This window comes from Fluviicola taffensis DSM 16823, from assembly GCF_943372375.1.
GTDB lineage: Bacteria > Bacteroidota > Bacteroidia > Flavobacteriales_D > Crocinitomicaceae > Fluviicola > Fluviicola taffensis_A.
The window spans coordinates 460,556-518,226 of record NZ_CALRYJ010000001.1 but is presented as its reverse complement, the minus strand read 5'-3'; the positions used below and the strand labels follow the sequence as shown (position 1 = coordinate 518,226).

Genomic DNA, 57,671 nt, shown 5'->3' with positions numbered 1-57,671 from the left:
TCTACAAAAACTACATTGGATTGACGACTGGTTTGGGATTGAACTGGACTCAGATCGGGTTGAAAAACAACCTGTTATTTGCGAATTCCGATTCACTCTGGACAATCCAGGATACCGTGAACGATTACAAAAAGAATAAATTAAGAGCGGTTTATCTGACAGTTCCATTGATGCTTGAATTCTGCACCAACGGAGAATCTGATAAGGGATTTTACCTTGCAGCCGGTGTGATCGGAGGGGTGAGATTGGGTTCAAGCACCAAACAAGTGGTGGAAGATGATAAAACAACAAACCGTTCAAAAACAAAAGGAGTTTACGGTTTGAACGCTTTCCGCCTGGATGCGGCAGTCAAACTAGGATATAAAGACATTGGGGTTTTTGCAAATTACAATTTACTACCCCTTTTCGATACCGATAAAACGGTTGGAGTTTACCCACTAACATTTGGTTTAACAGTCAATTTTTAGTGATTTCACATCATAAGTAACAAAGCAGGAATAAGGAGTCAGCCGTGGTTGACTCCTTTTCTTTTTGGTCTAAAATCAGGTTAAGTCGTTTTTTGCTAACTTTGAGCAAGAACTTTATGATGCGTTTAATTATCTGTCTGGTCTTTATTGGTTTTGCTGAATTCATTCTGGCACAATCCAACTGTTCATGCGAGTCTATGCAAGATTATATTGCACAGCGTGATTTTGACAGCACCGTAAAACATAAACCGATCAATCTGTGGAAGTTCGCAAAAGCATTGGAGGAGGATAAGAACCCAAGATGTTTGGCTTTTTCCTTTCAGTTGAAAGCACAGGTGCAGATTAAAAACGGTCAGTTCGATGATGCTAAAAAGAGTTTGGATCGCGAAAAATTCATTTTGGATAGTATCCGTTGCAAATCAGCAAGCTACATTGAGAATAATCTGACACTTGGGGAACTCTTAATGCTTCAGGGGGATTATGAAGGTTCCATCGCGGTCTATTCAAAAACAGTACGAATTCTTCAAAAAACCGGAAACAATCCGATGCTTTCAAGGGTTTATTTGGGATTGTCAGGCAGCTACGGAAGAATGAAGGATAAAGACAAGGCGAAGTACTATGCAAACCTGGCTTATCCGATCGTGAGCACCTTATCTGATAACGAATCGAAGATTGATCTGCTTGCTCAACTATCTGCCAGATATTATAAGATCTATCAGCTGGAGAAGGATAAGAACTACCTGGATTCAGCGTTGCATACGGTTTCGTTTTCTTACGTTCTGGCAAAGAAAATCCAATATACGGAGAGCTATCTTCAGATCTACAATTTGTTTGAGGATCACGCTTATTACAATCGAAATTTCCGTTTGGCATTGAATTATCTGGATAGTGCCCTGATGCAAACGAAGCCAAACTATCATTGGAAGGAGCGCGGTGCAATTTTCGGCGATATATCTGATATCTATTTGGAATTGAAACGATACGATAAGGCCTATCAGTTTGCAGATTCCAATTTGGTTTACGCCCAAAAGGTCGGTGATCCGTATGATGTGACAAATGCATTGGAATTGCTTTACAATTGTGCCAAACTGAGTGGAGAATATGAACGTGCTTTGCTGGTCTATGAGGATCTGTCTAAAATGAAAGACAGTGTCTTAAATATTCAGAATGCCCGTGCTTATAGTCAGTTGTCTGAAAAATACCACCGTGTAAGGAAAGAAAAGTCTGAAGCGGAATACGAGCAGGATAAACGGTTGTTGCAGCAGCAGCGACAGATTGGGAACCTGAAATGGCGATTGATCTTAGTTGGTAGTATCATTTTTGCCTTGCTTGCGGCCTACGTTTTAATGGTTTTCAGACAAAAATCAATCAAACAGAAGCAAAAGCGGTTGGAAATTCAGCAACGTTTGAACCGGGCCAGAATTAATCCTGATTTCATTTACAATGCATTGAACCAATTGCAAAATGCAGGACTAACGCAGGGAACGGATTACAAGAGACAAATCCAATCGTTTTCAAAATTGCTGAAACAGGTTTTGGATAGTACGCACGATGATTTCATGACCCTGGATCGGGAAATTGAGTTCCTGACATTCTATTTGACTCTGCAAAGAGACCGTTCCAAGAATGCATTTGACTTTTCATTTGAAGTGGATGAACAATTGGATCCTTCCAACGTATGTTTGCCAACCATGATTTTGCAGCCTTTTGTCGAAAGCACCGTTTTGGAAGGTTTTTCGAATCTGAAACGTCATGGAGAATTGAAAATCAGATTCAACTTAAAGGGTTTAAATGAGTTGGAAATCATCATTGAAGACAATGGTAAAGGCCTCAAGGCCATTGATTCCTCAAGAGCTTCGGAAATCATCAATGACCGCTTGTATCTATTGAACAAGCTTAATAAAACAAGTTCCTCTTATCTGATTCGCGAGAAAACGGGCGGAGGTGTTTCGGTGGAAATATTCATTCCGTTAATTACCAAAGCCTACGCCGAAGAACTCAAGAAAGAGGGATTCTAATAAAGTGAAAAGGCATTTCGCCTACACTCAATGACCTTATTTAAGCTGACTGAGCGTAGTCGAAGCTTAGTATCCCAAATTCTCCACCAACTGTCGGTAATAGTTCTGGAGTTCTACTTGTGAACGGATAATTGCTTCAGTACCGGTTGCTTCCTTGTATGCGTTCTTCTGATATTTATCAATGATCCTCGCTTTTTCGCGGTCACCCCATTGCATGGAAAATACCAGGTTGATCTGATCTTTTAATGCTTTGTCAAAAATTGGAGTTCCTACTTCAATGCGTTTATCCAAATTCCGCTCCATCCAATCTGCCGAAGTGATGAAGTAAAGGGGTTTGTTATTGTTCCCAAAAATCAGGAAGCGCGTATGCTCCAGGAAGCGGTCAACAACGCTGTGAATTTCAATGTTCTCACTTAAACCCTTTATTCCGGGAACCAAACAACAGATTCCACGAATCATCAATTTGATTTTCACGCCATTTTGGGAAGCCTCATATAACTTATCGATCATTTCCGAATCCACCAGGTTATTGATTTTCATGTGGATGAATGCGGGAAGTCCTTTTTTGGCGTTCTTGGTTTCATTGGTAATCAACTGTGCGTATTTCTTGCGCGAATTGACCGGGGAAACGATCAATGTTTTGAAATGATGGTTATGCAGGTTATGTTCCATCATTTGAAAAACCTGATGCACTTCTTCAGCAATCTTAGGGTTGACGGTAATTAACCCCATATCCGTATATACTTGTGCCGTTCGTTCATTAAAGTTTCCGGTTCCGACGTAAGTAATCAGTTGCTCTTTTTTGTCGGAAATGCGTTTGATCTGAATGAGTTTGGAATGAATTTTCAAATCTTCCGGTCCATAGAGCACTTTGGCTCCTTCCTCTTTCATCCGTTCAGACCAAAAGAGATTGTTTTCCTCATCAAAACGTGCTTGTAATTCCAATACAACAGTTACGTCCTTTCCATTTCTAACCGCATTCACCAATGCATTCATGACTTGCGAATTCTGAGCGACACGGTAAATATTGATCTTGATGGAAGACACCTTGGGATCGATAGCAGCTTCTCGCAATAAATCCACGACGTGATCAAAACGGTGATAAGGATAATGCATGAGCACGTCTTTTTCAAGAATGACCTTGATGAGACTTTGCTGCTTGTGGAATAATGGATGATCTACTGCTTTATAAGGTGAATAGACGAATTCAGTATTCCCGAAATCCGGAAATTTCATGAAATCCTTGAAATTGTGGTATTTCCCGCCAGCTATTGTATTTATTCCCGAGGTCAGATTCAGACTCTTGATAAGCATTTCCAATAAATCCTGAGGCATGCGGTGATCATAAACCATCCGGACAGGCTCTCCTTTTTTCCTTTGCTTGATACTCTTTTCCATTTTTTCAATGAAAGACATGGATACATCGTCATCCAGGTTCAATTCGGCATCGCGTGTAAATTTGAAGGTGAATGCTTCTATGGTATCAAAAGAGAAGATGGGGAAAATGTCTGCTAAATGAAGGCGGATAATATCGTCAATCAGGATAACTCCCTTTCCTGTTTCGGAATTCAGAATATAGAATCTGGAAACCAAATTGGGAACTTCGATAAGCGCAAAACGAGCTTTCCGTTTATAATCCCATTCCATGCGTACAGCCAGATAAATCGCTTTATCACGCAGTCTTGGAAAGGGTATTTTTTTATCAATCAGTATTGGAACAATATCGTGAATTACCGAAGAGAAAAAATAGTTTTTCAATTCGATTTTTTGTTTTTCGTTTACCGTAGTTTCATCGAAATGTTTAACTCCTTTCCGTTTCAGTTTATGAAGGATGGAGGCATAGGCATGTTCAAACTTCCGTTGTTGTTTGATGACGACATTGCGGATTTCTTCATATAACTCTTCTGCAGTTCCTTTATATCCATCCACTTTTTGATCATTCACCTGAATCATCCGCTTGATATTGGCAACACGGACGCGGTAAAACTCATCCAGGTTGTTGGAATAAATCCCTAAAAAACGCATGCGTTCCACCAATGGAACCTGATCATCCAATGCTTCCTGTAAGACACGGTCATTAAACGATAGCCAACTCAATTCACGGTTGAAATATTTTGCGGGGTGTGCTTTGCTTTTGGAAGGGCTTGCTTCTTGCGGTTTTACCATGGTTTATTTATAAAGCGACAAACTTACTGAGGAGTGTTTGATTCTAAGTTAAGAAAATTTTGAGTTTGTGTTAAGCCAATAAAAACAAAAAAGGCAATCCGCCTTGGACTGCCTTTACTTTTTTGCAAGCTGAGAGTTAGTAAAAAATTATTCCGAACCCTTTTTTGGTTCTTTTATAAATATATTGGAAAAATCTAAATTCTCCAATGAATTTGTCTTAAAATTTCGAATACGTGAATTAATCATGGTGATGAAATCATCATTAGTCAATGGAATCACGACTGCATCATCTACAATTTTCTGATCGCATTCGACCATGATGTCCGTGCGTTTTTCCGGATTTTGCTCTTTGTTCAATCGCACATACAAGTCGTCAAATTTGGCGTTCTTATACTTGAATGGGTTCATGAATTCGGAATCGAGGTTGGCGTATTTTCCATAGAAAATGCTCAGGAAGCTTTCTCCATCCGGGTAATCGGCAATCCATCCGGAAACCCATAGGTTTGCTTTCCCGGATTTTACATAGTCATTGCGTTTCTCAAAATTGATCAATTCAACTGTAGCAACGATTCCTAAGTTTTCTTTCAACTGTTTTGCTATTCCCTTTGCAAGTAAGTGATTGGCAGCATCCTTGTTTCCACTGACATAGATTACCATCACTGGAAAACCTTGTCCATTGGGAAAACCGGCCTGGGCAAGAAGTGCATTCGCCTTTGCCACATTGTAATCCGGACCTTTTACACGATTGGCTGGAAAAAACTCGGTATTCGGAATGAAACCATTCAATACAGGATAACCTTCTCCCTGCAAGGTGTGATTGACCAAACTTCTGCGATCTATGGCGTGATTTAAGGCTTGTCTTACACGAACATCCTTGAAGATGGGGTTGCGTTGTGACATGCCCAGAAAAGTGACCGAGAACGATTGTTTGGAGTCTACCTTGTGTTTGACTGTTTTTCCTTCTTGTGCTTCTTGCAACGAACCTAGAATATTGTCAACCTCGTCGGTAGGGATTTCCAGTACCAGGTCAATTTGACGCTCCCTGAACGCAATGAGTTCGCTGCGTTTGTTTTTGGTATAGCTCAAGTCAATTCCGGCAAGGAATGGAAGTTGATTCCCGAATTGGTCTTTTGCCCAGTAATTCGGATTCCGTTTCAATTTGATCCCCTTGTCTGAAAATTCTTCCAGCATGAAAGGACCGGTTCCTACAGGATGTTTCTTGACTTCATCCTTATAAAAATCATACGCCTCCTTTGGGAAAATTCCAAAACCGGTGTAAGTCAGTAATTTATCAAAACCTGCAAAAGCCTCATTCAAATCAATTTGAACCTTGTATCTGCCGAGAACCTTTATCCCCGAAACACCACCTGCTTTGAATTGCTTTTTTGTAGCCTTGTTGAATGCAGATGCGCCAACTACACGGTCGTTCAACATGAAACTAACCTCATTTATTTTCAATCCGCTACAAGACATGTCCAGAGTGAATTTCACATCATCCGCTGTCAGTTCGCGTCCTTCTCCGTCGAGACATTCGTCCGGATGAAAGTAAACGCCTTTTCGGATATTGAGTGTATAGGATTTTCCATCCGATGAAACCGAGAAACTTTCCGCAATGGAAGGAATCACATTCGATCCCGAAGCATCCAATCGCAATATGGGGTCAAATATCTGGGATGTGATTCGCTGAGTGTAAAGGGTTGTGGCTTGAAGTGGAATGAGTGTTTCAATTTTTTCCGAAGACATGAATCGGAACGTTCCTCCATATTTGGCGCCACCAATTGCTTTCAGGTCTTCAACATTAACAGAATCATCCGAGCACCCGACGAAGCCGACAGCTAGTATGGAAATAAGAATGAACTGTTTAAACATAGTAAGCGTGTTGCAGTGTTGTACAAAAATAACATTTAAAACAAACCTTGGTAGTTTAGGAGAAATATAGTGATATACTTATCTTTTAATACCCTACCTCTTAAAAAGGCAAAAGCCCCATAAGTGGAGCTTCAGCATGTTGGTTTAATAAGAGTAGTTTATGTTGGTGTAACATAAGTTGATTCAAATATAGTATTTTTTGATTAAACGGTATAGTCTGATAGAAAAATTTTTAGTATCCAACTTTAGTGCGAACGCGTTTTAATGTTTCATGAGCAATGATTCTTGCTTTGGAAGCCCCAATTTCTAAGGCTTTATCAATCTGCGACTTATCTTCCATGAGCTCATTATATTTTTGTCTTTCTGTTGAAAATTTATTCAAAATAAGTTCTAAAAGTGAATTTTTTGCATGTCCGTACCCATAACCACCTGCTAAATAGTTTGTTCGCATGGTTTCAATCTCGGAAGGGGAAGCCAATAATTCATACAACCTGAAAATGTGACAAGTGTTCGGATCCTTTGGTTCTTCCAAACCTTTACTATCTGTAACGATGGACATTACCTGTTTCTTCAATTGTTTCTCCGGGAGAAAGATATTGAGGAAATTGTTTCTGGACTTACTCATTTTTTCTCCGTCGGTTCCGGGAACAATTTTTGTCACTTCATCTATACGGGCATCTGGTAAAACGAATGTTTCACCCATTTTCAGATTGAATTTCACAGCAACGTCACGTGCAATTTCCAAATGTTGCAACTGATCTTTTCCAACAGGAACGATATCTGCATCATACAATAGGATGTCTGCGGCCATTAAAATAGGGTAAGTGAACAATCCAGCATTTACGTCACTCAAATAGTCCGATTTATCTTTAAAACTGGTAGCCAGAGTCAATCTTTGGTAAGGATAAAAACATAATAGACACCACATCAATTCTGTCACTTCAGAAACATCACTTTGTCTGTAAAAAGTTGTTTTTTCGGGATCCAATCCACAAGCCAACCAAACTGCAGCCGTGGAATAGGTGTTTTCACGCATTGTTTCTGAATCTTTGACCTGATTCAGCGTATGCAGATTTGCGATGAATAGAAAGGAATCGTTTTTTGGATCCTTTGCTAATTCGATTGCAGGTAGAATCGCTCCGAGTAAATTCCCCAAATGAGGAGTCCCTGTGCTTTGTATACCTGTAAGAATTCGTGCCATTGGAATTTGTTTTTTGCGAATTTACTGGTTTCTTTCAGCTAAATAGAATGAAAAGGTTAGAAATTCAATGAAAGGATTGTTTTTTGTATTTGAATATTGATGGGAAGCGTTATTTTTGAGAGGTGAAGCAGTTCTTGGGAGTACTCAGTTTATTATATAAATTTTACGTTGGGCTGATTTTCGTTGCGACCTTGCTATTCTTTTATCCTTTCCTTTGTATCACACTTTCCCGCGGTTGTTGGAAGAAGTGGAGTTTTCCAATCAATGTGGTTTGGAGTTCTACCGTTCGCATATTCTGTGGCATTTGGATTCACCGATTGAACAGGGTTAAGTTGCCAAAAGGACCATACCTGATTGTTTCGAACCATACTTCTTACTTTGACATTTTCGTGATGTATTCCATTTTACCGACCCATCGGTTTCTGTTTATGGGAAAGAGTGAGATTCTCAGTTATCCCTTGATGAAGACCTTTTTCAAACGATTGAATATTCCCGTTTATCGCAATGATCGGATGAAAGCCGCGAAATCCTTTATCCAGGCAAAGGCTGCTATCAAGGAAGGTTGGTCGATCGTGATTTTTCCGGAAGGAGGCATTCCGGATGACAATCTGCCTGAAATGGTTCCGTTCAAGGATGGTGCATTCAAGCTTTCAAAACACGTCGGTATTCCAATTATCCCCATTACGTTCATCGACCATTACCACATGTTTTCAGATCCGGATCAAGTATTGGGATATGCACATCCGGGAGTTTCACGGATTTACATGCACGATGCGATTTCCGTGGAGCAGCAAAAAGAGATGACTGAGACTGAACTTTCCGATTATGTATTCAACATCTTAGCCGAGCCATTAAGAGAAAGAGGCCTGATGAAGAAATGATTGAATCAAATTTTGTAATTTTGCACCATGGAAAAGATTTCAGAAGAAACAATTGATCATATTGCACACCTGTCACGTCTTCGTTTTGAAGGAGATGATAAAGTGGCTATCCGCCAGGATTTGGACAAAATCATTGGTTTTATGGGTAAATTGTCTGAGATTCCAACTGATGATGTGGAACCTCTGATCTTCATGAGTGACGAAGTGAATGTCTTGCGTGATGATGTACCGGAAGTAACCGTTACACAAGCCGAAGCATTGAAAAATGCACCGAAAAAGGATTCCGATTATTTCCGTATTCCAAAAGTTTTAGATAAATAACCCAATCTACTTATTTCCCTTTATTTGCTTGTGGCATTTCATGCATACATTCGCTGAGGGGATTCCTTCATTTTGTCCATCATTTGCTGAATTGTGGCAATACTTGCAATCAATTCCTTTACTGACGTGAATATCATGCGGGAATTCAATCGGATGATCCGGTTTGTAGGCTTCGTCTACGCCTGTTTCGTTGGTGCAGCTATTCGTTGACAATCCTATGATTGCCAAAGAGAATAGATATAGAAAACCGGATCGGTGCCTCATTGAATTTAAAGGAATTTAAAACGCCCAACCAACAGTAATCCCTGAATATAGTTGAAATCCGAACTCAGATTCACCTTCCCTGAACAAAAACAGATCGTCATTAGGTCGATATTCCACGTAAGGCATTTTGGAAAAGAAATAAAGAATAGTTGTCTTAGGTGGAAGAAAATTAATATCCATTGTTTTTAGATGAGGATTTTAGTTCGCCGGATGAATAACAAAATTAAAAAATCCCCAACCTGCAGAACATATTGGGGATTTTCAATGTTTCTATTTTCCATTAGGATCGAATCGCCTTGATTCCCGGCAATTCAATTCCTTCTAAATATTCTAACATGGCTCCACCACCGGTAGAAACGTAACTTACTTTATCAGCTAATCCGAATTGATTGATTGCAGCAACCGAGTCACCACCGCCAATTAATGAAAAAGCTCCTTTTTCCGTAGCACGAACGATTGCTTTCGCCACTTCAGCAGTTCCCTTTTGGAAATTGCTCATTTCAAAAACACCCATCGGACCGTTCCACAAAATCAATTTGGAATTCTCAATGATCTCAGCACATGCCTTAATGGAATCCGGACCAACGTCCAATCCCATCCATCCAGCCGGAATTTCACCGATTGGAACCAACTGCGTACTTGCATTATTGTCAAATTTATCAGCAATGATCGTATCGGTGGGAATGTAAAGATTGACACCTTTCGCTTTCGCTTTTGCAATGATTTCGTTGGCAACTGTCAGGAAATCATCTTCAACCAACGAACTTCCTACAGATCCACCTTGTGCTTTCACGAAGGTATATGCCATTCCTCCACCTACAATCAGGTTGTCCACTTTTTCAAGCAAACGCTCAATGATGGTGATTTTCGAAGAAACTTTTGCGCCGCCTACAATTGCAGTCAATGGTTTTTCATGACTGTTTAAAACGCGGTCAACACTTTTGATTTCAGCCTCCAATAAGAAACCGAACATTTTATCATTTGGAAAGTAATTCGCAACAACGGTCGTGGAAGCATGTGCCCGGTGAGCTGTTCCGAAAGCATCATTCACATAGCAATCTCCATGCTTTGCCAAATCTGCCGCAAAAGCTTCAGTTCCGGAAGTTTCCTGTTTGTAAAAACGCACGTTTTCCAATAACAAGACTTCTCCGGGTTTCAAGGCTTTACTCATTTCAAAAGCGCTTGATCCGATACAATCGGAAGAGAACTTGATGGTTTTCCCCAATAATTCCTCAATTCGGTTTTTGATATGGCGCAAGGAGAATTTGTCTTCCGGACCTTCCTTCGGTCTTCCCAGATGCGACATCAAAACAACACTTCCGCCATGCTCCAAAATATGTTTGATCGTTGGCAAAGCTGCGCGGATTCGCGTATCATCTGTTACTTCTAAGGTTTCCTTGTTCAAAGGAACATTGAAATCCACACGTACCAACGCGCGCTTGTTTTGAAAATCGTAAGTTGCTATTGTTGCCATTAACGGTATCTTAATTTTGAGACAAAGTTAGGTTAAAGATTGAAAAGAGCAAATCCAAAAATCGAGGATTAAAATAGAAATGGCGACAGAGATCTGCCGCCATTTATTGGTAAATTCTTTAAATGCCCAATTCTTATTCAGACCAAAGAACAAGGTCTACAATGATTACACCATCTTCATTAACCAGCGCATTGGAAAGTGTCACGGTATTTGAACCTGTTCCGCTCCAATATCCGTTAAATGAATCGAATGTATAGGTTCCAGCCGGCAGGAAAAAGAATTCTGTACTGTAACCACGCTCATCTTCAGGGTAAATGTATTCGCTTGTTGCCTCGTTGTATGCGTAATATCCCTGTAAGTCATTGGTAGAAGTTGGGTTTCCCTGTGCATCTACAAGACGGATTTCTACGGTATAAACGGTTGTCGCTAGTTTAATCGCCTCAATTTCGGAAATAATATCGGTAGCCACATCAGCTTGAGCAGCAATAGCATTGCGTAATCCCGGGATTAGGGAATTCGCATCACTGTAACGGTTTTCAACTACTGCATCTTTGATTTGATTGGTAAGTGTGATTACATCGTCATTTAACACAACCAATTGTGCTGTAAGTCCATTTACTGATGCAGTTGAAAAAGGCACCGTGCTTTCATCGTGCGCAAGACTCATGAAGTAATCAATGTCATCCGCATTATTCTGAATCTGATTGACCAGTACAAACAAATCGTTGTAAAAAGCATCTGCATCTGGGGTACTGCTTATATTCAATTCATAAACAAGCCTGTCGATTGCATTTGAGGCATTTTGTACATCCTGAGGGATGTTTTCAGCGGTTTGGATCGCGTTGTCAAGATCCTGTTGGGTGTTGTTCTGAGCGAAAGAAGTGCTCATAGTTGTCAGCAGAAGAGCTGCTGCATAAGTAACCAATTTTTTCATAGTGGAATTATTTTTTGTACACTTCGAAGGTAATTCAAGTGTGTTTCCACTTGCAGAAGAAGCGATTAAATAATGGTTAAAAAATAGAGTGATTGAACCGAAAATAGAAATTCATTTCAGTAAGAACCAAAGCCCCATCAATCCCAGCGGCAAATCCCATATAAATTCCAAACGCAATTGATAACCGACCTTGAAAGAGATGAGATGACCGATAGCTCCGCAAAATAAAGTGAACGGAAGAAGCCAATGAAAACCTAATAAACTCATTTGGAGAACAAGTGCAATTACCAGAAGAAAGAACCCGACATATTTTGCGTTTTGGGTTCCAATTAGCTGAGGAATGGTAAATAACGATTTGCGATCATGTGGAATATCACGGCTATCGAATGGGATGATCTGAGCAAAGGCAGCGATGAAAAGAAGCGTTGGAATTTCCCAAGGAATCAAATCCAGCCGTTTAGCCGAAGCGAATGGAACAAAAACGATCAATACCCAACTGATTGAAATCAGAATGTTTTTAGCAAAAGGTATGTTTCGAAGTCCATTTCCAATAAGTGGAACTGGAAGTGCATAAAGTGAAACAATCAATGTATTCAATCCGATTAAGACAATGACTTCTTTCGTCATAGGAATATAAAGGGTACAGACTAAACAAGAAAGGAAGTTCAATAGGAACCAGGTAATTTGAAAAGTGTAGGTGTTTTGCATCCAAAGCAGGCGACGATTGGAACGAACACTGTGTTTCAGTTGACGTAAACGAAATAACCGATGAAGTTGATAAGCACTTATGGTTCCTGTGAAACTCCAGATTGCAAACAATTCCAGATGTCGGAGATGGAAATATGTTCCGATTCCGTATACCAAACTCGTGACACACAAAGCAACCCAGCTATTTGTATAAATCAATATGCTGAGAGCCGGCCTCATTTAGTTTAGAATTTCCTTAACGACTTTTTCAACTGAAATATCGGAAATGCAATTGCACTCTTTTTTGGCTTTGCATTTAGGACAATCTTCATCGAAAACAAGTGCCACAGATTGCTTTCCAAGTGGTCTCCATCTTCCCGGATGGATCGGAATTCTGGGAGAAAACAATCCAATCGCTTTGGTGTTCAGGAATCCGGCAATGTGTAAAGGTCCTGTGCTACAAGCTACCAAACCGGAAGCATTTTTAATTAACCAGATCAATTGGTCTATGCTCAACTTTCCGGTGGAATCGTGACACATCACATCTTTTGGAATTTCCTTTCGAAATAACTTTCCTTCCCCTTCCGTTCCTGTAAAAACAACATCGTATCCTTTTACGATTAACTCTTTGGCTAATTTGGTGTATTTTTCCATCGGCCATTCCCTGGCGCTTCCCTGAGATTTCGGGTGAAGAATAATGTATTTCTTTTCCAAAAGTCCTTGAAAGTCTTCTGGTAGTTCCTGTTTTTCACTTACAAATTGAGAAGTGTATGCATTGACCTGTTCGAAGGTTGGTATTTCACTAAGTCCGAAAGGTCGTAGCAACTCAAAGTTCAATTGCGACTCATGCAAGGGAGAATTTTTCCGGGTAAAATTGGGTCTGACATTGCAGGTATTCAAATGGAAAATACGGTGTGATGTTCCGATTCGCATGGGTACCTTTGCCTTCTTGAAAACCTTCGCCAATTCCTTTTTGGGAAATACGTGCACTACTGCATCGATGTTCAAGCTTTCAATCGCATCTGCCTGTTCGCTTTTCGGCAAGGTGAACAGATCATCAACCTTCACGATGTCATCAATCGCAGTGTAGTATTTTACAATCGGCGCTGTATAGTTTTTGCAGAAAAAGGTAATGCGGCAAGTTGGAAATTGCTCTTTCAGCCATGCAGTGACAGGAAGTGTCAAAAGCACGTCACCAATACTGTCCACGCGACTAATTGCAATGTGTTTTCCGTTCCAATTTTTACTTTCCTTCACGATTCAGTCTTCTTAGTTCTTTGTATTTCAAAATGTTGGATTGGGCGCTTATCTGTGCGATCTTGAATCCTTTCCAACCGTCCAGAAACCCTAATTTAATAAAATACATGGCAACAAAACGACCCAAAGCACTAATTGCGGGTTTCAATGGTCCGACCTTTTTTCCTTTTGCATGAAATTTCTTCGCTGTAAGAAGCGAGTATTTATCAGCTCTGGCCCGGTGATCTTCGTAGGAGTAATAGGAATAATGTTCCAGAACACCTTTGAATACCTGGAGATTGGAAGGTGGGTGGACCAATTCTTCATGAACGTATTCACCCGACCAATAAGATCCTTCCTTTGGGAACAAACGAGGTTTGATGTCCGGATACCAGCCACTGTGACGGATCCATTTCCCCATGTAGTTCGTCAGACGATTTACGCAATAAGTTCCGGAAAAACCGGTTATTTTCTCTGATTTGATTTCGTCATACAATTCTTCGCTCAAGGCTTCGTCTGCGTCAAGAGAAAGAATGTAATCCGAAGAAACGAGGCTGTTCAAATAGTTTTTGCTTGCCGAATAACCTTCCCAGGCTCTTTGCTCGAAACGGACACCGTACTTTGCACAAATTTCTGCTGTTTTATCAGAAGAAAATGCATCGAGAACAATGATCTCATCTGCCAGATCACGAATGGATTTTAAGCAACGCTCAATGTTTCGCTCTTCGTTTAAAGTGATGATGACAACAGCAAGCGAATTCATAAGTGGTTTATTTTACACGTAAACGTTGACCTACGCGAATGCGGCTTGGTGATATTCCCGGATTTAAACGAGACAATTGATTCATCGTCAAACCGTGTTTTGAAGCAATTCTGGAAAACGTGTCTCCGCTTCGAATGGAGTAGTATTTTTTTGCAACAACAGGAGTTTGAACCGGAGGAACAACTTTAACGGGATTTGAATTTTGAATACTGTCTTCAACTGCTTCCAAATAAGCCTCGTTTTCAACCGTTGTACTCACCTTGGTTTGGATTTTCAGCAATTGGTTTACCGTAATCCTGGCTGTCGTCAAATCATTCCAATCCATTAACTCCTGAATGGAAACATTGTACTGTGCAGCGATACTTCCTAAACTTTCACCGGTCTTTACCTTGTGGTAGGTATAATTGATCGTTGTGATGACTTTCGTCTTTGGAACGTCTATTTTACTGTTTATCGGATTTGAAACAACCAGCTGGTCGTTTTGAGGGTCAATTGCCACATCCGTTGGAAGTGGAGTATAACCACCGGAACCGTAAATGCGCTGCTCCAAAACGTAGAGCGAATCTTCCAGGCTGACCAATAGGCCAATTTTTTGAAGCGGACCCGTTACACATTGCTTTGGAAATGTGGGAGGAATATAAGAAGTCTTATAAACAGGATTTAAACTCTGGATATCCTCAACCGACCAGGAAACTAATTTTTCAATGGTTTGCATGTGAATCCCCCTGTTCAGGCAAAGGGTATCCAATTGATAGAAATGGATTTTCGGTTCCGCCGGAAGCAGGTTGTGTTCCGCATGATAAGTAAGCAGATAAGTAGCCGCAATGAAATTCGGAACATATCCTTGTGTTTCACGCGGTAAATAAGGTCTTACTTCCCAATAGGTTCTTTTTCCTCCGGAACGACGAATCGCTTTGTTGACATTTCCCGGTCCTGCATTGTAAGCAGCTAAAGCCAAATTCCAGTCTCCGTAGATATTGTATAGTTTTTTAAGGTAGCGACAAGCAGCATCCGTTGATTTCACTGGATCCATGCGTTCGTCCATGTATGAATTCTCTTTCAAGCCATATTGCTTTCCGGTTGCATACATGAATTGCCATAAGCCAAGTGCTCCTGCACGGGATTTGACCTGTGGTCTCAAACCGCTTTCGATCACTGAAAGGTATTTCAACTCCAATGGAAGTCCATATTCTGCCAGTTTTTCTTCGTATAGGTCAAAATACAAACGACCACGACCCAAAACGACCCGGGCAAAATTTCTTCTGTTTTGGGCGAAAAACTTGATGGTGGAAAGCGAAACGTTGTTGCAATCAAAGCCAAAGGTTGATACTTCGTTCAGTTTAGCGAGTCTTTTGCAATAATCTTCATCAGTAAACGATGGAATTGTCCCTGCTTCATAGTCCAATGCATCTACGATTGAGTCGTAGTTCATACCCTTTGCAAAATCATCGTAGTAAAGACTCAGACTTTGATCTACTATTCGGATAAATACTTCTCCAGTAACGGTGTCCTTAACTGGTGGTTTGGTTCTGCGTTGTGCGAATGAATTCTGGGTATTCAACAACGTGATAAAAAGCAAAAGAAGTACTGTTCCGAATCGTTTCATAGGCAAATGGGATTTAATTTTTTATGATTTGATCAGCCAATGAGAAGATTGCTTCTTCATTGAAATCATCAGCCATAATTTGTAAACTCATGGGTAATCCATTGCTGTGTGTTCCATTAGGAATTGCAATCGCCGGATTTCCAGTCAAGTTTGCGTGTACGGTAAAAATATCTTGTAAATACATCTGGATCGGGTCGTTGATGGATCCGAATTCAAATGCAGTAGATGGCGTTGTCGGTAAGATCATCAGGTCAAATTGATTAAAAATCTCTTTGGTCTTGTTTTTCAAAACTCTTCGGACCTTCATTCCTTTTGTGTAATAGGCATCGTAATATCCGTGAGACAATACGAATGTACCAGCCATGATGCGTCTTTTCACTTCCGCTCCGAATCCTTCCGAACGGGAAAGGGAATACGTTTGCTCAACTCCTTTTGCTTTCGGAGATTGGTAACCGTAATGAACTCCATCGAATCGGGAAAGATTGGAAGAAGCTTCGGCAGTTGTTAATACGTAATAGGTCGGAACCAAATATTCTAAATAGGGGAAGCTGACTCCTTCAACCGTATGACCAAGTGCACGCAAATCCGAGATGGTTTTTTCCATCATTTCACGTACCTCGGGATCCATACTTTCGTTTTCGAGCGCTTCTTTCAAATAAGCAATTTTCTTTTTTCCGATAGCCGGAATTTCCGTAGAAAAACCAAGCGGTTTGGAAGAGCTTGTTGCATCCATCGGGTCTTTTCCGGCCATGATTTCCATCACCAGAACCAGGTCTTCCAAACTGTTTGCGAATGGACCGATCTGATCGAATGAAGAAGCATAGGCAATAAGACCGTACCGACTTACTCTTCCGTAAGTTGGTTTGAAACCTAGCGTTCCGGTAAACGAAGCAGGTTGTCTGATTGAACCTCCTGTATCAGATCCCAAGGCCACGGTGCACATTCCTGCAGAAACAGAAACAGCTGAACCTCCGGATGAACCTCCCGGAACATGGGTAGGTCTCAAATTGTTTTTCACCGGACCGAAAGCGGAATTTTCATTCGAACTTCCCATCGCGAATTCATCGCAATTCAAACGACCGATAATAATGGCATCTTCTGCCAGGAGTCTTTCAACAACGGTTGCGGAGTAAAGTGATTCAAATCCTGCCAGGATTTTAGAACTCGCACTTACTGCATGACCTTCGTAACAAATGTTATCCTTTAATCCGATAACCATTCCGGCCAATCTACCTGCCTTTCCGGAAGTCAATTTCTGATCCACCAAACGAGCCTGATCCAAAGCACTTTCTGTAAATACTTCCAGAAATGCATTCAGATCTTTATTCTTTTCAATTTGCTCTAAGTAAGAAAGCACGATACTCTCCACAGATTTCCCTGCGGAGAGTGCAACTTTAACTTCCGAAAATGTTTTATACATGTAGAATGGATTGGCTTAATCTATTTTTTCTCTTCTGTAGTTGTTGGAGCGGAAGAACCCTCTTCGCCTTTACTAGCGTCTTTGAATTCTTTGATCCCTTTTCCTAGACCTTTCATTAGTTCTGGAATTTTTTTCCCTCCGAATAATAAAAGAACCACAGCAAGGATTAAAATAATTTCTGTTGCACCTAATTTCATAACATACTAATTTGTTGCAAAATTAAGGAAATATCAGATATGTTGGGTGTTAATTTTTCTAGAAACCTAATTCTATTGACTTCAACTTGTTTCCGTTTTTTGAGGATTCCCGTTTTTTGAAAAAGTTGAATACAAATCATCTGTCGATCCTATCGCCATAGAATCAATGGGATCTTTGAGGGTTAATTCTTTAGTGAAAGAAGCACTATTATAGGAGTTGAATTCAAAAATATGAATGCTTCATTGAGTAAACTTTTCGCGAAAATAAAGGAACAGAACAGGTTTTTCCAACGGGAAATTTGCACTTTATCTGGAATAACCGGTCATTTACTAAGTATAACTGGTCAATAACACATAATAACTTTACTGTATAGATAAAAAGTTACAAATTTTCACTAATAAACTTGAATTGTTCATTTGTTGAGTTAATTTTGTTTAACTTGTAACTAAGAAAACCATTATTCTGATGAGAAGATTGATTATGTGCGTGGGCCCAATTAGAATGGGAAGTTTAATTTGCGCGTTTGTCTTTGCCAAAACGATAGTTTTGTATTCACAAACCGCAATAGTTGAAAAGAAACCTATTTACAATAGGTGGTCGTTGGAACTCTTAGGAGGGTTTAGCAACGCTGTCGGACCTTATAGCCCCGGATACTCTACCAATTTGCTTGATCTTTCAAATGTACAGTTGGGTGGTCGCTTTATGGCAAATAGGCATATTGGGGTAAAGTTGGATGCGGAATACGATCTTTTTAAGAATAGTTCTTCCTGGAAAGGAAACAACAGTTTACCATTCAGAACGAATTATTTTAGATTTTCTCTCCAAGGAGTTGCAAATCTGCATCATATATTGGAATTTCATGAGTGGACCAAACACATTGGTCTTCAGGTTCATGCCGGTGCGGGTTATTCTACCATGGGTAATGATAATCTTTCTCCATTTGAGAAAGGAAGAAATATGGTTAATTTAATGATTGGGGTATCTCCGATTTTTAAAATCAATAATCGTTTTACGATTAAATTAGATGCTACCGGTATTAAACACATGCATCGAAAGTATACGATTGATATGAATGAGTCCATGAACATCCGTGGGATGGATGCCTTTATCGGAACCTTAACATTAGGGCTACAGGTCAATTTAGGAAAAGCAAAGGAACATGCAGACTGGTATTTTGATAAATCGACCCCGGCTGAAAATGCAGAAATTAGAGACCTGAAAAAACGATTGGAAAAATTGGAGGAGATGCATGGTGATGGTGATTTGGACGGTATTCCGAATTATTTGGATAAAGAATTGGCAACTCCTGCAGGTAGCAAAGTAGATGCTTTTGGCGTAGCTATCCCGGAAAGAGGGGATACAGATAACTTGGATAAAGCACCAACGGAAAGTGTTAGTAGCCCTAAAATGGAGAACAAAGAGCGGGATATTATCACCACGGCATTCAATAGTTTAGAGTTTGCATATAATGAGTCAACTATTTTATTAACTTCCAATGAATCCCTGGATGCACTTGCTTCTTTATTGAAGCAAAAACAGGATTGGAAGCTACAGATTTCCGGACATACTGATAATATTGGAAATCAGGAAGAAAACTTGGTTTTATCACAAGAACGAGCTGAGGCAGTAAAGGACTATTTAGTGAAAAGAGGAATTGCTTCAGAAAGAATTGAAACACAGTTTTTCGGAAGTTTAAAACCAATTGCAAATAATGAAACAGAAGAAGGGCGACAAAAGAATCGCCGGGTAGAAATGAAAATTACATTTTGAATGACAAAAAAATAAATTGCGTACTACAACATTTAGCTAATTAAAGATTGCTTAGAGTAAATCACTACAACTTAGTGAAGAGGAAATAATTGACATTAATTAACAGCGTAAGGGTTAAGTTAATTGTTTAATTTCTAAAGCAGTAAAGATGTTTTTTTACTATTGTTTAGCGTTGTTTACCGGATGTCTTTTGTCCACATTTTATTTGATCCCTAAAATCATTTCCGTAGTGCAGGTTAAGCACTTAATGGATAAACCAAACAAAAGAAGTTCGCATTTTGTTGCAACACCAAGTCTTGGTGGAATTGCATTTTTTATTGTCTTTGTCATATCGTTGTCTTTCAACAATTATTATGATCATTTTCATGTTTCAATGTCTATTCTTCCCGGGTTGACCGTTCTTTTTTTTATGGGTTTAAAAGATGATTTAATGGTTTTGTCACCCAAAGCAAAATTGTTGGGCCAGGTTCTGGCTTGTTCATTTGTTTTGCTTAATTCTCAGTTCGTCATTCATAACTTTCATGGTTTTTTGGGAATTTATGAACTCCCATTTTGGCTGGGGATTTTGATTAGCTTAATCGTGATGTTGGGGATTATTAATTCATTTAATTTGATCGATGGAATTGATGGGTTGGCAGGATCTATTGCCATTATCATTTTTATCTTTTTTGCTGTTGTTTTTAAAACCATAGATCTTAAATTTATGTTTCTTTCTGCCATTTCAATGATTGGAATTTTAATCGGTTTCTTATGGTTCAATTTATCCAAATACAAAAAGATCTTCATGGGAGACACAGGCTCTTTGCAAGTAGGATTTATTATTGCTTTTATGACTATGCGTTTAATGGCTGCGGATGAAAGTGCATTGAATCAATTGCCTTTTGATTCATCCTGTAAACCGTTGGTTTTGTTAGGACTTCTGATTGTACCTATTTACGATGCTGCAAGAGTGTTTATAATGCGCATACTAAAGGGTAAAAGTCCTTTTTCTGCAAATCGGGATCATTTCCATCACTTGTTAATTGATGCATTCAAATTATCCCATCGGAGAGCAAGTTTTTTAATTGCGGGTTTTAATGTCTTTTTTTTGGGAATTATTCTTTTTATTCTTCAGGAGTTTTCAATATACGCAGTGATTTTTCTTATATTGTGTTTGTTAATCCTCATGACATTTTATTGTTTAAAGCTGGAGAAACAAATCAATCGTAAACAGGAAGGATCAAATCTACCCAGATCGAAAAAAGAGAGAATTAATCCTTCAGTTTTTAATTTAACAAGTGAAAATGGAGTGTAACATGGGGATCAAACTCCTGATTTTAAAGAGTGCATAAATAATCTATTTAATGAAAAACTACTGCAATAGATCCTGTAAGAGGAGTTTAATTTTATTGGTGTGCGGATTACCGTTTGTTTTTTTAAGTTCATGCGGAACCAGGAAGAAGATGGTCTATTTCCAGGAAGGGTCATCCGCAGATTCTGTCGCTTATCATTTTACTCCGGTATTTGAAACAGATGATTTCCTTTCAATAATAATAACCGCCGAAGATCCGGAATCAGCAATGGCCTTTAATCTGCCTCAACAAACTTCAACCACAAATAACGGATATACCACGGGAAATTCGGTTCCATACGGTTACCTGGTAGATTCAAGGGGAGAGATTAATCTGCCTATACTTGGAAAAATGAAAGTGGCTGGTAAATCCAGAACGGAGTTGGTAGACACCATTCATACCCTTTTAAATGGATATTTGAAAAACCCGACTGTCCAGATTCAAATTCAAAATTTTAAAATCACAGTGCTTGGTGATGTGAAGAATCCCGGAACCTTTAAGATTCCAAATGAGCGAATTACGTTGATTGAAGCAATCGGATTATCGGGGGATATGAAAATGTCAGGGGTTCGAAAGAATGTGTTGGTTATAAGGGATTCTTGCGGAATTAAGCGAGAATATCGTGTTGATATGACAAAAAAAGAGCTCTTTTCATCTCCAGCATACTATCTGAAACAAAATGACGTGGTATATGTTGAACCGAATGTAGCTGCCAGATCTGAAGGAACTCTATGGAAAACAACAGGTGCTATTTTTATTTCACTGACCTCTTTAGTCATTACTACGATTATACTTATTACCCGCTAAATGGAAAAAAGAAATCAAGAAACCGGTTCCATGAAAGAGATGGAACATAAGTTGGATATTCGTGAATTGGTTGATAAGTATTTGAGGCATTTCTGGTGGTTCATAGTATCCGTTATTCTTTCGTTATTCTTTGCCTATTTATACATTCACTACAAGTTTCCCGTTTATGAAAGTACGGCAACGGTGTTAATTGAACGGAATGATTTATCATCTGGTTCAGCTGAACTGAGCATGTTGAAAGATGTCGGTCTAACAAATGAGGGCAGTGTATTGGAAGATGAAATAGAATTGTTTAAGTCGCGCACCTTAATGGAAAAGGTGGTTTCTGATTTAAGATTGAACTGGCGCTATGAAAATTTAGGCACCAAGACCGGATTCGTTAGATCTGAATTATTTGATGATAATCCGATAGATGTAGCTCCGGTTCATTCTGATAGTGCTTTTTTGGAGGGTAACTTGATTTTTGAAGTAGAAATTAGTTCCAAATCAACCTTTCAAATTAAAGATGCTTTGGGGGTGAAAAATGGGATTCACTGGTTTGGAGGAGTTTTATCAACCAAATTTGGTGAAATCAGTATAAAGAAGACGGATCGTTTTGATAAATTATGGATTGGAAAAACAATTCGGGTTACATTGACTCCTTTTAATAGAGCTGTTAGCCGGGTTCAACAATCGTTCTCTGTCAGTTTGGCGAGTAAAGAGGCGAATCTCATAGTGCTTCGAATTCGTGGAAATGAAAGATATAAAAACAACGTCATTCTAAATAGGTTGATTGCTGAACATGAGGAAAATACCATTTTGAAAAAAAATGAAATAGTTCGGAATACAACGGATTTTATCAATGACAGAATGAAGTATATTGCTTCCGAACTTACTGATGTTGAAATGGAAGGGGAAAAGTATAAATCACAGTATCATCTGATTGATGTTACTTCTGATGCTGCCTCTTACCTGGAAAAGGAAAGCGATATTGAAAAACAGGTGATTGATAAAACCATCGAAAAGAATATTGTCGATTTCATGATTGATTTTTTAGATAAGGAAGATGGTTTTGACCACTTGCTGCCTACAAATCTCGGTCTGGAGGATGTTTCAATCATAGAAATGACCAATCAGTATAATAAATTGGTTTTGGAACGCAATCAATTGGCATCTGTTTCCGGTGCAAAAAATCCTGGAATTGCACGTTTGGAATCGCAATTGTCGAATATGCGATCTTCTCTGGAACTTAGTTTAAGAAATCTGAATAGATCTCTCGATTTCAAGTTGAATAAACTGAAGAGTGAAGAAGGTCTTTATCAGTCGAAAATACAAGACATTCCTAAGTATGAAAGAGAATACCGGGATATTCTAAGACAACAGCAGATCAAGGAGACTTTGTATTTGTTTTTACTTCAAAAACGAGAGGAAAATGAAATTTCTTTAGCAGCAACGGTAGACAATATGCAAGTGGTTGATAAGGCATTCAGTTCAGAAGAGCCAATTTCTCCCAAACCGAAAGTTATTTTCTTAGCTTCTTTCTTCATCGGATTGCTGTTCCCAATCCTGATCATTTATTTGATTGATTTGCTGAACCGCAAAGTGAAAAACAGATTGGATATCGAAAAATTCGGATTGAATGTGCTTGCTGAGCTTCCTGAGTTTAAAGACAAGGAAGAAGCCATTGTGTTGAACAAACCGCATTCCGCCATTGCCGAATCTTTCCGGGCTTTGCGCGCAGGATTGTCTTTTATTCTACCATTGGAGAAAGCTTCGGGAGGTAAAGTTATTTCCATCACTTCAACTTTGGGTTCGGAGGGGAAAACGTTTACGTCTATTAATCTGGCATACATTTATGCAGCGATTGGTAAAAAAGTCTTGCTCTTAGGAATGGATTTGAGAAAGCCACGGTTAGGGGATTATCTGAATCTGGAAAGCAAGGTTGGATTATCTAATTATTTATCGAACTCTGAAATAGATTGGAAAAGTATGATTTCGGTAGTTGAACGGAATGGACATGAGGTTTCTGTCATTAATTCCGGAAGCATTCCTCCGAATCCAAGTGAATTATTGATGTCAGGAAGACTAAAAGAATTACTTGAAATGTTGCGTTTGGAATACGATGTAATTATTTTGGATAATGCACCTATAGGATTGGTTGCAGATGCTATGATCACCAATGATTTATGTGATGTGACACTCTTTTTGGTTCGTGTAAATTTATTGGATAGACGTATGTTGAATCTGGTTACGCAACTAAATAAGGACGGAAAACTAAAGCGATTGTATATCGTTTTGAATTCGGCAAAGCAAATTAAGGGAGGGTATTATTACACTTATTATGAAGAAGAAACTAGTAAGAAATCATTTTTTCAACGCTTAAGAAGAAAGTAGTAAGGTTACTTATTCCTTTGTGTAGATCAATTTTTTCCCTGTAAACAATGTTGCTTCCAATCGTTCCCATTGTTCAAAAGTAGGAGCAAGGATGGCTACTTCAGAACCATATCGCGTAATAGTACTCACTTGTAAAATGGACTGAAATAAAGGTTGGTAATCCAATTCACTGTGAATAATGGTCATTTTTCCACCCGCGAATGTGACAATACTAGGTTCAAAATAAGTTCCTTCATGAAAATTGATGATGTATTTATTGGTGTTTATTTTTGTAAACGTATTCAGGGAACCTTCGCCTGCAATCATGAGTTTTGACTCGATTCCGTAATAATAATTCTCTCCCTCCAATACGCAAGGAAGGGAATCATTGGCTTTTATTCCGAAGATATAGTTCCCTCTGACTTGTAATTTGGACGATTCACGAACTTGTTCCCTGGTGATGCTCGCAATTGCAACGGTCACAATTGAAATGCCTTTTTCATCAATTACATAAGTCACCTGTGAATCGCTACTTTTGTATTTTCCAAAGTGAATTTTATCCGTAGTTGGTTGGGAACTGCTTCCAAAAGGAAGCGGATCTGAAAACTGAACTGTTTTTTGGGAAAAACTCAAAAAATGTAGCAACAGACTAAAAACAAGAAGAACTTTTTTCATAACTTATATTAGAAAACGGAAATTTATGCAAAAACACTGGTTTATCAAACAAATGCCATCTTCTGAAAAAATTCAAGCCATGATTAACGACTTAAAAGTGAGTCCGATTATGGCATCCTTATTGACTCAAAGAAATCTTACAACTCTGCCGCAAATTCGTTCATTTTTTACCCCGGAAATAACCGATCTGCACGATCCATTGCTGATGTTGAACATGAGTAGGGCGGTTGAACGATTGGATAAAGCGATTGAAACAAAAGAGCGGATCCTGATTTTCGGAGATTACGATGTGGATGGAACGACTTCAGTGGCTTTGGTTTACAGTGTTTTGAAAGAATTCGCTTCCGTTGATTTTTACATACCGGATCGCTACGAAGAAGGATATGGATTGTCTTACAAAGGAATCGATACTGCTTTGGAGAAAGGATGTAAGCTTCTGATTGCTTTGGATTGTGGAATCAAGGAAGTGGAGAAAGTAAAATACGCCAATGAAAAAGGATTGGACATCATCATTTGCGACCACCATAATCCCGGATCCGAGATCCCGGATTGCATCGTTCTGGACCCGAAGCAAACCGGTTGTGAATATCCGTTCAAGGAATTATGTGGCTGTGGAGTAGGGTTTAAACTGCTTCAGGCTTGGTTTTCGAAGACAGGGAAAGATATAGAAAAGCTGTATAACTACCTGGATCTGGTAGCGATTGCTATCGGGGCGGATATTGTTCCGGTTACGGGTGAGAATCGGATTTTGTGTAAACACGGGATTCAGCGCATGAATGAAAACCCCCGTGCCGGAATTTTGGCTTTGGTTGAACAGGCACAACGTTCGTTTCCCCTCGATTTGTCGAATGTGGTTTTTACGATTGCTCCCAGGATCAATGCGGCAGGTCGGTTGAAAAGTGGTTCAAGAGCAGTTGAGTTATTGTTGGCTGAATCGAAAGAAGAAGCGAAGAAAATAGCTTTGGAAATAGATGAATACAATTCGGAAAGACGTATTCTGGATGCGCAAACCACCCAGGAAGCCCTCGAGATCATCGCACAGGACGAACTTTTCAGCAATCGGAAATCAACCGTTGTCTTTCAATCGGATTGGCATAAAGGAGTTGTTGGAATTGTTGCTTCGAGATTGATAGAACATCATTACCGTCCAACCATTGTCTTGACTGAGAGCAAGGGAGAAGCAACCGGTTCCGCACGTTCGGTTTCCGGCTTCAATGTATACGAAGCAATTACTTCCTGCGAACATCTGTTGACACAGTATGGCGGACATCAGCACGCTGCCGGTCTGACTTTGCCTTTGGAGAACATTACTTTGTTCCGGGAGCATTTTGATGCATATGTTCAGGAGAATATTCAACCCTTGGATGAGGTGGAGGACTTGGTGATTGATTTGGAAATTGCTGCTTCGAATTTATTCCTTTCCGGTGAATCGGCACATCAGGTTCCGCGGATTTATCGAATGTTGGAGCAGATGGAACCTTTTGGTCCGGGAAATGATAAGCCGGTTTTTTGTATCCGAAATGCCTATGCAAGCAAACAGCGGATCTTAAAGGAAGCGCATTTGAAGTTTGATTTGGTGGATCCTCTTTCCGGAATCGAACTTTCTGCGATCGGATTCAATATGGCTGATAAAGCCGATTTGATTGCTTCAGGATGTGCCTTCGATTGCGCATTCACCCTGGAATCAAATATCTGGCAAAACCGAACGACTTTGCAGATTCAGGTGAGGGATCTAAGAGAAACTCTTTAAAAACGAGTAAGGGTGGAAAATTTTCCACCCTTACTCGTTTTTTTATAATGGAATATTCCCGTGTTTTTTCTTTGGCAATGTTTCGGATTTTTTCTCCAAGGATTTGAAAGCGGCAATTAAGATGCTTCTCGTTTCCTCCGGTAAGATAACCGCATCAACGATACCTCTTTCAGCTGCGCGATAAGGATTGGCGAAGAGTTCAGCGTATTCCGCTTCTTTCTCTTTCCATTTTGCTTCCTTGTCTTCTGCAGCAGCGATTTCTGATTTGAAGATGATTTCCGCAGCACCTTTTGCTCCCATTACCGCAATTTCACCGGTTGGCCAGGCGTAGTTCAAATCTGCGCCGATATTTTTTGAGTTCATTACGTCGAATGCACCACCGTATGCCTTGCGTGTAATTACAGTAATTCTTGGAACGGTAGCTTCTGAGAATGCATACAAGAGTTTCGCACCATGTGTGATGATTCCACGCCATTCCTGATCAGTTCCCGGAAGGAAACCCGGAACGTCTTCCAATACCAATAATGGGATATTGAATGAATCGCAAAAACGAACGAAACGCGCTCCTTTTCTGGAAGAGTCAATATCCAGAACTCCAGCCATTGAAGCCGGTTGGTTCGCAACGATTCCAATAGATCTTCCGTCCAAACGGGCAAATCCAACTACGATGTTAGGTGCAAAATCAGCCTGTACTTCACGGAATGTATCGTCGTCAATCAAGCAATCAACGATTTCACGGATATCGTATGGAAGGTTTGAATTCTCAGGTACAATGTGTTGGATGCGATTCAATTTTTCTTTGGCAAACAAAGCAGTTTCAAATTGAGGAGCCAATTCCATTGCATTTTGCGGAATATAAGTCATCAACTCACGTACTTTTCTCAAACATTCGACATCATTTGCCGCAGTGAAATGAGTCACTCCCGATTTTTCAGCATGTGCTTTCGCTCCACCCAGATCTTCCGAGCTTACTTCTTCGTGCGTTACTGTTTTTACAACACTTGGTCCGGTAACGAACATATACGAAGTATCTTCCACCATGAAAACGAAGTCTGTCAGGGCAGGTGAATAAACAGCACCACCGGCACAAGGTCCCATGATCACTGAAATCTGAGGAATTGCTCCTGAAGCGCGTGTATTGCGATAGAAAATATCCGCATAACCTGCTAATGAAACGACCCCTTCCTGGATTCTGGCACCACCCGAATCATTCAATCCGATAACCGGTGTACCATTTTTCATGGCTAAGTCCAATACCTTGCAGATTTTTTGAGCGTGAGTTTCAGAAAGAGAACCTCCGAGAACGGTGAAATCCTGTGAAAAAGCATACACCACTCTTCCATGAATGGTCCCAAATCCCGTAATGACTCCGTCACCGGGGCTTTTTGTCTTATCCAATCCAAATGAAGTAGCACGATGCTCCACAAACATTCCAATTTCCTGGAATGAGCCTTCATCCATCAGTAAAGTGATTCGTTCTCTTGCGCTTAGTTTTCCTTGAGCATGTTGTTTATCAATTCTTGCTTGTCCGCCACCCAATTGGGCAGCTTCGCGTTTCTGAATTAGTTCAGCATTCTTTTCTTTCATGAAAAAAGGTTTGTGGGTATCAAAGATACACTTTCATGTTAAAACTTGGTTTTCTATCTGTAAAACGCTTGGCTCCGGAATTGATCCGGTTGAATTCAGGAAGAAAAAACGAACCCTGTTTCATTTTGTAAATCAATTGGTTAAGCTCTTTTTTCTGTGAAGATAAGGGTGTGCTCTTACTTGTTTGATTGGTATAAATAAAAATGGTATCTTAGTTAAAACGACTTGGTATGAACCGATTGATTTCTTTTTTCTTTTTGATTTTCATCTTAGCGGTATCGTTTGGCTGCAAGAAGGACAGTAAACGACGCATTGAAAAGTTTCATCGACAGGATGTCGGATATTCCGCTTTCGGGATCCTTTCGGATAAGGATTATAAATCCCTGACGGTCGAAATAATCTTCATGACGGGATTTAAACCGACTGATTTGGCGATCGACAATTTAAAACAGCTTATTTCTGCTCAATGCAATAAACCGGATGGAGTTCGGTTTATTTTCCGTGAGATTTCTCCTCAGGTGAAAAGCAGTTATTCCATTGATGATGTGGTGTCAATTGAAAATGAATACCGGGAGGAATTTACGTATAGGAAAGATCTGGCGATCTGTTTCCTGTTTTTGGATGGCCCGTCAAGTGAGAATCAAGGTTCATCCATGGTTTTAGGACAGGCATATTACAATACTTCCATGGTGATTTATGAAAAATCCCTAAAGGATAACTCGGGTGGATTCGGAGAACCGGAATTGTATAAATTGGAAACAACAGTCATCAATCATGAATTTGGACACATACTTGGCTTGGTAAATAATGGAACGGAAATGTATCATCCTCACCAGGACGCCGCAAATGGATCCCACTGCATTAATTCTGATTGTCTGATGTATTGGGAAGCTGAGACTGGAAGCTTGTTTTCAAACCTGATTGGCAATTCACCAATTCCAACGTTTGATTCGAATTGTTTGAAGGATCTGAAAGAGAAAGGAGGAAGATAATTTAACCAATTTTACCTGTTTGTCGGGTTCTGTTCTCTTTCAATTGTTGTACTTTTTCTTTCAATCCTTTTTGATGCGATATGAGAAGAATAAACAAAATCCTGGCAATTGCTTTAATTCCATCACTCTTTATTCAATCCTGTATTGTATCCGCACCCAAATACACACATGTGGAACAGGTCATGCAGCTGAAAACCGGAATGAGTATGGATTCTGTGAACAGTAAATTGGGAATAGAACCTTATGATATTGACATTTACGATTCTACGGGATACCGGTCATATATTTATAAATACCGGACTACCGATCGTAAAACAATCCCTTTTTTCCTCAAGGAAACAAACGGGAAGAAGAAAATCGGAAAGTATATGGATTTGGTTGCTTACTATGATTCAACCAACATCGCCTACAAGTTTGAATCAAGATCAACAGATTCCAAGGTGGACCAAAAGAAATTTAACATAAACGTTTTGGTAACCATTGTTACAGTGGTTGTGCCCAGTTTGCTGGTTTATCTGGGGATACAGAAAACAAACTAGTTTTAAAGGTTCATTTTTGTGTCATTTTTTGGCTGAATGGTTTGTTTCGGGTTGATTTTGGTTTGTTTTTCCTGTTTTAAGGTGCTCAAAAACATGACTTTCGTCATATAAATGGAAGGTGATTTTCCGTTTCCCCTTTATCCTTCTGCCTTTCAGACTGTTTATATCCATTCTAAATTAATCAACCTGACAGTTTTCTGACAATTCAAAGCATCTTGTTTGCCAATTTTGCAGCATATAAGCTAGAAAGTTACCACAGTGATTAAGCAACTGCATACAATCGCATTTACGCATCGAAATTTGGAAGTCTCCAAAATTGGAGTTTTGCACATAGAACAGGATTCTGTTCAATCGCGTTTTCAATCCGTTAAGGAACGTTTGCACATTGATGAGATCATGTTCTTATCGACTTGTAACCGGGTAGAATACTTTTTAGTGACCAATGAAATTGTTTCTCCTGAGTTTTTATTCGACTTCTTTTCTGCGCTTTATCCGGATTTTGAAGAGGAAAAAGTAAACTTTTTTGCTTCGAAAGCTTTGGTCTATGGAAAAATGGAATCGGTAAATCACGCTTTAAGAGTGGCATCTTCTATTGATTCATTGGTTATTGGAGAACGTGAGATCATTACACAGGTTCGTCAGGCGTATGAGCAATCACGTGATTTGGGACTTTCCGGAGATACGCTACGCATTTTGTTCAGACATACCATTGAAACCGCAAAACGTGTTTATACCGAGACAAAAATATCTCAAAAACCGGTTTCAGTAGTTTCCATTGCCTATCAGCGATTGGTTGGTATGGATGCTCCGAGAGATGCACGTGTACTGGCAATTGGCGCAGGTGTTACGAATACTGCAATGCTTCGTTTTTTGAAGAAACACGGAATGAACAATTTTGTGATTTTTAATAGAACCGTTGAAAAAGCAGCTATTTTGGCTGAAGAATTGGGTGGCTTAGCTCTTCCTTTAAGCGAATTGGCAAATTATACGGAGGGTTTTGACATCCTGGTTTCTTGTACTGGTTCTGAAGAGGTGATCGTAGATGAAAAGTTGTACGCAAACCTGCTGAATGGTGAATCAAGTCCGAAGATTACAGTTGATTTGGCATTGCCAAGTGATATTTCTGCTGAAGTTCACGCCACTAATCCTACAAGGAATATTTCAATCGAAGTTCTTCAACGAATTTCGGATAGCCATTTGGAAGAGCGCTCACAAGAAGTCATTCATGTAGAGCAAATTTTGGAAGAGGCAAATAATGAATTCCGGAATATCGCTAAAATGCGTGCAATAGAAGTTGCCATGAGACCTGTTCCACAAATGGTCAAAGATATTCGTGCAACTGCGTTCAATGAGATTTTCAAGAATGAATTGGATCAGCTGGATCCTTCTTCGATGGAGATCTTGGAAAAAGTGGTTGGTTACATGGAGAAAAAATACATGAGCATGCCAATGATTATGGCAAAGGAAATCATGTTTAAATCTTAATTTTACTTCATGAGAAAGATTCGTATCGGTTCGCGCGGAAGTGATTTGGCGCTTTGGCAAGCCAATCATGTAAAAAACCAACTGGAAGCGCTTGGAGCGGAAGTCACCATTACCATTATCAAAACACAAGGAGATGAAATCCAGCATCTGAGTTTTGATAAATTGGAAGGCAAGGGCTTTTTCACGAAGGAAATCGAACAAGCCTTACTTGAAGATACTATTGATCTAGCCGTACATTCCCATAAAGATCTGGAAACAAATCCTCCTCAGGGATTAATCATAGCAGCAGTTTCCGAAAGGGAAAATCCTGCAGACGTATTGTTGATCCATCCGGGAGCATTCGATCCCGAAGGATTTTGGAGCTTGAAGAAGGATGCTGTCGTAGGTACTTCTTCCGCACGAAGAAAGTCGCAAGTGGTAGCATACCGACCGGATGTTCAGATCAAGGACTTACGTGGAAATGTCCCAACACGACTTCAAAAGTTAGTGGATGGAGGATATGATGCAATTCTGCTGGCAAAAGCCGGCTTGGACCGTTTGAAACTTGATCTGCAAGGAATGCATGAAGTCGTTCTGGATCCGGAACAATTCATTCCGGCTCCGGCTCAAGGTGTTTTGGCATTGCAAATAAGGGAAAATGATAAGGAGTTGTATGATTTTATGCAAGCCATGAATCATGAGGACATCCAATCCCAAATTGCTTTGGAAAGAACGGTTTTGAATCGTCTGCAAGGCGGCTGTCAACTTCCATTAGGAGCCTATTGTCCGGAAGAAGGACGATTATTGGTTTCATTTGCTCACGATTGGGAGCAAGGCGCTCAATGGTTCGAATTTGAAGGACCGCATGATTTGGATATGGTTGATGTAGTACTGGAAGCTTTATTGGCTGAAGAGGATGAAGATCAAGAGTATATTTCTTAGTTCAGATACTGATTCATCTCTTCCAATTCTGGATTTTTGTAATGAAAATCAGATTCGATTAGTTCGAAAATCGTTTATTTCCTTTCAACAGATTCCTTTTAAAGTCCCGAACAAGTGGGATGTCGTTTTCTTTTCATCCCCACGATCCTTTGATTTCTTTGTCTCCGAAAGTTTTACCTTGGGGTCACATCAGCAAATAGCCTGTATTGGAATTGAAACTAAAAATCACATCGAATTGAACGGCTATCCCGTCTCCTTTTTTGGGGAAAACGCGGGTAAGCCTGCTGAAATCGCATCGCACTTTAAGACTTGGCTCGGAAATCGCATCGCACTTTTTCCACAGTCATCCAAATCCAATAAATCCATCGAATCAGCCATCCCGGAATCACAAAGGATTTCATTGTTGGTTTATAAAACAATCGACCATCCGATTGTACTTGGAGAGGTATTCTCTGTCTTGGTGTTTACAAGCCCCTCCAATTATAAAAGCTTCGTTTCGTTGAACGCAATTTCAAAGGAATCAATTGTTGTGGCTTGGGGCGCTACAACTGCTCAATCTATCAAAAATGACGGGATTGAGGTTGACCTTGTTCTACAGACTTCCACCTATTCTGAGCTCCTGCAAATCCTCCAAAAAGTAAACAAGTAAAAATTAGATTTTTTTAACTAAAAGATTTAAATTTAGTTATGTTTTAGAACTATTTGCTTGCAAAGTTGTTTAACTTTGTCTCAAGTTGTTAATTGAGTGCCAAAATTGACATTACGCCCCGATAACGATCGGGATCAAAAAGTAATACTCACTAATTTCTTTTCTATGGAATCAACATCTAGTAATGAAAACTATGAATTCCGTGTTTATCCAGATGCAAAATCGCCTAAACTATTCAAATCACCTCTTCTGGAGGTTCTAACCAAAACAAAACTTTGGATCATAGCTGCACTATATAGTGCTTTATCGGCTTTCTTACTCTGGGTTTATGTGTATCATTTTCAAGGAACTACAATCAAACTAATTTCGTTGTTCTTTCTTGGGTTTTTTACGTGGACTTTTGGTGAATACATCCTACATCGTTTTGTTTATCACAAGTTGAAGGATGCTTCTTACGATACCGGAATGCAGTATTTGTTCCACGGAATCCATCATCAGTATCCCAGTGATGATGATCGGATTATTCTTCCTCCGGTTCCCGGATTGGCGATTGCAAGCATTCTTTTAGGTGTTTTTTACCTTCTCATGGGAGCGGAAGCATTTACTTTCGGTCCTGGGTTCTTAATGGGTTACCTGGTGTACATCAGCATCCATTGGATGGTTCACAGTAAACCGGCTCCAGCGCGTTTCAATTTTTGGTGGAGACATCACAATATCCATCATTACCAGCAACACGATAAGGCATTTGGAGTATCTACACCGATTTGGGATATTGTGTTCCGCACGATGCCTATAAAAGGAAGAAAAACGATTACAATCCTTAAAAAGTAGCACTTTATTTTTTCATCGTAAAGGATGCTGAGAACGCGAAGGTTTTGGATAGTCTTTGCGCTCTTCTACTCCCTGTCGGCAGACAGGCAGGTTATAATAGGTGAAGGACTATTTCCGGATAAGAATCAAACTGTGACGGATGGCGTCAAAATGATTGTAAATGAGGATGGTGCGCGGTTCTACCGTTGCACCATTTTCTATTAGATGGTGTGCCTTGCCATTGAGCAGTTGAACTGCCAGATAACTTGCAAACGCGCTCACCGTGCGGTATTCACCAACAGACTTTTTAAAATAAACGGTTGGTTTGCTACCAAACAATTGCTCCACCCGCTGATACCAGAAATCTGTTGAGACATCTCCGTTTTTTCCAAGTAGCAGGCAATCCACATCAGAGATGCTCAAGTTTTGCTCTGTAAGAAAGCCGGATACAAACTCTTGAATCTCGTCTTCGGTCAGATGAGAGGATTGTTTGAATCCACTGAACCTTGCCAGGCTATTTTCCGGTTTGTTACTTAGGAAAAATTGGGTCGATCCTTCGCCACAATACGAACCGGTTGTTTTGGAATCAAGTAAGTTTTCATTAGAAACCAATTCTTGCTTGAAGCGCTCTCCTAAGCGATCGATGTTGTAATTGTAGTCCGAGATCTCTTCCACTGCTCCAAGTAAGATGCTTTTTTCAGTGGGACCGTGTTCATCGAAGAAAAGTGAGGCATCCAACAAAGCGGACTCAAATGCCAATGAGCCATTCACATGAGTCATGTTGTATCCCATATTCTCTGAAAGAAGTGCAACTTGTCCGGCTAATGCATTTGGAGTGCTCTGTACGAAATTAGTCGGTGTTAAAGTACCTTCATTATATTCCACAATCTGGTTCAGGAACTTGATGCAATCTTCCAACCCACCATTGGCAGTTCCGAAGATAATTCCATCTGGTTTTGAATTCCGACCCAAAAGAGGTAGCGAGACGCCAATTCCCATTCGGACAGCTTTTCCCATCCGTCTCAACTGAGCATTTGGAATGATATCCTGATAAGAAGGTTCGATCGCCCTGTATATAAATTCATTGAATACCTGCCAATCTCCGTTTTCGAAGGACAAGTCATGTGTTTTTTGTGGGGAAATCGCGTATAAATCGGTTATATACATGCTGAAAAGATTAAAGATGTACAGTTTCCTCCGAAACCAAATGAATTGGAGAGGACATGTTTAATTTCAACATCAGGTGTGTATTTCAATGTCGGTTTGAATGGAAAATCTGAAATCGGCTCTTCAATGCGTAAACTGGGGTATACTTCCTGATTTTGAATGGATAGTATACTGTAAATCGCTTCCAGTGCGCCCGCCGCTGCAAGTGTATGTCCTACGTAGGATTTTGTAGAGCTAAAAGGAGGAACTTCCACAAACAATTTGGAAAAAGCAAAGGACTCAGTCAGATCATTATTCGGGGTTCCGGTTCCATGTGCATTGATACACTGGATATCTTCGGGTTTCAGATTCGCACGTTTCAATGCCAGCTCCATTGCCATTCTTGGTCCTCTGGCATCATCAGAAGTGGCAGACGGGTGAAATGCATCATTGCAAATCCCAAAACCGGAAAAGACAGCTTGCATTTTTTTTGATGGGGGAACATCTGCTTTTCGTTCCAAAACAACATAGGCAGCAGCTTCTCCCAAGCTTAATCCTTCCCGATTGGTATCAAACGGTTTACAAGGTTCTTCACTTAAGATGCGAAGCGAATTGAATCCGTTTACGGTAAACTTGGCAAGGCAATCACTTCCACCGGCGATGACACGATCCACCTTCCCCGTTTCCAATAAACGAGCTCCCAGTGCAATAGCATTGGCTGATGAGGAACATGCTGTATTCACAACGTCTGTGATTCCTTTCATGCCATATAGGGAAACAATTTGAAGCGCGTGATCCGAACCCTCGTAGTTTTTAACGAACTCAGATGGCGAACCTTGCAGATTGGCATCGTGATACAAATCATCGGTATAGCACATTCCACCAACTGTACTGGAGCTGATGAAAGCAGTTCGTTCGGAGGATAAATCTTCCGGACTGAGCTGGGCATCCTTTATTGCTTCACGGAATGCTTTGATGGCAATCAAGGTGGTACGCGTATAACCGAGACCTTTTTCAAGACCTAGTTCTTGCAATAACTCGTCATCACTTCGATTGATTTCACCGAAAACCAATGAATCTGAATAGTGGGATTTGAAATGTTTGGCTTTTTGGATTCCCGAAATTTCGTGTTTCAGGGAATAATGGTTTTCAGCAATTGTCAATCCAATTGAACTGATTGCACCCATTCCTGTTACAACAATTTCAGCCATAGATCTTATTTTGTTCTATTCGCAATAATATAATCTACGATTGTATTTACGTCTACCAAAATTTGTCTACCCTCCGTCGGATTCTTGATTTTGATTCCATACTCACGATCAAGTAGTACGATTAATTCTACTGAATCAATGGAATCCAACCCTAAGTCCCCTCCAAATAAAACCTCGTCGTTTTTAATCCCTTCAGGAGTTAAGTCCAACAAATTCAAATATTTAATCAAATGTTCTTTGAACTCAACAATTAATTCTTCTCTGTTTGTAGTCATATTTTAAATATAATTTTGAATTCTCAACTTTATGAATATCAAGAGTTGACAAAATCCTGTGAACAAAAATAAGAAAGTTATAGTACCAATTAATTCACTCCACGCACCATTTTTCAAGAAAAGCGTATAATATCCCTCCAAACACCATTTAAGCGGAGAAATATTTCCAATGGCTTGCATGTAGTCCGGCATCACAAAGTTTGGAACCCAGATACCGCCAATTGCTGCAAAAATAATGATTGAAATTGCACCAAAACCATTTGCCTGTTCCTGGGTTTTAGCATAAGTACCAACCAAGACGGCATACGAAATTGCGGAAAGGGCAGAAAGTAATGTGACAACCAAAAATGGAAGAAATGCATTGGGCATGGCTAATTTTGGCAACCCGATATGTGGGAAAATGTAAATTCCCATCATGAATAGGAGTAGGAGTTGTGATAAAGCAACGAATAGGTAAACCAGGAATTTGGAGATCAAAGTCAAAGCAAATCCTCTTGGAATCGTCTGAAGTCGCAAGAAACTTCCCGATAGACGCTCTTTTACAATATTTCCACCCAATGAGATAACCATGAAGAACATGGCGAAAATGGACCATGCAGGAACATTGTGCTGACTCGAATTGGGAATCATTTCTGCTGCCTCATTTAAACTTGCATTCGCAATTTTCAATTTGGTTTGGCGATTTGTGATTGCCTGACGGATTTTTTTTGGAATCGAATCATATCCCATTTCAAGAAAAAGTTTGGAAACCATTTCTTCATTTTCGATTCCGTTAGTGATAGACTGAATTCCATTGATGACCGAAATACGGAAACTTTCCTGAACCACGGGGTCAAAGTAAATAGAAAGCTCTTGTTTTCTGGGTTTGATCTTTGGCGCTTTTTCAATAACACCCATTTGTTCGAGCATCAATTTGGAAATATTGTCTGCGTTGCTTGACAGTTTTTCACTAAAATCGCCCGGGATATAGATTCCCAGCATCGCATCTTCATCAATAGTTGTTCGTTTAACAGAAGGTTCGGTAAGGTGATCCTTTTTCTTGATTTCAAAACTTCCTGAATTGGCCAATGCCTCGACGAGTGAATCACCTAAGGAACCTTTATCGTGATTGGAAATCAGAACAGTCAGCTTGTTTTCATTTACTATTTGAAACGCGCTGTTTTGTACGATGGTAATGATGAAAACCAATAACAAAGGCATGAGATACATCAATAGCAATCCCACTTTGTCGTGGAGTACTAAAAGTACTTCTTTCAATATGGATGCCCTTAGTTTTTTCATCAGTCGCGTAAAAGTGTTCCGGTCATTTTAAGAATTAAATCCTCCAGGTTACCTACTGCATGCCTGTTAAGCAAATTTGTTAACGTATCGTTTGCGATTATTTTTCCGTGATCGATTAGAATAATCTGATTGCAAAATTCTTCGGCTTCCTTCAAATGATGCGAAGTATAAATAATCGTTGTCCCTTGTTGATTCAGTTCCTGAAGTAAAGTCATGATAGCAATTTTGCTTTGAACATCAACTCCAACGGTAGGTTCATCTAAAAACAAGATGGAAGGACTATGCAATAATGAAATGATGAGGTTTAGACGTCGTTTCATTCCTCCTGAAAAAGTGGATACTTTTTGATTTTTTACATGAAAAAGTCCTACTTTCTGTAATAATTCATCAATTCTTTGCGCTAATTCCTCTTTTTTAAGATTATATAGATTTCCGAAATAGGATAAATTTTGTTTTGCTGTAAGCTCAGGGAAGAATGAAAAATCTTGGGGAACAAAACCCAGTTTGCTTCTTATTTCTCTTGGACTTTTTTCACCGTCTGAATAATAGACTACCGAACCGAGGGTTGGATCCAAAATATTACAAAGGATTGAAATCAGTGTGGTTTTTCCTGCACCGTTCGGACCGAAAATACCTACGATTTCTCCTCTGGCAACCGTAAAATCTACGCCGTCCAGACTAGGAATGGTACTTTTACCATAGGATTTGTAAACCTTCGAAACACGCAAAAGAGTCTCCTGCATCGTGTTTAGAATTTAATTTTCGCCAGCTCTTGAAAGGCTTGTTTTTCTACTGCACTAATCTCAATTAACAGATCTGCACAAGCATCAAAGTCTTTTTGTTCGGTTATGCGACCTTTATAAATTCCTGACATTTGTAAAGCGCTATCTCTCCACAAATCACCTGCTTTAGTCATCGTTTCAGAGATACGAGCCAATTGCTCATTTTGCATGATCACCGCAGCTTCTTCCAGGAATGCAGCATATAGGAACCGAAATCCACCACCACCGGTGCCGATTTCCTCCTGCATACGAACAATCTGACCTAAATGAAGACCTGCTTGTCGTGGACCATGTTTGTCTCTCCAGCCGCGAATTTTCTTGGATGTATAGACAATTCCCTTCACTCCGGCAATGGATCCCGGAATCTTCAGCATATCTCTGCAATTGCGTTTAATTCCTTTCGCAATGGCGCTTCTGATTTGTTCCGGAGTAATTTCTCCAACCTCTACCGGATAGTAAATATGACCTTTTGGAGCTAATGCACCTTTTGCAAAACGCACGCGTTCCAGTTCTTCCGTACTTAATGATGTCGTGATTTCCATCACCGGATCACTTACCAGGTAGCGATCACCTTCCTTACCAAAAACAATGAGGTTATGTGCATTGAAGTGAAAACGGTATTCTTTAGGGAAATAGGGCAAATGAAAAACCCCTACCTGACATCCGACCTTCATTCCTTGTTCAAGCTTGGAATCAAGAAATCGGGTTGCTTCTTTTGGGTCTTTGAATTTCTTGCGTTCTACTTTTACATCCAGCGCTTTACATGTACGTTTAAAGATGGCTCCGGGCATTGTTCGAAATGAAATAGCCGGACCATTATTCACTTTCATGAACGGGATATGTATGTAAAATAAACCTGAACCCATTCCGAAAGCCAAAGGCTCAGTAATGAAGTCCACCCCATGATCCTTTAATAAGCTCACAGTAACCCCATTTTCACAATGGGCTGTTTGGTGATGAATAAATTCTGACACTAAGCTTTAAAATTTTTGAGTTCGTTAACGGAAATTTCGAAAGCATCAGCGTACCGTCTCAGGACGTTTTCGCTCAGTTTTTTAAATGCATTCGGTTTCAAATGTCTTTTGATGCGAAATTTCCAAATACCTGTATAACCTGAAAGTACGGTGAAATCCATCAACTTTTCTTCCATGAAATAAAGGATCGGACTTGCTTCGCCTTTTTTGATTTGTTCCCTTGCTTCGGAAGTTCTGCGTTCAATTTCTTTCCAGGCTTCATCCAGAGCAACTTTTTTAGCTTCCCAGCCTGTGCTCAGTTCGGTATCGTACTGCCCGTCTTCGTTCTTCACATAACAAACTTCCCTTGTAAAATTTTCAAGGGCACTTTTATCTTGTGGAACTTCAGACTTTTTCATTTAGCAGACAGTTAAGTAAGCAAATACGTAAGAGAATCGGGAACTTTCAGGAACGGCAAGTAAAATAGTATCACCGGCTTTCAGTTTCCCGCTGTTGAAAAGTTCGTCAACCATTAAATAGATGGAACCTGCTCCTACATTTCCGTGAGTAGCCAGATTGGAGAACCAACGTTCTTTTGGAATTTCCATTCCGTTTTCAGCCAAATGCGTGTATATCTTGTCTTCAAAGAAATAACTTGACATGTGCGGTAAAAACCAGGTCACATCGTCAGCAGTTAAGTTCTCTTCCAAAATTTTGGTCTTCAATTTATTGAATCCGAGCTTCACGATGTGTTCGTCCAATAACTTCACATCCTGTTTGATACTCAAAATGGATTTTTCAATCATTTCCTGAGGATCATAATCCATGTAGCTTTTCAATGTCCCGTCTTCCATTTTTTCAGAAGCCATGTACATGCATGCTTCAATCTCATTGGCAAAGGAAATTCCTTCCATCCAATCAATGCGCAATGAAAGACCTTCCGAACTTTTCTGATCTTCCAGCATGAAAACAGCTGCACCATCGGATAACATCCAGCGCAGGAAATCCTTATCAAAAGATAAATAGGGATTTTGTTCCAGTTCAGTCAGTTTTTGGATCTCCAATTCAAATTTATCCGAACTGAGCACACGTGACAAGCGCTCTGAACCGGTGGAAATGGCTTTTTTGCTCATTCCTGATTTGATTGACATGAACGCATATTTCATAGCATGCATTCCGGAGCAGCAAACTCCTGAAGGAGAAACCACTTCAATGTTTCCGGATTCCGGCAACCAACCATGAACCATTACACCATGGGATGGCATCATTTGGTCCGGGGATGAAGTACCGCAGCTAATGAGATCAACTTCCTTAATTTCTTGCGGTCTGTTCTCAAATAATTTGCGAATGGCCAATGAAACCATTTCAGCATTTGTATGGGTCGCAGTTCCGTCTTTACGAATTGCATAATAGCGGTTTTTGATTCCGTTATTACGTAAAACGATTCTTCTCGATTTAGAAGCACGGTCGTTAATTAATCCCAAATAATCTTCCATTTCATCATTTGAAACAGGATTATTAGGTAAAAAAGATGCCGTACGTGTTATGTATACTTCCTTCAAGCTCATTCTTATCTCAATTGAGTGCTTCTGTAATATGCTAATTCGCGTTTAATATGTCGTCCTGTAAAGGGGCGTACAAAGATATGATATATCGTTAAAACAATTGGTGAAACAATAAATAAAGCGAAAATCAAATAATATTTAAAGAAATTGACCCAAAATTTGCGGTTCCCTCCGTTTTCGGTTTTTTTGGTGATCAATTTTGCCCAGATCATAAAGAGCATTTTTGCTCGTGATTCTATGAACAGGATTGATATCGGTATGTTCACGCCACCTCTTGCAACCAGTTCTTCTTGAAACTGCGCTGCCTGATCGTTTTCCAGTTTTTCTTTTAACAGAGCGCCGAATTGGCTCACGTTCTCAATGTCTTCATCCGAAACACCCGGTTTTGGGAAGATTCCCCATTTCTTGGTTTTTTTCCCAGTCAACATCCAATGTAAAATGGTGACAACACTCACCAAGTTGCTCACTTTGTCGATTAAAGGAACATTTCCGATGAGTTTCCCTCCAGCCGAAGCAATTTGTTTTTTAACGGCTTCCTGGGAATTTATCCACATGTTTCTGCAACCAATAATCGATACTACGTTTGTATCCTTCATGATTTTGCGGAATGTCTCATCTTGCAAAATAGCTGATGCCGGAAGGGATGGAGAGAGGAACCAAGGCTGATAACCGAAGATGATCAGGTCGTATTGCTCCCGTTTGAATGGAAGCGGTTTGATCGGAATCGGTTTTTCGAGAACTGTTTCAGGCATTGCATCAAAAAACACGGCACTTGTCCAAGGAAATGGAAATGGGGTGCTAGGTTCAACTTTCACCCATTCTATCGTGCTGTCAACGAATGGTTTACAGAAATTTTCAACGATCTCTGTAAGTTGTCCGGATTGAGAATAATGTATAACTAAGATATTCTGTGCCATAGTTAATTGGGATCTAAGTAAAAGTGTTTAACTTTTTGCCTGTACAAATTTAACAAGGTTTTGTTTCTAAACTACTTTTTTGTTCTCTTTTGAAATGCCAATCAACTGATTTCGGCAATGAATTCTTGAAAAGTTATGATTAGTTTTGTACTCCATGGAATCAAGTCTGGCATCAGTAACGAGCATCAATAGTTGTGTAATCATTCCCACCTACAACAACGAGCGAACACTGGAACGTGTTATTCGGGAGGTATTGGAATATGCTCCTTCCGCTTGCGTTATTATTGTAAATGACGGTTCCACTGATTCTACCCCGGAAATTCTAAGATCGTTTGAAAAGGAAGTAACTATTCTGGTAAATGAGGTGAATAAAGGAAAAGGGTATTCCCTTCGAAAAGCATTCAGGTTTGCTCAGGAAAAAGGGTATTCAAATGCCTTGACTATTGATTCTGACGGGCAACATTATCCAAGTGATATTTCATTGCTGGTGGAGCAAGCAATTCTTCATCCGGGAGCAGTGATTATGGGTTCCAGGAACATGAATCAGGAAGGGGTGCCACAGAAAAGTTCTTTTGGAAACAAATTCTCCAATTTTTGGTTCAAGGTTGAAACCTGGATTACCTTACCGGATACTCAAACGGGTTTTCGAATTTATCCTTTGGAACCGATGAAGAAAATCTGGTTGTTTACCAATAAATTCGAATTGGAGATTGAGGTGATAGTGAAATTGGCCTGGCGTTTCGTTCCCTTTGCTGCCGTTCCCATCCAGGTGAAATATGACCCTTCAGAACGGGTTTCACATTTTCGCCCGGCAAGAGATTTTACGCGGATCAGCATTCTGAATACCGTTTTGGTCTTGACGGCCCTTATCTGGTATTATCCCCGGAAGTTTTTTTCCATTCAGACTTGGAACATCATTAAGCATGAGGCGATCAAACCGGAAGAATCCAATTTCAAGAAAGCACTTTCTATCGGATTCGGGTTTTTTATGGGAATAGTGCCACTTTGGGGATTTCAGTTGTTGATCGGAATTCCATTGTCTGTTCTATTCCGGATGAATAAGGTGCTGTTTATTGCCGCCGCAAACATCTCTATTCCTCCAATGATCCCATTTATTATTTATGGAAGCTTTTTGTGTGGACAGTTATTCATGACCGGTGAGACAAATACTGCTCAACTGGCAGATCTGAGTTTGGAAGCAATTCAAAAAAATGCGTTTCAGTATGTGATCGGAGCATGTATTTTTGCAACCATTGCCTTTGCCGCTTCTTTTTTGGTGAGTTTTGGCTTGTTGAAGATATTCCGCAAAGAACCTAAAATATAAATCATGTCGGGGTGAAAAATTTTTCACTCCCGACATAGTTTTTATTCATAAATCCCGCTGAATTTCAAGCAAATCCCTTCCGAATTACTCAATTGTCCGGCAACTTTCAAACTTTGGTCTTCCTGCTCTGCAACAGTCATTTTGAACGTTGCTTCAGGAGTAGTAACCGGATTTAAAACAGCCAGAAATTTACTAGTTGCCAATGTTTTTAGCTGAATCGTCTTATTGAAATGCGTTCCCAGAATCTCTTTCACCAATTCCAATTGCACCACTCCCGGTGTTACCGGATTTCCGGGGAAATGTCCTTCATAAATGGGGTGTTTCGCATCAATGGAAATGGCTGCTTCCAACACATTATCCTCGAATTTCAAGGAATTTAGCTTATAGAAAGTGTCTTTTAATATCATCAGAATGTGGTGAATTTAGTATCGTTAATGGTCCCGTTAACTTCCATGTTGGAAAAGTTGTAAACTAATTTGTTGTCACTATCTGTCAACATCGTTAGTTCCTTGATTGTTAATTCCTTTTTGCCAAAGATCAGATTGATTTCTGAAACATAGCGCTTCATTTTATCGCTTTTTGGAGTGAGAATCAGTTTGTAATTGGATTTGTTCTCCAGGTAGCTGATCTTGAACTCTTTTTCGTTCAGAAATTCCCCGGTCATCATTTGTACCATTAAACTTTGGATCTTTTTCACGACTATTTTGGAAGAGGCGCTGCTTATTTCTTTCCCTTTTTCCTGAAGTTTCACTGTTTTGCCATTGATCAGGATAACCTGACTTTCCGGTTTGGTTTTTTCCCAACGAATCTTATTTTCCTTCTTATACCACATTTTTCCGGTCCCTTTTTGGGCATTCGTCAATAGGGAAGAGGTAGCGGTTTCTGTAAAATCTGCCTGAATGGATTTCGTTTCCTTGTGCTGTTTTTCCAAAGCTGCTTTGCACGCTTTCGAATCGGCAAGTTTGGTATATTCTTGCCCGTAAATCTTGGTCGAAACAACCAGTAAAAGAAGGAAACTACTTATTAATTTCATGAATGAATTTTTTCAGATGTTCTTGGTTTGCAAAGATAATACCATTTGCTTTTGACTGAAGAATGTAGTCTTCCAATATATCAGCCGTCTGAGCCAAATTATCATGCAATAGAACAATACTGCTGGGTCTGGTATATTTCAGCAGACGATCCAATAAAGCTTCCTTGTTTTTGAATGAATCGTATGACCGCACACTCCAGGCAATGATCTTCATTCTTCTTCTTCTGAGAGCGCGTGCAATTTTTGGATTGGTATAGCCGATCGGAGGTCTGAAAATGGTAGGTTTTTCCGGCAAAAAGGGTTTAAGAGTTTCTGAAAAGGAATCAATTTCCATCCCCACTTTTTCGGTGTTCAGCATCGCAAAGAAAAGGGAGTGGCTCTGTGTATGATTTCCTATTGTGTGACCTTCATCGATAATGCGTTGAAGAATCTCAGGATGTTCCTGTACTTTACGACCAATTACAAAGAAGATGGCATGAATTCCGTGTTTTCTTAGAACATCCAGGATGCGCGGAGTTACAACGGGATCCGGACCGTCATCAAATGTCAGTATCGCTTCCTTTCCAACATTTCGAAAGATGGTCGGGTAGAAGTATTGGAACCGGAGAAATACGATTCCGAAGACCAGGATCAATAAAAAATTGGAAATGACATAAGCCACCCATAGCCATAAATAAGGACTGTTCCAAAAAACCAAAAATACAATCAGGAGCGTACTGAGCGCAACTAAAATATTTAATCTATGCTTCCACTTCATTTCTGCGGATGAGCGTTAAGCCCAATTTATTTGATTCCAGGTTGTTTATAATCAGAATGGTGAGCGCTTCCTTATTTTCAATAAAAAAATCATTGGCCATGTGAAGGGCGAAAGCGGATGAGCTTTGGTAATATCCGGAATAATCAGGGAAAGACAAGTGTTTTTTTGCCTTGGATCCAAAAAGGGAACCTCCTTCAAGAATCAGATCAATGTCCTGGTACGTGTAATTATTTGAGCTTAAAAATCGGACAACTTGGGTTTCCGTTTCTTCTGAAGAGAAGGAAACCTCACAGGCTTGAATATGTGCAATCCCATTTCCTTTTTCATTGGACAACACCATAAAAGTGGCTCCGGAGGTAAATGGGTGAGTGGTTTCTATCAAATTACCGCGCAGCCGTTCTAAAAATGGAATTGCTTCATCTGCGGCTCCAACCAAAACCGATTTTTTGCCTTCATCCATGCACAAAAGACCGTCTTTCAAAGCCACTTCAAAGGAAAGCGCATTTTGGGTATGCGTCATGTTGTAAGCATGATTTTTCAGATCCAAGGAAATTTGACCGGAAATCGTATTGTGTGTACTCTGGATAAAAGCTGTGGGAGAAAGAATATCACCGCTAACGGAATTGATCGTAACCAGGAATTTCTCCGTGTCAGTTAAACAACCCAATGCAGTTCCTACTGAAATCGAATCAAATTCATTGGAAACTTTTTCCTGACAAGCTTTCGATGCAGTGATTCCCATTCGTAAGATGGTGCTCAGGCGTCTGAGAGCCGCAACCGGAATATAGTTCTTATAATCCGGAGAGATCAGTTCGCTGTCGGCAGTTAAAGGCTTCAGTTCGTTCCAGATGTTTTCTTTCTGAAATGAATCCTGATGTGTAATTGATTCTATGTGTTGAATGAAATACATATTAAACCTTGCTTAAGATGATGGTTGAATTGTTTCCTCCGAATCCAAACGAGTTGGATAAAATATGTTTAATCGTGTTTCCTTCAGAATATTCCTTTACCGGAACCAAGCCCGTTTCTTCAATTGCCTGCTTGAAATTCAGATTTGGGAGCAAAGCTCCGTTGTTTAAAGCAAGAATCCCAAAAACTGCTTCTATTCCTCCTGAAGCTGCCAGGGTATGTCCGGTATAAGCTTTTGTGGAGCTAAACGGCGGTACGGAAGAACCAAAAACGGTTTTGATCCCGTGAGATTCGGACAAATCGTTATTTGGCGTTGCTGTTCCATGTGCATTGATGTAATCGATATCACCGGGATTCAAGCCGGCGATCTCTAAAGCACCTTTCATGGAAAGTGTTGCACCTAATCCTTCGGGGGAAGAAGCCGTCTGATGATAAGCATCTGAAGCATTACTCCAACCGGAAAGGATTGCCAAAGGCTTCTTTTCGGATTTTTTCATCGTTTCTTCCGTTTCCAGAACAAGGAAACCTGCACCTTCACCGAGATTCAATCCTTTTCTTGTTTCATCAAATGGCCTGCACCATTCATCATCGAAGATCATTAGGGAACGGAATCCTGAAATGGTAAATTGGGAAAGTCCGTCTGTTCCACCAACGACCACGCGATCAAATTGTCCGCTCAGAAGCATTCTTGCTCCAAGCATGATGGAATTTGCTGCAGACGAACAGGCAGTGGAAATGGTATTTACATATCCGTCAATTCCCAACTCTTTCGCAATCTGTTCGCTGGTTGTTCCGCTGGGATGATTCTTGTAAAGACTTAAATCGTCAGTTTCACCTGCCAAAAAATCTTTGTAAGCGATTTCACTTATATCCATTCCACCAACCGAAGTTCCTGAAATCAATCCGGTTCTTATTTCCGGATTCAATGTATGCCCTTGAAATGCTTCCTTTGCGGCAATCATACCGAGTAAGGCAGTTCTGGATGCATCTTGGGAAAGCCCGAATCGTTGAATCAATTCGTTATTTGTCCAGCGGATTTCACCTACTTTAAAACGTTCTGTATGGATTTTTTCACCCTGCTTGATCCCTGTTTTTTCAGAGCGCAAGGCAAGCAATGTTTCTTCTACATTTTCACCGATAGAAGAAATGACACCAGTTCCAGTAACGTAAATGCGCATTTATTGATGTTTAGAAATGTAAGCTGCCAAGGTATTCACCGATTGAAAGATCTCTTTTCCTTCACTCGGATCTGTAATTTTGATTCCATAGTTAGAATCCAATAGAACGATGAATTCCAATGCATCGATTGAATCCAATCCAAGACCTTGATCTCCGAATAAAGGAGCGTCATCTTGGATATCTGCAGGAGTTAGGTCTTCCAGGTTCAATTGCTCAATAATCTGAGCCTTTAGGTTTTCTTTTAAGTCACTCATTTCTGTATTGTTTAATTAGTGTTGAGAGTTCAAGTTCGATTGAATTGTCAGCATGTTCTGAATCAGTTAGCAAAAATAGGAAACATTCTTGTTCGCCATTCGTTTTCGCTTCCACCCAGGCGCATAAACAGACATTATTTCCTTTATTTAATCCGATTTGGGCCCATTCTGAAAAATGAGCCGGATTGAATGCCTCTTCCACGAAAAAGCAATTTTCTCCGTACCATTTGTGACGAATGCATAATTCGCCCGTAACAATGTTTGGAAGTGTATATACAAATAGAGAAGGGCTTGGATTGTTCAACTGCTCGTAGCTGTCCAGGAACAGGTTGTCTGTGTATTGACTTGCAGAGTTATTTGCGAAAATGAGTTGCAGGTCGTTTTCCAGGTCAACTTCTTTCGGGAAAAATGGAAGCAACAGTTCTGTTCCTATGAATGCCATTTTTGAAAGCACATCCATTTTGTAGAACTTCGGATATTCCACTCCTAATTGCTGGTAGGCTGATTTGAGTGGGTTTTCGGCTTCAACGGTATTGAAAACCCGATTTCCATTTAGGTGGATTCCTTTTGGACAAACGTAACTATGTGCTAGGATCTTCACGGCTGTTTTTGTAAGATTAAACTTGCATTTCCTCCTCCAAATCCGGAAGCAGTTTTTAAAACCGTGTTCAATTCCTTTGATTCGATGCGTTGAATGATATTTAAGGGAACGGAAGTTCCGGACTCCTTAAATCCGAGATTTGGAAAAAGAACATTCTTTTCCATTGAAACGATGCTCATGATGGTTTCCAGGACGCCTGCAGCACCCAAAGTATGACCGAAATAGCCTTTCATGCTGTTTAATGGCACCTGATCCAGATTCGTTCTGCCGAATGCAATGCTTTCCATTTCATCGTTGAAAACAGTTGCTGTTCCGTGGGCAGAAATAAAATCGATGTTTTTGGCGGTCAAGCCACTTCGCTTCAGCGTTTTTTCAATGGATCGAACCAAACCTTCTCCTGTTCTGGACGGACCTGAAATGTGATTGGCATCATTGGATGATGAGCCACCTTTGTACAAAACAGCAAAATCAGCCGGTTTTTCGCTGGTAACCAAAACTATTCCGCAACCTTCACCTAACACGGTTCCATTTCTGGATTTGTCAAATGGCTTGCAAGTCTCGTTACTTAAAGCAAATAAACTTTGAAAACCGTAGGAAACAAATTTGGAAACAGCATCTATTCCGATGACAAGGACGTGATCGTATTTTTTTGCGAGCAAATAATCTGCCGCTGTGTTTATTGCAATGACTCCCGAAACACATGCGTTTGAAATAATAAACAGGTCTGTTCTCGGGAAAAATTCATGAATGATTGCTTGCGTTCCTGCAAAGGTGTCACCGGGAAGCAGATCCATATTTCCTTTCGTGGAGCTTATAATAACGGCTGTTTTTCCGGAAGCAGGGAATTTTTCTTTTGCCTTTTCAAGTGCGTCTCTTAAAAGCGTATCATAGCGATTGGAAGTGATTTCCTCTCTTTTGGCTAAAGGGATGGTCGTATCCTGAAAACCTGCATTTTCAAAGAGTTTAATTCCGGAAACTCCCTTATTAAACCCATCGATATGCTGTTCGAGCGTGTTTCCAAGTGGTGTTACCAATGAAAGCGGCGATATGTAAACCGGTTTATGCATCAATCCAATTTTGACTCTCTTCCCAAATGCGATAGAATTCAGGTTTGATTAATTCCAGCGTACGGTCGGAAGTGAACATGAATACCTGCATGGTCATTCCCGTAGCTGCAACTTGGTTTGTTGCACTATTGATCACTTCATAACGAAATACGATCTTAGCGGAATCGTGTTGTTCCAGGATAATGTTTATCAATGCTCCTTCCCCATAAAAGATGGATGCCTTGTGCGAAACTTCTGATTTTACGATGGGAATGAAGTAGCCTTGAGCATGTACGTCCAGGTATTCGATCCCGAAATCTCTCCCGAATTGTTCACGGGCGTCTTCAAAGAATTTCAAATAGTTTCCATGCCAAACCACACCCATTGCATCCGTTTCGCTGAAACGGACAGGTACAAGAATGGATGATTTCAGGATTTTCATGCCAAAACGATTTTCATTTGACAGGTCAAAAGCACCTGTCCATTTGATTTTGCGATTCCTTCAACTAAATGAATGGTATCAAAAGTGCTCAAAATTTGAACGGATGTTTCGATCAGGTCATTCAATTTGGCACTGTTTTCAACTTGAACCTGAGTCACAGCCCCAATAAATCCCAATTTCGGTTCGCCGCCTTCTATCAGGCTATTCAAGTAACCAAATCCTGCAGCGCAGGTTTGAGCGATATTTTCAATTAATGATGATTCGGACAAAATGCCATTTTCAAGGAACAAGTTATCTGATAGGATCTCAAAGTTGGTATTGAACCCGGTTTCATTCGCATCCAACAAAGAATCAATCATGACGAATGGAGCTCTTTGAGGAATGATTGAAGTAATATTTTCTTTGTTAATCAACATAGTATTCAAAAAAGTTAAACCATTGAGTTGGACTTGCTTTGACCTGCTTTTCCAGGTGTTCCGCATAAAGTTGTGCTATTTTTTCAGGAGATTCGAACTCTACAAGAGGATCCGTAGCACTTAATTCATAGTGTGTACTTCCTGATTTGACAGCATATACAAAGGTAAGCGGAACTTTGAATTTATGTGCCATAATAAATGGTCCTGCCGGAAATTCGGCGTAACCGTTTAAAAATGGAAGTCTGAAGTTCTTCTGACCGGGTGTTGTCCTGTCTGCATGCAAGGCGATCAATTCGTTGCGTTTCAATGCTTGATGTATCAAGATAAGATGTGATAGATCATCCTTAATCGGAATCAGCTGATATTGTGATTTTCCGGCTGCGTCTTCCAAATAAGCTTTGATTTTTTGAACTTCGGCATCTAGCATCAAGATATTGATTTTCAGCGTGATTCTTTCCCCAAGCAAGTTTCCGGCATTTTCCCAGTTCCCTACGTGAGCTGAAAAAAGGAATCCGCCCTTCCCGGCTTCGTTCATTTTGATCAAGGCTTCTTCGTTGTTGAAACGAAAGGTGAAGATTCTTTTTCGAGGTGTTTTTAAGGCGATTCGATCAATAAGTGTTTGTCCGAACAAATACAGGTTTTTAGCAGTTGCTCTGATTGCTTGCCACTTGGTGTAATGGAATCCTTTTTGGTAAAAGGAAACCAATGCTTTTCTCGGTTTTCGTGAAAAAAGCAGAAAGTAACCTGAAACACCAATGCAAAAAAAGTAGGCAAACCGAACTCCTAGAAATCGAATTGAGTAGATAAAAAATTTATATCCCCAAAGTGAGCCTTTGGTTTTACCATCCCATTTTTGTTCCATTCACTCTTAAGCGTTCAAACGTTGTTCGACCAAGTCGTAGAAATCGTTGAATGTCTCGATTGTTTTGAAATCGTCAGCAGTTGGTTTAATGCCTAGGTTTTCTTCAATAACAACCACCAAATCCACGTAATCCAAACTATCCAAATCCAAGGTTTGTTGCAGATTGTTATCCGGTAAAATCAATGCAGCATCTACTTCGAATTCTTCCGATAAAAACTGTTTTGTTGTAAGAATGATATCTTCTCTTTTCATATGTTTAGGTAACTCTATTTTTTATACTTTTTAATGATCAGTGAGGAGTTTGTTCCTCCAAAGCCAAATGAATTGGACAAGAAGCAATCAATATTCTGCTCTTTGTAACTTGGAATGATGTTAATCTTTTCCGATTGTTCATCCGGATTCTCAAAATTAATGTTCGGTGCAATGAAATCATTATTCATCATTAACAAGGAATAAACGACCTCACTTGCTCCCGCCATCCAACATTCGTGCCCGGTCATACTTTTGGTAGAACTTACAGGAACTTTGGATCCGAGTACATTGAATATTGCTTCCGCTTCCGTGGAGTCTCCGATTGGAGTCGAAGTCGCATGGGCATTCACATAATCAATATCATTTGGTGTCAGGTTCGCTTGTTTCAAAGCCATATTCAATGATCTGAACTGACCGTCGAAGTTCGGGTTTGAAATATGATCGCCGTTTGATGAGAAACCGAATCCGACAATTTCTCCGTAAATCGGAGCATTTCTTTTCAAAGCCGATTCCAATGATTCAATGATCACAGTTGCAGCGCCACCTGATGGGACTAATCCATCACGATCCCTGTCGAAGGGTCTGCTTGCCATCGAAGGATCTGCATCCCGTACAGAAAATGCTCCCAGACCATCAAAACTTGCCATTGCATAGTTATTGATTTCCTGAGCACCTCCACAAACGACACGTTCCTGTAATCCCTGCTTGATTAACAAATAACCCATTCCGATGGAATGAGAACCTGAAGAACAAGCAGCTGAAATCGTAAAGTTCATTCCTTTCAATTTATAGATCGTTGAAAGGTTCATGTTTACAGTGGAGTTCATGTTTTGGAAAATATCACCACTTCCGATCAGGGTCGTGTTCTTTTTCGCACGAACCTTATCTACTGTTTCAACCACAGCACCTGCAGTTGAATCATTTCCAAAGATGATTCCGGTTTCTGTCTTGTCCAAAAAGTCCGCATCTAATCCGGAACCTTCCATCGCCTGTTTTGTTGACATAAAAGCAAAACGGGCAGGCTGGTGCATTCCAATGCGTTGACGACGAGATAGAAAAGGGTTCAAATCAGGTTCAGCAACCATTCCTGTAAAGCAAGAACGGTAACCGAAGTCTTTACGTTGTTCATCGTAAATGACACCACTGCGACCTAGTCGCAAAGATTCCAAAACCGTATCCAGGTTTTCACCTAGACACGAGTAGGCACCAATTCCGGTAATTACTACACGATGTTCCATTTTAAGCGTAAATTCCCCCGTTTATATTAATAACTTCTCCGGTTATATAAGCCGCTTTTTCAGACGCCAAAAAACTAGCAAGGTACGCTACTTCTTCCACTTTTCCAAAGCGATTTGCCGGAACCATTCTTTTTAATTCATTCATATCCAGTTCACTAGTCATGTCTGACTCAATGAACCCTGGTGCGATTGCATTCACTGTAATGTTTCGTTTTGCAATTTCCTGAGAAAGTGCTTTAGTTGCAGCAATCATGCCACCTTTCGCTGCGGAATAATTGGTTTGTCCGGGAACACCCTTTAATCCACTTAAAGAAGCGATATTGATGATACGACCACTTCGTTGTCTCAACATACGTTGGATAATTGCTTGTGTGCAGTTATACATCCCTTTCAAAGAAGTGTTCAAAACTGAATCCCAATCTTCCTCTGTCACCCATGGAAACAGGTTGTCTTTTGTGATTCCTGCATTGTTCACCAAAACGTGAATGATGCCTTCTGCATTGTTTGCATACCAGTTTTCAACGGCAGCCTTCACAGCAGCGCCGTCTTTTACATCAAAATGCAATAATTCGCCTGTTCCTCCGGCTTCCTGAATCAAACGAAGTGTTTCTTCAGCGGCAGCAGTGTTGGAAGCGTAGTTAATTAAAATATGTAGGTTTAAGTCCTGAGATAATTGGAGAGCGATTGCACGTCCAATTCCTCTGGATGCACCTGTCACTAGAGCACATTTCATAGGTTAAGAGTTGTTTTCTTAAGGGTGTTTGTAATGTTTCGGATAGCTTCAAATTGTGGAATGTCCTCATTAATTGTTGGGGATACCGCACGAATTTGGGTATAAATTTCTTTCGTTTTCGAAGAAAGTTTGTTTCTCTTGGTTTCATCGAGTAAATCAATAGCCTGACATACCGACATCATATGTATTGCCATTACCTGGAAACCATTCTCGATTACTTTCTTAGCCATTACTGCACTGTTTGTTCCCATACTCACAATATCCTGATTGTCGTTGTTGTTGGATATACTGTGCACGTACATGGAATTCGAAAGCATCTGACTTTCTGCTGTAGTGGAAGTTGCCGTAAATTGCATTCCCTGGATTCCGAAGTTCAAACCTAAGGTTTGTGTGTTCAGAAATGGAGGGAAAATCCCATTGATCTTGCTGTTCAGAAGGAAGTTCAATTGTCTTTCCGCCAACATCGTCAGTTTCGTGATGACCAATTTGATCTTATCCATTTCCAATGAAATGTAATCTCCGTGGAAGTTTCCTCCATGAAATACATTTTCACGTTCCAGGCTCACTACCGGGTTGTCGTTAGTGGAATTGATCTCGTTCTCCACAATCGCTTTTGCGAAATCCAAGGTGTCCTTAACAGGTCCAAGAATTTGCGGAATGCAACGTATCGAATAATATTCCTGAATTTTCTTCTTGAATTCGGTTGTCTCAGCCACTTTATCGTCTGAGAAAAGCTCTTCGCGTTTGCGGATCAAGGCGCTGTCTTTCAGGAATTCACGCATGGATTTTGCAATTTCCTGCTGACCGGCGTGAAGTTTTACCTCGTTTAATCCCACGGAGAACGAATCATCGTATGCTTCCACGATTTCATTAATCATCGTTGAAGCGGCAATTGCCCAATCCAGCAGGCGGTATGAATAGATCAGGTTGACAGAACCGATTCCTGACATACAGGAAGTTCCATTCATCAGACCCAATCCGTCTCTTAATTTCACTTTTAAAGGAGTGATGTTCTTTTCAGCTAAAACTTCTGCTGTTTTTCGGCGAACACCATCGATGTATACATATCCTTCTCCGATCAGGTTCAAGGCCAAATGCGCCAATTGAACCAAATCACCACTAGCTCCAACTCCACCGTGTTCGTAAATTTCCGGAATGATATCGTGGTTCAGGAACTGAACCAGTTTTTCGATCACTCCATAGCTGATTCCGGAATTTCCCTGCATGAAGTTCGTCAATCGGGAAAGCACAACTGCGCGTGCGGATTCAGCATCCAATACATTTCCTGTTCCGGAAGAGTGACTTCTGATCAGGTTGTACTGAAGTTGATTGAGTTTATCCTCATCGATTTTGAATTGTGCCATTGGCCCGAATCCGGTATTGATCCCGTAGATGATCTTATCACTTGAAAATTCCTGAAGAAATGAAAAGGATCTTTCCAATTCCTTACGAACATCGTCAGAAATCACGTATTCCTTTTTTTCAAGGCTAAAAGCTTCTATTTGTTTTAAATCGAGTTTGTTCATGGATTTTAGTAAGTGGAGAGTGACTTATTTCGGTAATTTAACTTCAAGAATAGTATGAAAACGATCCATGTGAAGACGGTGCTCCTGAACCGTTTCGAAACCAGCTTTCTCAACGATGTATTTCATGGCAGAAGACGAATACATTTTACTGTTTCCGTTTGCAATTGCAGTAAAGTACAACGAAGTAGCAATCAAACTGAACTCCGCTGCCGGGAAACGTTGATCATCAATGAATGTTTCCATGATGAAAATCGTTGAATCCGGTTTCATATTTTTCTTGATCTTCAACAAGATTGCTTCAATTTCTTTTTCGCTGAAGCAATCCAGGAACTGGCTCATCCAATAGACATCCGCCCCGGTCGGGATTTCTGAATTCGGGTCAAGCATGTCGCGCTCATTATAATCCACGCGATCCTTGATTTCTGCTATTGCGTCGATATTTGCTTTGGCAACATTCAGTTGAACAGGTAAATCAAAAATACTTACACGTACATTCGGATCGTGTTTGGTGCTCGCGATTGCCCATTTTCCGGTGTTTCCACCGATATCGTAAATATGTTTGGGATTGTGCTGGAAAATGATCTTCAAAGCTTCACCAAACGAATTGTCTGAATAATGGTGATCAAATTCAAACCAGGATTTCTTCAATTGTTCCGGTAGAATGGATAATCCTTCGTAAATCGTCTTCCAGGGACCGATTTCTTTCAATCCTTCCGGTTTACCATTCAGGATGGAATCTTTCAAATGAAATAAGCCCTTATAACAAATGTCCTGAGTAAACATCATGTTTACTTTCGTCATTTCGTCTCTGGTCAGGAAGTAACCAATTTTTGAAAGGGTGTATTTGTCTCCGTTCAATTCAAGTATGTCGGCAATTTTCGCCATCTCAACCAGCACACGGACACCGTATTCACTCACATTCTTGCGTTTAGCAATTTCTTCAATCGTTAAACCATCGCGCTCTTCGTACAACTCGTCCATGATTCCGAGACTTGACATGGTATAAACTGTTTGAAATACAAACGGACTAAAGGCGATTTTCTGTGCCTCGTATAATGAGTTTAATGCTTTCATGGGCTAAATCAATATCGAAGTTTGGGTTTAGTTACTTTTCGTTCGATTAGTTACTTAAAATGTGGCGGCAAAGTTAGAAAAAAAAATAGTTTCTTACTTGCTTGTTAAATCTTAGTTCACGTAAGTTTACTAAAATCAAAAACTTCGACGGTTCGAAAGGGGTATTTCGTTAATTTTGACGCCGAATGAACGAAGAATTTGACGTTGTAATTATTGGTTCGGGAGTAAGTGGTTTACTTTCTGCTGCATTGCTCTCCAGATCGGGAATGAAAGTGCTTGTGCTTGAAAAACACTACCTGATTGGTGGTTATTTACAAGGATTTGAGCGAAAGGATTTTGTTTTTGATACGGCAATTCATTGGTTGAATCAATACAATGAAGAAGGAACGGTGACCCGTGTTTTCAAACTATTGGGGGAGGATTATCCGAAACCTCAACTGATGAAACGCATTCAACGTCATATCTCCACCAATCATGATTACTTGCTTACCAATAACCCGGATGAATTGAGAGATCAGTTGATTAGTGATTTTCCGCATGAAAAAGCAGGAATTGAGCGATTTTTCAAAGTTGCCCGTCGAATTGCTAAAGTTTCTTTGCGTTTTCCAGAATTTTTTCAATCGGTTGAAACAAAATCTCCGCTGGAAATTCCATTCTTTCGCATGAAACAACTTGGGATTATTTATCCATTGATTCCATATGCAGTAGGTGGAGGGGATGTAAAAAAAGGACTGAGCAAATTTTTCAAAGATCCGGATCTGCAGGAGCTGTTTTGTACGGAGCGCGATTTATTGTCTTGTATCTTTCCGATTGCCTGGGCTTATAATTCCGATTACCAAAATCCGCCCATTGGGGGAAGTCAGGTAATTCCTGCTTGGTTGGAAAAGCAAATTGACGCGGATAATTGCGAGATCCGTTTGAGTTCGGAGGTGGTTGGATTTGATTTTGACAATGACCAGATAACGGGCGTTCGCTATAAAAACAGGGCGAAAGAATACCAGGTTAAGACAAACTATGTGATAGCAGCTTGCGATGTGGATTTTCTCTATCGGAAATTGGTTCCGCAGCATCTGGTTCCGCCGAAATTTTTTGAAACGCTCAATGATTCCGACATGTATAGTTCTTCGGTTACGATTTCCGTGGCATTGAATTGTACGGCTGAAAGTTTGGGATTTGGACATGAATTGACATTGGTTTGTGAAGAATCCAGTACACGGGATGAACACAGTTCAGGGGATCCGCATAAATCTGCAATTTCTGTTCTGGCACCAACGGTAAGGGATCATACGCTCGCTCCGGAAGGAAAAGGAACAATCACCCTGTATGTTCCGGCTTGGATAGATTACATGGACCATTGGCAGACTGAAAAGAATGCAAAAGGGGAATTCGTGCGAACGGATGCCTATAAAAAATTGAAAGAAGACTTTGCCCAAATCATTTTTGAGCGGGTGGAATCCAAGATGGGATTGAATTTGCGTGAGCACATTTTATTCTACGAAGTGGCTACGCCCATCACTTATCATCGGTATACCGGAAATAAAAATGGTTCGATGATGGGAACCAGACCAGGTAAAAAGAATATGCAAAGTAAGATTGCTCATTACCGGACCCCTGTTAAAAATCTGATTATCGGAGGTCAGTGGGCAGAATTGGGTGGTGGAGTGCCGATTGCAGTTAAAACAGCATTCAATGCTTCCTTGATTATTTTGAAGAAATGGGATAAATCCAAATTCAAACGACTATTGAACGCATACAAGAACAGCGTAAAACTTACTAAATGAGATATTTTTGTAGTTTTGCCAACTAATATTTCTCCTCTTCCTGAAACTAACACAAATGATCGGTCAAATTTGCGCTCGTATAGTTGAATTTTTTCTTAAAAAAAGACTTGTTTTTTGGGGAAGTTTCACGCTTGTGGTCGCTTTTTTACTTTTTGGTGTTTCCAAACTAAGGATCAATGAGGATTTATACGCCATCTTCCCACAAGGAAAGGAATTTAAGAAGTTCAATGATATCGTTCAAAAGAACAAACTGAACAAACAAGTTGTTTTCTCTATAAAAGCGCAGGAAGACGAGGAAGTTACCCTACAGGAATTAGAATCGCTCAAATCCGACCTGGAATCGCAGTTTTCTAATGAACTCAAGGACATTGAAGTTGCAAAGTCAGTGGATGAAGGAGCTTTAATCGCATTTCTCCAAAAAAGTTCTCTTCGCAATCTAACGAAAGAGGATTACAGGCAGATTCAAACAAAGCTGCAACCGGATTCCATTGAGAAAGGATTAAAACGCACTTCCAAATTGCTAACTGGTCCAAATGCTTTTTTCATAAGCAAATTGGCTGCAAATGATCCATTGGGATTGTTTTATGGACAATTGAAACAACTCAATCCAAACACCGATTCCACTAATTATGTTGTAAAGGATGGAGTGGTTTATTCGCGGGATGAACAGTATGTCTTTTTCTTCGGAACCATTAATCTGAACCAAAAGGATACAAAGAAGTTGGAAGCATTTGCCAACCGATTGGAGAAATTCAAAAAAGTCAAGGCAGAGAAGAAGGGATTGGACTTTGATTATTTCGGAACCTTCCAAATTGCGGTTGAGAATGCCAGGCAAGTCAAATTCGATGCATTCCTCACATCCATTATCAGTATTTCCGCAATTCTGTTATTACTCGTTTTCTATTATAGAAGTATTCTCGCACCTTTTTATTTTCTGTTGC

General features: G+C 40.0%; 57 protein-coding genes (2 of these 57 running past the window's edge). 18 read left to right on the top strand and 39 right to left on the bottom strand.

The window, feature by feature from the left end; translation table 11 throughout:
- Positions 1-467, top strand: the 3' portion of a protein-coding gene (locus tag AAG807_RS02205; RefSeq protein ID WP_341900381.1) for an outer membrane beta-barrel protein. Its footprint begins 334 nt before the window's first position; 467 of the gene's 801 nt are visible here — the last part of the coding sequence; its start codon lies beyond the left edge, outside the window; it ends in the stop codon at positions 465-467.
- 116 nt (positions 468-583) lie between these two features.
- Complete coding sequence (locus AAG807_RS02200) at positions 584-2,485, top strand: histidine kinase (RefSeq protein WP_341900379.1); 1,902 nt, start codon at positions 584-586, stop codon at positions 2,483-2,485.
- Positions 2,486-2,551: 66 nt separating this feature from the next.
- Here AAG807_RS02200 and ppk1 read toward each other — a convergent pair whose 3' ends face one another.
- The 3 genes from ppk1 to trpS all read right to left on the bottom strand — a co-directional run bounded on the left by ppk1 (position 2,552) and on the right by trpS (position 7,721).
- A complete protein-coding gene (gene ppk1 / locus AAG807_RS02195; protein WP_341900378.1) occupies positions 2,552-4,651 on the bottom strand; it encodes a polyphosphate kinase 1 in 2,100 nt (699 codons plus the stop codon).
- Between the two features lie 147 nt (positions 4,652-4,798).
- Positions 4,799-6,520, bottom strand: a complete 1,722-nt coding sequence (locus tag AAG807_RS02190; RefSeq protein WP_341900376.1) for an ABC transporter substrate-binding protein — start codon at positions 6,518-6,520, stop codon at positions 4,799-4,801.
- A gap of 232 nt (positions 6,521-6,752) precedes the next feature.
- Entirely contained in the window at positions 6,753-7,721 is a 969-nt protein-coding gene (gene trpS, locus AAG807_RS02185) for a tryptophan--tRNA ligase (protein WP_341900373.1), read from the bottom strand.
- Positions 7,722-7,843: 122 nt separating this feature from the next.
- Between trpS and AAG807_RS02180 the strand changes: the two genes are divergently transcribed.
- Positions 7,844-8,602, top strand: coding sequence for a lysophospholipid acyltransferase family protein (locus tag AAG807_RS02180; protein WP_341900371.1), 759 nt, complete (start codon positions 7,844-7,846; stop codon positions 8,600-8,602).
- Positions 8,603-8,629: 27 nt separating this feature from the next.
- Entirely contained in the window at positions 8,630-8,923 is a 294-nt protein-coding gene (gene gatC, locus AAG807_RS02175) for an Asp-tRNA(Asn)/Glu-tRNA(Gln) amidotransferase subunit GatC (RefSeq protein WP_294859259.1), read from the top strand.
- A 6-nt stretch (positions 8,924-8,929) separates the two neighbouring features.
- Here gatC and AAG807_RS02170 read toward each other — a convergent pair whose 3' ends face one another.
- The 9 genes from AAG807_RS02170 to tatA form a co-directional block, all read right to left on the bottom strand.
- Positions 8,930-9,187, bottom strand: a complete 258-nt coding sequence (locus tag AAG807_RS02170) for a cytochrome c3 family protein (RefSeq protein WP_341900369.1) — start codon at positions 9,185-9,187, stop codon at positions 8,930-8,932.
- A gap of 280 nt (positions 9,188-9,467) precedes the next feature.
- Positions 9,468-10,661, bottom strand: coding sequence for a phosphoglycerate kinase (locus AAG807_RS02165; protein WP_341900368.1), 1,194 nt, complete (start codon positions 10,659-10,661; stop codon positions 9,468-9,470).
- A 133-nt stretch (positions 10,662-10,794) separates the two neighbouring features.
- Positions 10,795-11,595: a hypothetical protein gene (locus AAG807_RS02160; RefSeq protein WP_341900367.1), complete on the bottom strand. Its 801-nt coding sequence runs from the start codon at positions 11,593-11,595 to the stop codon at positions 10,795-10,797.
- A gap of 111 nt (positions 11,596-11,706) precedes the next feature.
- Positions 11,707-12,522, bottom strand: a complete 816-nt coding sequence (locus AAG807_RS02155) for a hypothetical protein (protein WP_341900366.1) — start codon at positions 12,520-12,522, stop codon at positions 11,707-11,709.
- Positions 12,523-13,539, bottom strand: a complete 1,017-nt coding sequence (locus AAG807_RS02150; protein ID WP_341900365.1) for a glycosyltransferase family 9 protein — start codon at positions 13,537-13,539, stop codon at positions 12,523-12,525.
- Complete coding sequence (locus AAG807_RS02145) at positions 13,526-14,281, bottom strand: glycosyltransferase family 2 protein (RefSeq protein ID WP_341900364.1); 756 nt, start codon at positions 14,279-14,281, stop codon at positions 13,526-13,528. The genes AAG807_RS02150 and AAG807_RS02145 overlap by 14 nt, the downstream gene beginning before the upstream one ends.
- Before the next feature lie 7 nt (positions 14,282-14,288).
- Positions 14,289-15,887, bottom strand: coding sequence for a transglycosylase SLT domain-containing protein (locus AAG807_RS02140; RefSeq protein ID WP_341900362.1), 1,599 nt, complete (start codon positions 15,885-15,887; stop codon positions 14,289-14,291).
- Positions 15,888-15,900: 13 nt separating this feature from the next.
- Entirely contained in the window at positions 15,901-17,307 is a 1,407-nt protein-coding gene (gene gatA, locus AAG807_RS02135) for an Asp-tRNA(Asn)/Glu-tRNA(Gln) amidotransferase subunit GatA (RefSeq protein WP_341900361.1), read from the bottom strand.
- A gap of 20 nt (positions 17,308-17,327) precedes the next feature.
- Positions 17,328-17,504: a twin-arginine translocase TatA/TatE family subunit gene (gene tatA / locus AAG807_RS02130; protein WP_341900358.1), complete on the bottom strand. Its 177-nt coding sequence runs from the start codon at positions 17,502-17,504 to the stop codon at positions 17,328-17,330.
- Between the two features lie 547 nt (positions 17,505-18,051).
- Between tatA and AAG807_RS02125 the strand changes: the two genes are divergently transcribed.
- The 4 genes from AAG807_RS02125 to AAG807_RS02110 all read left to right on the top strand — a co-directional run bounded on the left by AAG807_RS02125 (position 18,052) and on the right by AAG807_RS02110 (position 23,786).
- Positions 18,052-19,275, top strand: a complete 1,224-nt coding sequence (locus AAG807_RS02125) for an OmpA family protein (protein ID WP_341900356.1) — start codon at positions 18,052-18,054, stop codon at positions 19,273-19,275.
- Between the two features lie 247 nt (positions 19,276-19,522).
- Complete coding sequence (locus AAG807_RS02120) at positions 19,523-20,569, top strand: MraY family glycosyltransferase (RefSeq protein ID WP_341900355.1); 1,047 nt, start codon at positions 19,523-19,525, stop codon at positions 20,567-20,569.
- 148 nt (positions 20,570-20,717) lie between these two features.
- Positions 20,718-21,413 (top strand): polysaccharide biosynthesis/export family protein, encoded by a 696-nt coding sequence (locus AAG807_RS02115; RefSeq protein WP_341900354.1) that lies wholly within the window; start codon positions 20,718-20,720, stop codon positions 21,411-21,413.
- Positions 21,414-23,786: a polysaccharide biosynthesis tyrosine autokinase gene (locus tag AAG807_RS02110; protein ID WP_341900353.1), complete on the top strand. Its 2,373-nt coding sequence runs from the start codon at positions 21,414-21,416 to the stop codon at positions 23,784-23,786.
- A 9-nt stretch (positions 23,787-23,795) separates the two neighbouring features.
- On the opposite strand, the gene AAG807_RS02105 is transcribed toward AAG807_RS02110, so the two are convergent.
- Positions 23,796-24,440: a hypothetical protein gene (locus tag AAG807_RS02105; RefSeq protein WP_341900352.1), complete on the bottom strand. Its 645-nt coding sequence runs from the start codon at positions 24,438-24,440 to the stop codon at positions 23,796-23,798.
- A gap of 25 nt (positions 24,441-24,465) precedes the next feature.
- Between AAG807_RS02105 and recJ the strand changes: the two genes are divergently transcribed.
- Positions 24,466-26,190, top strand: a complete 1,725-nt coding sequence (gene recJ / locus AAG807_RS02100; RefSeq protein WP_341900350.1) for a single-stranded-DNA-specific exonuclease RecJ — start codon at positions 24,466-24,468, stop codon at positions 26,188-26,190.
- 42 nt (positions 26,191-26,232) lie between these two features.
- Here recJ and AAG807_RS02095 read toward each other — a convergent pair whose 3' ends face one another.
- Positions 26,233-27,777: an acyl-CoA carboxylase subunit beta gene (locus AAG807_RS02095; RefSeq protein WP_341900348.1), complete on the bottom strand. Its 1,545-nt coding sequence runs from the start codon at positions 27,775-27,777 to the stop codon at positions 26,233-26,235.
- A 230-nt stretch (positions 27,778-28,007) separates the two neighbouring features.
- Between AAG807_RS02095 and AAG807_RS02090 the strand changes: the two genes are divergently transcribed.
- From AAG807_RS02090 to AAG807_RS02065, 6 genes are all read left to right on the top strand, one after another.
- The gene (locus tag AAG807_RS02090; RefSeq protein ID WP_341900347.1) at positions 28,008-28,769 is read left to right on the top strand and encodes a membrane metalloprotease; all 762 of its coding nucleotides are present in this window, start codon (positions 28,008-28,010) and stop codon (positions 28,767-28,769) included.
- 80 nt (positions 28,770-28,849) lie between these two features.
- Positions 28,850-29,308: a hypothetical protein gene (locus tag AAG807_RS02085; protein WP_341900346.1), complete on the top strand. Its 459-nt coding sequence runs from the start codon at positions 28,850-28,852 to the stop codon at positions 29,306-29,308.
- A gap of 258 nt (positions 29,309-29,566) precedes the next feature.
- Positions 29,567-30,793, top strand: coding sequence for a glutamyl-tRNA reductase (gene hemA, locus AAG807_RS02080; RefSeq protein WP_341900344.1), 1,227 nt, complete (start codon positions 29,567-29,569; stop codon positions 30,791-30,793).
- Between the two features lie 9 nt (positions 30,794-30,802).
- Complete coding sequence (hemC, locus tag AAG807_RS02075) at positions 30,803-31,714, top strand: hydroxymethylbilane synthase (RefSeq protein WP_341900342.1); 912 nt, start codon at positions 30,803-30,805, stop codon at positions 31,712-31,714.
- Complete coding sequence (locus AAG807_RS02070; protein WP_341900340.1) at positions 31,689-32,363, top strand: uroporphyrinogen-III synthase; 675 nt, start codon at positions 31,689-31,691, stop codon at positions 32,361-32,363. The genes hemC and AAG807_RS02070 overlap by 26 nt, the downstream gene beginning before the upstream one ends.
- A 165-nt stretch (positions 32,364-32,528) precedes the next feature.
- The gene (locus AAG807_RS02065) at positions 32,529-33,194 is read left to right on the top strand and encodes a sterol desaturase family protein (protein WP_341900336.1); all 666 of its coding nucleotides are present in this window, start codon (positions 32,529-32,531) and stop codon (positions 33,192-33,194) included.
- A 108-nt stretch (positions 33,195-33,302) separates the two neighbouring features.
- Here AAG807_RS02065 and AAG807_RS02060 read toward each other — a convergent pair whose 3' ends face one another.
- From AAG807_RS02060 to AAG807_RS02020, 9 genes are read right to left on the bottom strand one after another with little or no spacing between them, the layout of a single operon-like run.
- A complete protein-coding gene (locus AAG807_RS02060; RefSeq protein ID WP_341900334.1) occupies positions 33,303-34,340 on the bottom strand; it encodes a beta-ketoacyl synthase chain length factor in 1,038 nt (345 codons plus the stop codon).
- Positions 34,331-35,530: a beta-ketoacyl-[acyl-carrier-protein] synthase family protein gene (locus tag AAG807_RS02055; RefSeq protein WP_341900333.1), complete on the bottom strand. Its 1,200-nt coding sequence runs from the start codon at positions 35,528-35,530 to the stop codon at positions 34,331-34,333. The genes AAG807_RS02060 and AAG807_RS02055 overlap by 10 nt, the downstream gene beginning before the upstream one ends.
- A gap of 5 nt (positions 35,531-35,535) precedes the next feature.
- A complete protein-coding gene (locus AAG807_RS02050; RefSeq protein WP_294859284.1) occupies positions 35,536-35,805 on the bottom strand; it encodes a phosphopantetheine-binding protein in 270 nt (89 codons plus the stop codon).
- A gap of 3 nt (positions 35,806-35,808) precedes the next feature.
- Positions 35,809-37,086 carry an ABC transporter permease gene (locus AAG807_RS02045; RefSeq protein ID WP_341900331.1) on the bottom strand — a complete coding sequence of 426 codons (1,278 nt, stop codon included), beginning with the start codon at positions 37,084-37,086 and terminating at the stop codon, positions 35,809-35,811.
- Positions 37,086-37,829 (bottom strand): ABC transporter ATP-binding protein, encoded by a 744-nt coding sequence (locus AAG807_RS02040; RefSeq protein WP_341900329.1) that lies wholly within the window; start codon positions 37,827-37,829, stop codon positions 37,086-37,088. Before AAG807_RS02040 ends, AAG807_RS02045 begins: the two co-directional genes overlap by 1 nt.
- Before the next feature lie 5 nt (positions 37,830-37,834).
- Positions 37,835-38,842 (bottom strand): BtrH N-terminal domain-containing protein, encoded by a 1,008-nt coding sequence (locus AAG807_RS02035; RefSeq protein WP_341900327.1) that lies wholly within the window; start codon positions 38,840-38,842, stop codon positions 37,835-37,837.
- Positions 38,842-39,240, bottom strand: coding sequence for a hypothetical protein (locus AAG807_RS02030; protein WP_341900326.1), 399 nt, complete (start codon positions 39,238-39,240; stop codon positions 38,842-38,844). Before AAG807_RS02030 ends, AAG807_RS02035 begins: the two co-directional genes overlap by 1 nt.
- Complete coding sequence (locus AAG807_RS02025; protein ID WP_341900324.1) at positions 39,241-40,389, bottom strand: beta-ketoacyl-ACP synthase III; 1,149 nt, start codon at positions 40,387-40,389, stop codon at positions 39,241-39,243. It abuts the gene before it with no gap.
- A gap of 2 nt (positions 40,390-40,391) precedes the next feature.
- The gene (locus AAG807_RS02020; protein ID WP_341900322.1) at positions 40,392-41,303 is read right to left on the bottom strand and encodes a hypothetical protein; all 912 of its coding nucleotides are present in this window, start codon (positions 41,301-41,303) and stop codon (positions 40,392-40,394) included.
- A 154-nt stretch (positions 41,304-41,457) separates the two neighbouring features.
- Here AAG807_RS02020 and AAG807_RS02015 point away from each other — a divergent pair, with 154 nt between their 5' ends.
- Positions 41,458-42,627 (top strand): DUF2062 domain-containing protein, encoded by a 1,170-nt coding sequence (locus AAG807_RS02015; protein WP_341900320.1) that lies wholly within the window; start codon positions 41,458-41,460, stop codon positions 42,625-42,627.
- Between the two features lie 41 nt (positions 42,628-42,668).
- Here AAG807_RS02015 and AAG807_RS02010 read toward each other — a convergent pair whose 3' ends face one another.
- Genes AAG807_RS02010 through AAG807_RS01935 form a run of 16 tightly spaced genes read right to left on the bottom strand, consistent with a single transcriptional unit; the run spans position 42,669 to position 54,949 of the window.
- Positions 42,669-43,034, bottom strand: a complete 366-nt coding sequence (locus tag AAG807_RS02010; RefSeq protein WP_341900318.1) for a hypothetical protein — start codon at positions 43,032-43,034, stop codon at positions 42,669-42,671.
- On the bottom strand, positions 43,034-43,660 hold the full coding sequence (locus tag AAG807_RS02005; RefSeq protein WP_341900317.1) for an outer membrane lipoprotein carrier protein LolA: 627 nt from the start codon (positions 43,658-43,660) through the stop codon (positions 43,034-43,036). Before AAG807_RS02005 ends, AAG807_RS02010 begins: the two co-directional genes overlap by 1 nt.
- A complete protein-coding gene (locus AAG807_RS02000) occupies positions 43,644-44,417 on the bottom strand; it encodes a polysaccharide deacetylase family protein (protein ID WP_341900315.1) in 774 nt (257 codons plus the stop codon). Before AAG807_RS02000 ends, AAG807_RS02005 begins: the two co-directional genes overlap by 17 nt.
- Positions 44,401-45,327 (bottom strand): beta-ketoacyl synthase chain length factor, encoded by a 927-nt coding sequence (locus tag AAG807_RS01995; RefSeq protein WP_341900314.1) that lies wholly within the window; start codon positions 45,325-45,327, stop codon positions 44,401-44,403. The genes AAG807_RS02000 and AAG807_RS01995 overlap by 17 nt, the downstream gene beginning before the upstream one ends.
- 1 nt (position 45,328) lies before the next feature.
- The gene (locus AAG807_RS01990) at positions 45,329-46,504 is read right to left on the bottom strand and encodes a beta-ketoacyl-[acyl-carrier-protein] synthase family protein (RefSeq protein ID WP_341900312.1); all 1,176 of its coding nucleotides are present in this window, start codon (positions 46,502-46,504) and stop codon (positions 45,329-45,331) included.
- Positions 46,505-46,759, bottom strand: a complete 255-nt coding sequence (locus AAG807_RS01985; RefSeq protein WP_341900310.1) for a phosphopantetheine-binding protein — start codon at positions 46,757-46,759, stop codon at positions 46,505-46,507.
- Entirely contained in the window at positions 46,752-47,360 is a 609-nt protein-coding gene (locus AAG807_RS01980; protein ID WP_341900308.1) for a 3-oxoacyl-ACP synthase, read from the bottom strand. The genes AAG807_RS01985 and AAG807_RS01980 overlap by 8 nt, the downstream gene beginning before the upstream one ends.
- Positions 47,357-48,427, bottom strand: a complete 1,071-nt coding sequence (locus AAG807_RS01975; RefSeq protein ID WP_341900306.1) for a beta-ketoacyl synthase N-terminal-like domain-containing protein — start codon at positions 48,425-48,427, stop codon at positions 47,357-47,359. The genes AAG807_RS01980 and AAG807_RS01975 overlap by 4 nt, the downstream gene beginning before the upstream one ends.
- Positions 48,420-48,848: a thioesterase family protein gene (locus AAG807_RS01970; RefSeq protein WP_341900304.1), complete on the bottom strand. Its 429-nt coding sequence runs from the start codon at positions 48,846-48,848 to the stop codon at positions 48,420-48,422. Before AAG807_RS01970 ends, AAG807_RS01975 begins: the two co-directional genes overlap by 8 nt.
- Positions 48,845-49,264: a hypothetical protein gene (locus AAG807_RS01965; protein WP_341900303.1), complete on the bottom strand. Its 420-nt coding sequence runs from the start codon at positions 49,262-49,264 to the stop codon at positions 48,845-48,847. Before AAG807_RS01965 ends, AAG807_RS01970 begins: the two co-directional genes overlap by 4 nt.
- Positions 49,254-50,126 (bottom strand): lipid A biosynthesis acyltransferase, encoded by an 873-nt coding sequence (locus AAG807_RS01960; protein WP_341900302.1) that lies wholly within the window; start codon positions 50,124-50,126, stop codon positions 49,254-49,256. Before AAG807_RS01960 ends, AAG807_RS01965 begins: the two co-directional genes overlap by 11 nt.
- Positions 50,127-50,132: 6 nt before the next feature.
- Positions 50,133-50,378, bottom strand: a complete 246-nt coding sequence (locus AAG807_RS01955; RefSeq protein ID WP_294859302.1) for a phosphopantetheine-binding protein — start codon at positions 50,376-50,378, stop codon at positions 50,133-50,135.
- Between the two features lie 14 nt (positions 50,379-50,392).
- Positions 50,393-51,616, bottom strand: a complete 1,224-nt coding sequence (locus tag AAG807_RS01950; protein ID WP_341900298.1) for a beta-ketoacyl-[acyl-carrier-protein] synthase family protein — start codon at positions 51,614-51,616, stop codon at positions 50,393-50,395.
- Between the two features lies 1 nt (position 51,617).
- Complete coding sequence (gene fabG, locus AAG807_RS01945; RefSeq protein ID WP_341900297.1) at positions 51,618-52,349, bottom strand: 3-oxoacyl-ACP reductase FabG; 732 nt, start codon at positions 52,347-52,349, stop codon at positions 51,618-51,620.
- The gene (locus tag AAG807_RS01940) at positions 52,346-53,875 is read right to left on the bottom strand and encodes an aromatic amino acid ammonia-lyase (protein WP_341900295.1); all 1,530 of its coding nucleotides are present in this window, start codon (positions 53,873-53,875) and stop codon (positions 52,346-52,348) included. Before AAG807_RS01940 ends, fabG begins: the two co-directional genes overlap by 4 nt.
- 24 nt (positions 53,876-53,899) lie before the next feature.
- A complete protein-coding gene (locus AAG807_RS01935) occupies positions 53,900-54,949 on the bottom strand; it encodes a methyltransferase (RefSeq protein ID WP_341900294.1) in 1,050 nt (349 codons plus the stop codon).
- Between the two features lie 185 nt (positions 54,950-55,134).
- Here AAG807_RS01935 and AAG807_RS01930 point away from each other — a divergent pair, with 185 nt between their 5' ends.
- Together AAG807_RS01930 and AAG807_RS01925 are read left to right on the top strand one after the other, a co-directional pair.
- Entirely contained in the window at positions 55,135-56,730 is a 1,596-nt protein-coding gene (locus tag AAG807_RS01930) for an NAD(P)/FAD-dependent oxidoreductase (protein ID WP_341900292.1), read from the top strand.
- Between the two features lie 55 nt (positions 56,731-56,785).
- A protein-coding gene (locus AAG807_RS01925; protein WP_341900290.1) for a 1-acyl-sn-glycerol-3-phosphate acyltransferase crosses the window boundary here: on the top strand, positions 56,786-57,671 show its beginning. Its footprint extends 2,918 nt past the window's final position; 886 of the gene's 3,804 nt are visible here — the first part of the coding sequence; its start codon is at positions 56,786-56,788; its stop codon lies beyond the right edge, outside the window.

Excerpts from the sequence above, each read along its gene's own strand:
- AAG807_RS02200 (WP_341900379.1), top strand. The coding sequence starts at position 584 with ATGATGCGTTTAATTATCTGTCTGGTCTTTATTGGTTTTGCTGAATTC.
- ppk1 (WP_341900378.1), bottom strand. The coding sequence starts at position 4,651 with ATGGTAAAACCGCAAGAAGCAAGCCCTTCCAAAAGCAAAGCACACCCC.
- AAG807_RS02190 (WP_341900376.1), bottom strand. The coding sequence starts at position 6,520 with ATGTTTAAACAGTTCATTCTTATTTCCATACTAGCTGTCGGCTTCGTC.
- trpS (WP_341900373.1), bottom strand. The coding sequence starts at position 7,721 with ATGGCACGAATTCTTACAGGTATACAAAGCACAGGGACTCCTCATTTG.
- gatC (WP_294859259.1), top strand. The coding sequence starts at position 8,630 with ATGGAAAAGATTTCAGAAGAAACAATTGATCATATTGCACACCTGTCA.
- AAG807_RS02170 (WP_341900369.1), bottom strand. The coding sequence starts at position 9,187 with ATGAGGCACCGATCCGGTTTTCTATATCTATTCTCTTTGGCAATCATA.
- AAG807_RS02165 (WP_341900368.1), bottom strand. The coding sequence starts at position 10,661 with ATGGCAACAATAGCAACTTACGATTTTCAAAACAAGCGCGCGTTGGTA.
- AAG807_RS02160 (WP_341900367.1), bottom strand. The coding sequence starts at position 11,595 with ATGAAAAAATTGGTTACTTATGCAGCAGCTCTTCTGCTGACAACTATG.
- AAG807_RS02155 (WP_341900366.1), bottom strand. The coding sequence starts at position 12,522 with ATGAGGCCGGCTCTCAGCATATTGATTTATACAAATAGCTGGGTTGCT.
- AAG807_RS02145 (WP_341900364.1), bottom strand. The coding sequence starts at position 14,281 with ATGAATTCGCTTGCTGTTGTCATCATCACTTTAAACGAAGAGCGAAAC.
- AAG807_RS02140 (WP_341900362.1), bottom strand. The coding sequence starts at position 15,887 with ATGAAACGATTCGGAACAGTACTTCTTTTGCTTTTTATCACGTTGTTG.
- gatA (WP_341900361.1), bottom strand. The coding sequence starts at position 17,307 with ATGTATAAAACATTTTCGGAAGTTAAAGTTGCACTCTCCGCAGGGAAA.
- tatA (WP_341900358.1), bottom strand. The coding sequence starts at position 17,504 with ATGAAATTAGGTGCAACAGAAATTATTTTAATCCTTGCTGTGGTTCTT.
- AAG807_RS02120 (WP_341900355.1), top strand. The coding sequence starts at position 19,523 with ATGGATAAACCAAACAAAAGAAGTTCGCATTTTGTTGCAACACCAAGT.
- AAG807_RS02115 (WP_341900354.1), top strand. The coding sequence starts at position 20,718 with ATGGTCTATTTCCAGGAAGGGTCATCCGCAGATTCTGTCGCTTATCAT.
- AAG807_RS02110 (WP_341900353.1), top strand. The coding sequence starts at position 21,414 with ATGGAAAAAAGAAATCAAGAAACCGGTTCCATGAAAGAGATGGAACAT.
- AAG807_RS02105 (WP_341900352.1), bottom strand. The coding sequence starts at position 24,440 with ATGAAAAAAGTTCTTCTTGTTTTTAGTCTGTTGCTACATTTTTTGAGT.
- recJ (WP_341900350.1), top strand. The coding sequence starts at position 24,466 with ATGCAAAAACACTGGTTTATCAAACAAATGCCATCTTCTGAAAAAATT.
- AAG807_RS02095 (WP_341900348.1), bottom strand. The coding sequence starts at position 27,777 with ATGAAAGAAAAGAATGCTGAACTAATTCAGAAACGCGAAGCTGCCCAA.
- AAG807_RS02090 (WP_341900347.1), top strand. The coding sequence starts at position 28,008 with ATGAACCGATTGATTTCTTTTTTCTTTTTGATTTTCATCTTAGCGGTA.
- AAG807_RS02085 (WP_341900346.1), top strand. The coding sequence starts at position 28,850 with ATGAGAAGAATAAACAAAATCCTGGCAATTGCTTTAATTCCATCACTC.
- hemC (WP_341900342.1), top strand. The coding sequence starts at position 30,803 with ATGAGAAAGATTCGTATCGGTTCGCGCGGAAGTGATTTGGCGCTTTGG.
- AAG807_RS02070 (WP_341900340.1), top strand. The coding sequence starts at position 31,689 with ATGAAGATCAAGAGTATATTTCTTAGTTCAGATACTGATTCATCTCTT.
- AAG807_RS02065 (WP_341900336.1), top strand. The coding sequence starts at position 32,529 with ATGGAATCAACATCTAGTAATGAAAACTATGAATTCCGTGTTTATCCA.
- AAG807_RS02060 (WP_341900334.1), bottom strand. The coding sequence starts at position 34,340 with ATGTATATAACCGATTTATACGCGATTTCCCCACAAAAAACACATGAC.
- AAG807_RS02055 (WP_341900333.1), bottom strand. The coding sequence starts at position 35,530 with ATGGCTGAAATTGTTGTAACAGGAATGGGTGCAATCAGTTCAATTGGA.
- AAG807_RS02050 (WP_294859284.1), bottom strand. The coding sequence starts at position 35,805 with ATGACTACAAACAGAGAAGAATTAATTGTTGAGTTCAAAGAACATTTG.
- AAG807_RS02045 (WP_341900331.1), bottom strand. The coding sequence starts at position 37,086 with ATGAAAAAACTAAGGGCATCCATATTGAAAGAAGTACTTTTAGTACTC.
- AAG807_RS02040 (WP_341900329.1), bottom strand. The coding sequence starts at position 37,829 with ATGCAGGAGACTCTTTTGCGTGTTTCGAAGGTTTACAAATCCTATGGT.
- AAG807_RS02030 (WP_341900326.1), bottom strand. The coding sequence starts at position 39,240 with ATGAAAAAGTCTGAAGTTCCACAAGATAAAAGTGCCCTTGAAAATTTT.
- AAG807_RS02025 (WP_341900324.1), bottom strand. The coding sequence starts at position 40,389 with ATGAGCTTGAAGGAAGTATACATAACACGTACGGCATCTTTTTTACCT.
- AAG807_RS02020 (WP_341900322.1), bottom strand. The coding sequence starts at position 41,303 with ATGGCACAGAATATCTTAGTTATACATTATTCTCAATCCGGACAACTT.
- AAG807_RS02015 (WP_341900320.1), top strand. The coding sequence starts at position 41,458 with ATGGAATCAAGTCTGGCATCAGTAACGAGCATCAATAGTTGTGTAATC.
- AAG807_RS02010 (WP_341900318.1), bottom strand. The coding sequence starts at position 43,034 with ATGATATTAAAAGACACTTTCTATAAGCTAAATTCCTTGAAATTCGAG.
- AAG807_RS02005 (WP_341900317.1), bottom strand. The coding sequence starts at position 43,660 with ATGAAATTAATAAGTAGTTTCCTTCTTTTACTGGTTGTTTCGACCAAG.
- AAG807_RS02000 (WP_341900315.1), bottom strand. The coding sequence starts at position 44,417 with ATGAAGTGGAAGCATAGATTAAATATTTTAGTTGCGCTCAGTACGCTC.
- AAG807_RS01995 (WP_341900314.1), bottom strand. The coding sequence starts at position 45,327 with ATGTATTTCATTCAACACATAGAATCAATTACACATCAGGATTCATTT.
- AAG807_RS01990 (WP_341900312.1), bottom strand. The coding sequence starts at position 46,504 with ATGCGCATTTACGTTACTGGAACTGGTGTCATTTCTTCTATCGGTGAA.
- AAG807_RS01985 (WP_341900310.1), bottom strand. The coding sequence starts at position 46,759 with ATGAGTGACTTAAAAGAAAACCTAAAGGCTCAGATTATTGAGCAATTG.
- AAG807_RS01975 (WP_341900306.1), bottom strand. The coding sequence starts at position 48,427 with ATGCATAAACCGGTTTACATATCGCCGCTTTCATTGGTAACACCACTT.
- AAG807_RS01970 (WP_341900304.1), bottom strand. The coding sequence starts at position 48,848 with ATGAAAATCCTGAAATCATCCATTCTTGTACCTGTCCGTTTCAGCGAA.
- AAG807_RS01965 (WP_341900303.1), bottom strand. The coding sequence starts at position 49,264 with ATGTTGATTAACAAAGAAAATATTACTTCAATCATTCCTCAAAGAGCT.
- AAG807_RS01960 (WP_341900302.1), bottom strand. The coding sequence starts at position 50,126 with ATGGAACAAAAATGGGATGGTAAAACCAAAGGCTCACTTTGGGGATAT.
- AAG807_RS01955 (WP_294859302.1), bottom strand. The coding sequence starts at position 50,378 with ATGAAAAGAGAAGATATCATTCTTACAACAAAACAGTTTTTATCGGAA.
- AAG807_RS01950 (WP_341900298.1), bottom strand. The coding sequence starts at position 51,616 with ATGGAACATCGTGTAGTAATTACCGGAATTGGTGCCTACTCGTGTCTA.
- fabG (WP_341900297.1), bottom strand. The coding sequence starts at position 52,349 with ATGAAATGTGCTCTAGTGACAGGTGCATCCAGAGGAATTGGACGTGCA.
- AAG807_RS01940 (WP_341900295.1), bottom strand. The coding sequence starts at position 53,875 with ATGAACAAACTCGATTTAAAACAAATAGAAGCTTTTAGCCTTGAAAAA.
- AAG807_RS01935 (WP_341900294.1), bottom strand. The coding sequence starts at position 54,949 with ATGAAAGCATTAAACTCATTATACGAGGCACAGAAAATCGCCTTTAGT.
- AAG807_RS01930 (WP_341900292.1), top strand. The coding sequence starts at position 55,135 with ATGAACGAAGAATTTGACGTTGTAATTATTGGTTCGGGAGTAAGTGGT.